Annotated in this window: 45 protein-coding genes, 9 pseudogenes and 2 riboswitches (2 of these 56 running past the window's edge); of the genes and pseudogenes, 21 read left to right on the forward strand and 33 right to left on the reverse strand. The window is 71.2% G+C overall.

The annotated features are described in order from the left end of the window. Positions 1-34, reverse strand: the beginning of a protein-coding gene (locus AC07F0_RS22730) for a hypothetical protein (RefSeq protein WP_436730289.1). 134 nt of this gene lie to the left of the window's left edge; only the first 34 of its 168 coding nucleotides appear in the window; the start codon lies at positions 32-34; the stop codon falls past the left edge of the window. A gap of 116 nt (positions 35-150) precedes the next feature. Here AC07F0_RS22730 and AC07F0_RS22735 point away from each other — a divergent pair, with 116 nt between their 5' ends. Further along, positions 151-789 (forward strand): TetR family transcriptional regulator, encoded by a 639-nt coding sequence (locus AC07F0_RS22735; RefSeq protein ID WP_436730288.1) that lies wholly within the window; start codon positions 151-153, stop codon positions 787-789. A 97-nt stretch (positions 790-886) separates the two neighbouring features. Here AC07F0_RS22735 and AC07F0_RS22740 read toward each other — a convergent pair whose 3' ends face one another. Both AC07F0_RS22740 and AC07F0_RS22745 read right to left on the reverse strand, forming a co-directional pair. Then, on the reverse strand, positions 887-1,267 hold the full coding sequence (locus AC07F0_RS22740; protein WP_478981342.1) for a hypothetical protein: 381 nt from the start codon (positions 1,265-1,267) through the stop codon (positions 887-889). A gap of 140 nt (positions 1,268-1,407) precedes the next feature. Continuing rightward, entirely contained in the window at positions 1,408-2,385 is a 978-nt protein-coding gene (locus tag AC07F0_RS22745; protein ID WP_478981344.1) for a helix-turn-helix transcriptional regulator, read from the reverse strand. A gap of 101 nt (positions 2,386-2,486) precedes the next feature. On the opposite strand from AC07F0_RS22745, the gene AC07F0_RS22750 reads away from it, so the two are divergent. Continuing rightward, entirely contained in the window at positions 2,487-3,071 is a 585-nt protein-coding gene (locus AC07F0_RS22750) for a TIGR03086 family metal-binding protein (RefSeq protein ID WP_478981346.1), read from the forward strand. Here the strand turns inward: AC07F0_RS22750 and AC07F0_RS22755 are convergent. Further along, positions 3,058-3,918: a thioesterase family protein gene (locus AC07F0_RS22755; RefSeq protein ID WP_436726794.1), complete on the reverse strand. Its 861-nt coding sequence runs from the start codon at positions 3,916-3,918 to the stop codon at positions 3,058-3,060. The genes AC07F0_RS22750 and AC07F0_RS22755 overlap by 14 nt on opposite strands. Positions 3,919-4,052: 134 nt before the next feature. On the opposite strand from AC07F0_RS22755, the gene AC07F0_RS22760 reads away from it, so the two are divergent. Continuing rightward, a complete protein-coding gene (locus AC07F0_RS22760) occupies positions 4,053-5,288 on the forward strand; it encodes an alpha/beta hydrolase (protein ID WP_478981348.1) in 1,236 nt (411 codons plus the stop codon). Here AC07F0_RS22760 and AC07F0_RS22765 read toward each other — a convergent pair. The 9 genes from AC07F0_RS22765 to AC07F0_RS22805 all read right to left on the reverse strand — a co-directional run bounded on the left by AC07F0_RS22765 (position 5,179) and on the right by AC07F0_RS22805 (position 14,839). Then, positions 5,179-5,853, reverse strand: coding sequence for a trimeric intracellular cation channel family protein (locus tag AC07F0_RS22765; protein ID WP_086562703.1), 675 nt, complete (start codon positions 5,851-5,853; stop codon positions 5,179-5,181). The two genes, AC07F0_RS22760 and AC07F0_RS22765, sit on opposite strands and share 110 nt — an antisense overlap. Before the next feature lie 64 nt (positions 5,854-5,917). Next, positions 5,918-7,039 carry an ABC transporter ATP-binding protein gene (locus AC07F0_RS22770; RefSeq protein WP_478981350.1) on the reverse strand — a complete coding sequence of 374 codons (1,122 nt, stop codon included), beginning with the start codon at positions 7,037-7,039 and terminating at the stop codon, positions 5,918-5,920. Between the two features lie 14 nt (positions 7,040-7,053). Then, positions 7,054-8,136, reverse strand: a complete 1,083-nt coding sequence (locus AC07F0_RS22775; RefSeq protein ID WP_478981352.1) for an ABC transporter ATP-binding protein — start codon at positions 8,134-8,136, stop codon at positions 7,054-7,056. Next, entirely contained in the window at positions 8,133-9,143 is a 1,011-nt protein-coding gene (locus tag AC07F0_RS22780) for an ABC transporter permease (RefSeq protein WP_478981354.1), read from the reverse strand. The genes AC07F0_RS22775 and AC07F0_RS22780 overlap by 4 nt, the downstream gene beginning before the upstream one ends. Positions 9,144-9,234: 91 nt before the next feature. Further along, positions 9,235-11,004, reverse strand: coding sequence for an ABC transporter substrate-binding protein (locus AC07F0_RS22785; RefSeq protein WP_478981355.1), 1,770 nt, complete (start codon positions 11,002-11,004; stop codon positions 9,235-9,237). An 8-nt stretch (positions 11,005-11,012) separates the two neighbouring features. After that, complete coding sequence (locus AC07F0_RS22790; RefSeq protein ID WP_399414638.1) at positions 11,013-12,011, reverse strand: ABC transporter permease; 999 nt, start codon at positions 12,009-12,011, stop codon at positions 11,013-11,015. Positions 12,012-12,351: 340 nt separating this feature from the next. After that, complete coding sequence (locus tag AC07F0_RS22795) at positions 12,352-13,152, reverse strand: enhanced serine sensitivity protein SseB C-terminal domain-containing protein (RefSeq protein ID WP_436726800.1); 801 nt, start codon at positions 13,150-13,152, stop codon at positions 12,352-12,354. 162 nt (positions 13,153-13,314) lie between these two features. After that, positions 13,315-14,103 (reverse strand): enhanced serine sensitivity protein SseB, encoded by a 789-nt coding sequence (locus AC07F0_RS22800; RefSeq protein ID WP_478981357.1) that lies wholly within the window; start codon positions 14,101-14,103, stop codon positions 13,315-13,317. 67 nt (positions 14,104-14,170) lie between these two features. Beyond that, positions 14,171-14,839 (reverse strand): AAA family ATPase, encoded by a 669-nt coding sequence (locus tag AC07F0_RS22805; protein WP_478981358.1) that lies wholly within the window; start codon positions 14,837-14,839, stop codon positions 14,171-14,173. A 182-nt stretch (positions 14,840-15,021) separates the two neighbouring features. Next, positions 15,022-15,121, forward strand: a riboswitch (glycine riboswitch). After that, positions 15,122-15,243, forward strand: a riboswitch (glycine riboswitch). 38 nt (positions 15,244-15,281) lie between these two features. Between AC07F0_RS22805 and gcvT the strand changes: the two genes are divergently transcribed. From gcvT to AC07F0_RS22835, 6 genes are all read left to right on the forward strand, one after another. After that, entirely contained in the window at positions 15,282-16,400 is a 1,119-nt protein-coding gene (gene gcvT, locus AC07F0_RS22810; RefSeq protein ID WP_436726803.1) for a glycine cleavage system aminomethyltransferase GcvT, read from the forward strand. Between the two features lie 98 nt (positions 16,401-16,498). Then, the gene (gcvH, locus tag AC07F0_RS22815; RefSeq protein ID WP_020276709.1) at positions 16,499-16,876 is read left to right on the forward strand and encodes a glycine cleavage system protein GcvH; all 378 of its coding nucleotides are present in this window, start codon (positions 16,499-16,501) and stop codon (positions 16,874-16,876) included. A 14-nt stretch (positions 16,877-16,890) separates the two neighbouring features. Then, positions 16,891-18,153 (forward strand): serine hydroxymethyltransferase, encoded by a 1,263-nt coding sequence (glyA, locus tag AC07F0_RS22820; RefSeq protein ID WP_478981360.1) that lies wholly within the window; start codon positions 16,891-16,893, stop codon positions 18,151-18,153. A 95-nt stretch (positions 18,154-18,248) separates the two neighbouring features. Next, positions 18,249-19,616, forward strand: a complete 1,368-nt coding sequence (locus tag AC07F0_RS22825; protein ID WP_436726805.1) for an L-serine ammonia-lyase — start codon at positions 18,249-18,251, stop codon at positions 19,614-19,616. Positions 19,617-19,812: 196 nt separating this feature from the next. After that, the gene (locus tag AC07F0_RS22830) at positions 19,813-20,370 is read left to right on the forward strand and encodes a glycoside hydrolase family 25 protein (protein WP_478981362.1); all 558 of its coding nucleotides are present in this window, start codon (positions 19,813-19,815) and stop codon (positions 20,368-20,370) included. A 95-nt stretch (positions 20,371-20,465) separates the two neighbouring features. Further along, positions 20,466-22,928 carry a SpoIIE family protein phosphatase gene (locus tag AC07F0_RS22835; protein WP_478981364.1) on the forward strand — a complete coding sequence of 821 codons (2,463 nt, stop codon included), beginning with the start codon at positions 20,466-20,468 and terminating at the stop codon, positions 22,926-22,928. 33 nt (positions 22,929-22,961) lie between these two features. Here AC07F0_RS22835 and AC07F0_RS22840 read toward each other — a convergent pair whose 3' ends face one another. Both AC07F0_RS22840 and AC07F0_RS22845 read right to left on the reverse strand, forming a co-directional pair. Continuing rightward, positions 22,962-23,624 (reverse strand): NADPH-dependent F420 reductase, encoded by a 663-nt coding sequence (locus AC07F0_RS22840; protein WP_478981366.1) that lies wholly within the window; start codon positions 23,622-23,624, stop codon positions 22,962-22,964. Positions 23,625-23,702: 78 nt separating this feature from the next. After that, a pseudogene (locus AC07F0_RS22845) lies at positions 23,703-24,179 on the reverse strand (FCD domain-containing protein); the annotation flags it as partial. On the opposite strand from AC07F0_RS22845, the pseudogene AC07F0_RS22850 reads away from it, so the two are divergent. Beyond that, positions 24,176-24,607: pseudogene (locus AC07F0_RS22850) on the forward strand (ATP-binding cassette domain-containing protein); the annotation flags it as partial. The pseudogenes AC07F0_RS22845 and AC07F0_RS22850 overlap by 4 nt on opposite strands. Positions 24,608-24,679: 72 nt before the next feature. Here the strand turns inward: AC07F0_RS22850 and AC07F0_RS22855 are convergent. The 7 genes and pseudogenes from AC07F0_RS22855 to AC07F0_RS22885 form a co-directional block, all read right to left on the reverse strand. Next, entirely contained in the window at positions 24,680-24,892 is a 213-nt protein-coding gene (locus AC07F0_RS22855; RefSeq protein ID WP_020271014.1) for an EF-hand domain-containing protein, read from the reverse strand. 48 nt (positions 24,893-24,940) lie between these two features. After that, positions 24,941-25,856, reverse strand: a pseudogene (locus AC07F0_RS22860) (helix-turn-helix domain-containing protein). Between the two features lie 45 nt (positions 25,857-25,901). Beyond that, a pseudogene (locus tag AC07F0_RS22865) lies at positions 25,902-25,991 on the reverse strand (ADP-ribosyltransferase); the annotation flags it as partial. Positions 25,992-26,250: 259 nt separating this feature from the next. Further along, positions 26,251-26,754, reverse strand: a complete 504-nt coding sequence (locus AC07F0_RS22870) for an ATP-binding protein (protein WP_436726811.1) — start codon at positions 26,752-26,754, stop codon at positions 26,251-26,253. A gap of 273 nt (positions 26,755-27,027) precedes the next feature. Next, positions 27,028-27,795: an enoyl-CoA hydratase/isomerase family protein gene (locus AC07F0_RS22875; protein ID WP_436726812.1), complete on the reverse strand. Its 768-nt coding sequence runs from the start codon at positions 27,793-27,795 to the stop codon at positions 27,028-27,030. Between the two features lie 87 nt (positions 27,796-27,882). Then, on the reverse strand, positions 27,883-29,115 hold the full coding sequence (locus AC07F0_RS22880; RefSeq protein ID WP_478981368.1) for a L,D-transpeptidase: 1,233 nt from the start codon (positions 29,113-29,115) through the stop codon (positions 27,883-27,885). A 161-nt stretch (positions 29,116-29,276) separates the two neighbouring features. Continuing rightward, entirely contained in the window at positions 29,277-30,521 is a 1,245-nt protein-coding gene (locus tag AC07F0_RS22885; RefSeq protein ID WP_478981369.1) for a L,D-transpeptidase, read from the reverse strand. A gap of 186 nt (positions 30,522-30,707) precedes the next feature. Here AC07F0_RS22885 and glgX point away from each other — a divergent pair, with 186 nt between their 5' ends. After that, on the forward strand, positions 30,708-32,960 hold the full coding sequence (gene glgX, locus AC07F0_RS22890) for a glycogen debranching protein GlgX (RefSeq protein ID WP_478981371.1): 2,253 nt from the start codon (positions 30,708-30,710) through the stop codon (positions 32,958-32,960). A gap of 79 nt (positions 32,961-33,039) precedes the next feature. On the opposite strand, the gene AC07F0_RS22895 is transcribed toward glgX, so the two are convergent. Together AC07F0_RS22895 and AC07F0_RS22900 are read right to left on the reverse strand one after the other, a co-directional pair. Next, a complete protein-coding gene (locus tag AC07F0_RS22895) occupies positions 33,040-33,723 on the reverse strand; it encodes a TetR/AcrR family transcriptional regulator (RefSeq protein WP_478981373.1) in 684 nt (227 codons plus the stop codon). A 142-nt stretch (positions 33,724-33,865) separates the two neighbouring features. Continuing rightward, positions 33,866-37,744: a type I polyketide synthase gene (locus tag AC07F0_RS22900; protein ID WP_478981375.1), complete on the reverse strand. Its 3,879-nt coding sequence runs from the start codon at positions 37,742-37,744 to the stop codon at positions 33,866-33,868. A 258-nt stretch (positions 37,745-38,002) separates the two neighbouring features. Between AC07F0_RS22900 and AC07F0_RS22905 the strand changes: the two genes are divergently transcribed. Continuing rightward, positions 38,003-38,821 carry an AfsR/SARP family transcriptional regulator gene (locus AC07F0_RS22905; RefSeq protein WP_478981376.1) on the forward strand — a complete coding sequence of 273 codons (819 nt, stop codon included), beginning with the start codon at positions 38,003-38,005 and terminating at the stop codon, positions 38,819-38,821. A 6-nt stretch (positions 38,822-38,827) separates the two neighbouring features. Here AC07F0_RS22905 and AC07F0_RS22910 read toward each other — a convergent pair whose 3' ends face one another. The 4 genes from AC07F0_RS22910 to AC07F0_RS22925 all read right to left on the reverse strand — a co-directional run bounded on the left by AC07F0_RS22910 (position 38,828) and on the right by AC07F0_RS22925 (position 42,245). Next, a complete protein-coding gene (locus tag AC07F0_RS22910) occupies positions 38,828-39,583 on the reverse strand; it encodes a thioesterase II family protein (protein ID WP_478981377.1) in 756 nt (251 codons plus the stop codon). Between the two features lie 115 nt (positions 39,584-39,698). Beyond that, the gene (locus tag AC07F0_RS22915; protein ID WP_478981379.1) at positions 39,699-40,931 is read right to left on the reverse strand and encodes a beta-ketoacyl-[acyl-carrier-protein] synthase family protein; all 1,233 of its coding nucleotides are present in this window, start codon (positions 40,929-40,931) and stop codon (positions 39,699-39,701) included. Beyond that, positions 40,931-41,170, reverse strand: coding sequence for an acyl carrier protein (locus AC07F0_RS22920; protein WP_020272690.1), 240 nt, complete (start codon positions 41,168-41,170; stop codon positions 40,931-40,933). The genes AC07F0_RS22915 and AC07F0_RS22920 overlap by 1 nt, the downstream gene beginning before the upstream one ends. A gap of 64 nt (positions 41,171-41,234) precedes the next feature. Next, positions 41,235-42,245 carry a beta-ketoacyl-ACP synthase III gene (locus tag AC07F0_RS22925; RefSeq protein WP_478981381.1) on the reverse strand — a complete coding sequence of 337 codons (1,011 nt, stop codon included), beginning with the start codon at positions 42,243-42,245 and terminating at the stop codon, positions 41,235-41,237. A gap of 351 nt (positions 42,246-42,596) precedes the next feature. On the opposite strand from AC07F0_RS22925, the gene AC07F0_RS22930 reads away from it, so the two are divergent. The 4 genes from AC07F0_RS22930 to AC07F0_RS22945 all read left to right on the forward strand — a co-directional run bounded on the left by AC07F0_RS22930 (position 42,597) and on the right by AC07F0_RS22945 (position 46,773). Further along, complete coding sequence (locus AC07F0_RS22930) at positions 42,597-43,589, forward strand: aldo/keto reductase (RefSeq protein ID WP_478981383.1); 993 nt, start codon at positions 42,597-42,599, stop codon at positions 43,587-43,589. A 68-nt stretch (positions 43,590-43,657) separates the two neighbouring features. Beyond that, complete coding sequence (locus AC07F0_RS22935) at positions 43,658-44,356, forward strand: HAD family phosphatase (protein WP_478981385.1); 699 nt, start codon at positions 43,658-43,660, stop codon at positions 44,354-44,356. 122 nt (positions 44,357-44,478) lie between these two features. Next, positions 44,479-45,192, forward strand: a complete 714-nt coding sequence (locus tag AC07F0_RS22940; RefSeq protein ID WP_478981387.1) for an HAD family hydrolase — start codon at positions 44,479-44,481, stop codon at positions 45,190-45,192. Between the two features lie 120 nt (positions 45,193-45,312). After that, complete coding sequence (locus AC07F0_RS22945) at positions 45,313-46,773, forward strand: MFS transporter (protein WP_478981388.1); 1,461 nt, start codon at positions 45,313-45,315, stop codon at positions 46,771-46,773. Positions 46,774-46,849: 76 nt separating this feature from the next. Here the strand turns inward: AC07F0_RS22945 and AC07F0_RS22950 are convergent, their stop codons facing one another. The 4 genes and pseudogenes from AC07F0_RS22950 to AC07F0_RS22965 all read right to left on the reverse strand — a co-directional run. Continuing rightward, positions 46,850-47,848 (reverse strand): ScbA/BarX family gamma-butyrolactone biosynthesis protein, encoded by a 999-nt coding sequence (locus AC07F0_RS22950; RefSeq protein ID WP_478981430.1) that lies wholly within the window; start codon positions 47,846-47,848, stop codon positions 46,850-46,852. A 106-nt stretch (positions 47,849-47,954) separates the two neighbouring features. Then, positions 47,955-48,643, reverse strand: a pseudogene (locus AC07F0_RS22955) (response regulator). Further along, positions 48,636-49,622, reverse strand: a pseudogene (locus AC07F0_RS22960) (sensor histidine kinase); the annotation flags it as partial. The pseudogenes AC07F0_RS22960 and AC07F0_RS22955, both read right to left, overlap by 8 nt. Before the next feature lie 2 nt (positions 49,623-49,624). Next, a pseudogene (locus AC07F0_RS22965) lies at positions 49,625-49,726 on the reverse strand (ABC transporter ATP-binding protein); the annotation flags it as partial. A 183-nt stretch (positions 49,727-49,909) separates the two neighbouring features. On the opposite strand from AC07F0_RS22965, the gene AC07F0_RS22970 reads away from it, so the two are divergent. Both AC07F0_RS22970 and AC07F0_RS22975 read left to right on the forward strand, forming a co-directional pair. After that, the gene (locus AC07F0_RS22970) at positions 49,910-51,787 is read left to right on the forward strand and encodes an ABC transporter ATP-binding protein (protein WP_478981390.1); all 1,878 of its coding nucleotides are present in this window, start codon (positions 49,910-49,912) and stop codon (positions 51,785-51,787) included. Further along, positions 51,784-53,748 carry an ABC transporter ATP-binding protein gene (locus tag AC07F0_RS22975; RefSeq protein WP_478981392.1) on the forward strand — a complete coding sequence of 655 codons (1,965 nt, stop codon included), beginning with the start codon at positions 51,784-51,786 and terminating at the stop codon, positions 53,746-53,748. Before AC07F0_RS22970 ends, AC07F0_RS22975 begins: the two co-directional genes overlap by 4 nt. Positions 53,749-53,907: 159 nt before the next feature. Here AC07F0_RS22975 and tnpA read toward each other — a convergent pair. Further along, a pseudogene (gene tnpA, locus AC07F0_RS22980) lies at positions 53,908-54,205 on the reverse strand (IS200/IS605 family transposase); the annotation flags it as partial. A 40-nt stretch (positions 54,206-54,245) separates the two neighbouring features. On the opposite strand from tnpA, the pseudogene AC07F0_RS22985 reads away from it, so the two are divergent. The 3 genes and pseudogenes from AC07F0_RS22985 to AC07F0_RS22995 all read left to right on the forward strand — a co-directional run. Then, positions 54,246-54,548, forward strand: a pseudogene (locus AC07F0_RS22985) (hypothetical protein); the annotation flags it as partial. 123 nt (positions 54,549-54,671) lie between these two features. Then, complete coding sequence (locus AC07F0_RS22990; RefSeq protein ID WP_478981394.1) at positions 54,672-56,732, forward strand: M4 family metallopeptidase; 2,061 nt, start codon at positions 54,672-54,674, stop codon at positions 56,730-56,732. Positions 56,733-56,941: 209 nt separating this feature from the next. Then, positions 56,942-57,671, forward strand: partial view of a M4 family metallopeptidase gene (locus AC07F0_RS22995; protein WP_478981396.1) — the 5' portion only. It continues 917 nt past the right edge of the window; only the first 730 of its 1,647 coding nucleotides appear in the window; its start codon is at positions 56,942-56,944; its stop codon lies off the right edge, out of view.

Raw genomic sequence — 57,671 nt, forward strand, 5'->3', positions numbered from 1 at the left:
CCAGCAGCAGGAGTGCGGCGACGATGAACAACACGGGAAACAACCCCCAGGGTTTCGGTGAACGGTTGTGGTTACAATTGTTCACTGACTTCCCAGTCTAGCCTGTCCCATGACTTTCCAATTACAGAGAACAGTTGTTAACTGCATGGTATGAGTCACACCCTCGGCATCCGGCAGGCCCAGAAGCAGAAGACCCGGCAGGCGCTTCTGGACGCGGCCCTCGGGCTGCTGGAGGAGCAGAGTCTGAGCAGCCTGGGCCTGCGCGAGGTCACCCGCGCCGTCGGTGTCGCCCCGACCGCCTTCTACCGCCACTTCCGCTCCACGGCGGATCTGGGCGTGGCCCTGGTCGAGGAGGCGCTGGGCAGCCTGCACCCGATGATCCGGACGACGGTGTCCACGACGGGCGACGGTGAGGAACGCATCGCGCGCACCATCGAACTGATCGCCCGTCACGTCGACGGGTACCCCGCACATGTCCGGTTCATCGCCCGTGAACGACATGGCGGAGTCCAGCCGGTCCGGGCGGCCATACGGGACCAACTGGCCCGGTTCGCCCAGGAGGTCAAGGACGAGCTGGCCAAGGACCCGGTGTCCGCGGGCTGGACCGAGGACGACCTGCTGATGCTCGCGCACCTCTACGTCGACCAGATGCTGATCACCGCCTCGCTCTTCCTGGAGGCGCTGGAGGGGCCGGAGCAGGAACGCGAGGAGCGGACCCGGCACGTCACACAGATGGCGACGCGGCAGATGCGGCTGATCGGCCTGGGCCGCCACCACTGGCTGGACTGACGGCACGACGGGACGCGGCGGGACGCGCCCGGTCCATCCGGGGACGCCCGCCCGCGTATGCCCGCCCACGTATGCCCGCCCGCGTGCGCCTGACCGTCTATCCGTCCTGCTGCCCCTGCCCGCCCGCGGCCCGGCCACCGCCGCCCGGGGCGCCGCAGCCACCGCCCTGGCCGTCCCCGGGACCGCCCTGTCCGCCGCCCGGCGCCCCGCTGGGCATCCCCGAAGGCGCCCCGGACGGCTCCCCCGCCGGCTTGGCCCCGCCGGAAGCAGCCCCCGACGGAGCCCCGGACGGAGCACCTGAGGGCCCACCCGAGGGGGCCCCGCTCGGCGCCCCCGACGGCGCCTGGCAGGCCTGCCGCTGCCCGGAACCGCCGCCGCTGCCCGAAGACGTCGAGGAGTCGCCGGAGCCGCAGGCCACCAGGGCCAGGGGCGAGAGCGCCAGCAGGGCCACGGCGGGGACGAGACGCGCACGCATCATGAGAAACAACTCCAGGGAAGTTGAGGAAGTCCTGAGGCGGGCACTCAACCATCGCTTCTTGGGGCTCCCTTGGGACCGCCCTGTGACCGCCCTGTCAGCAGGGCAAAGCGCACCTCAGGGCGCCCCGCCGACCAGGCGTGTCACTCCGGGGCGTCGCCCGAGCGCCGGTACAGGTCCGCGACGGAGGCGGCCGCTCGGGCCAGTTCCTCGCGCGCCTGAGGGGGTGAGAGGACTTCCACCTGGTCGGCGAAGACGAGCAGGTGGCGGGTCTCGCGGAGGATCCCATACGTCAGCCGCACGGTCACCCACTCGCTCTCGCCGTCGTCGTCGAGGATTTCCGAGGGGAGGAAGGCCGTCAGCCGCAGGAACATGTCGAGCCGGTCGCGCCGCACCCGGACGGTGACGTCCAGCCCGCTGGGTCGCTCCTCGACCTGGCGGCGCAGCCCCTCCCAGGCGTCGGCGAGCTCGACGCCCGGGCGCCGCCGTACGGGCTCGTCGAGGAGCCGGGCGGAGCGCACCCGGTCCGCCCGGAAGAGCCGGGGTTCGGACCGCCGGTCGGCGACCAGGTACCAGACGCCGGCCTTGGCGACGAGGCCGTACGGGTCGACGGTGTACGTCCGCGCCTGGCGCTCTCCGCTGTGCCGGTAGCGCAGCCGCAGCCTGCGGTCGGCGAAGACCGCGTCGCGCAGCACCTCCAGGTCGACGGCCCGCTGCGGCCCGCCGCGCCAGCGGGTGGCGTCGACGAGGATGCGGCGGGATGCCGTCTCGGCGGCCGGGCGGTGCGGGGCGGGCAGCGCGGCCATCACCTTGCGCAGGGCCGAGCCGAACGCCGCGTCCAGGCCGAGCGCGGCGTGCGCGCCCTGCGCGGCCAGGACGAACAGCGCGCGGGACTCGTCGGCGGTCAGACCCGTGACGTCCGTACGGAACCCGGCGAGCAGTTCGATGCCGCCGTGCCGGCCGCGTTCGGCGTAGACCGGGACGCCTGCGGCGGACAGGGATTCGACGTCGCGGTAGACGGTACGGACCGACACCTCCAGGCGTTCGGCGAGTTCGCGTGCGGGGACCCGGCCGCGGGTCTGGAGGAGCAGCAGGATCGACAGCAGGCGGTCGGACTTCACGGCATCAGCATCGTGGCGGGCGAGGGCGCGGGCAAATGTTGACGGCGGCTGTCAGGTTTTCCGGCCATGCTCCCCCTGTCCACGCACACAGGAGGAGTTTCATGACCAACGATCCCCGTCCGCTGTTCGCCCGCGCCACGCAGCAGGCCGCCGAGCTCATCGCGTCCGTCCGCGCGGAGCAGCTGGACGGCCCCACGCCATGCACCGAGTTCGACGTGCGCACTCTGCTGAGCCATCTCACCGGTGGGGCCCACCGGGTGGCCGTCGTCGCCGAGGGCGGTGACGCGGTCGCGGTACGGCCGTTCGCCGAGGGCGTGCCGGACGACGGCTGGACGGCCGCGTACGACGAGGCCAGGACCCGGGCCGTGAAGGCCTGGGCGGGCGACGGCCTGCTGGACGCGGTGGTGCGCCTGCCGTTCGGCGAGATGCCCGGCCGGGCCGCCCTGTCGGCCTACGTCCTGGAGACGGTGACCCACACCTGGGACCTGTCGGAGGCCCTGGGGCATCCGCGCGAACTCGACCCGGAACTCGCCGAGTTCGCGCTGACCGTGGCCCGGCGCATGCTGCCGGACGAACAGCGCGACGAGAACACGCCGTTCGCCACGGCCCGGCCGGCCCCCGAGGGGGCCGACGCCTACGGCAGGCTGGCGGCCTGGCTGGGACGCGAGCCGCTCAGCCGAGCCTGACCCGCGCGAGCTGACGGGACTGCGCCACCAGCCGGTCGGCGCTGTCCCACACCTCGGCGTCCTCCTCGAGGAAGCCGCCGGCGAGGTTGCGCGTGGTGATCGACACGCGCAGCGGGCCCGGCGCCGGGCGGCACCGGACGTGCACGGTCAGCTCGACGGTGGGCACCCAGCCCTTCAGCCCGAGTTCGAAGGCGGTGGGCGGCAGGGCGTCCACCGCCAGCAGCAGGGAGAGCGGGTCGTGGTCACGGCCGTCCGCGAGCCCGAACCAGGCCCGCATCTCGCCCTTGCCGGAGGGCTTGCCGAGGGCCCAGCCCAGGGTCGACGGATCCAGCTTGAGCATCAGCCGGTCGGCGATCGCAGAGCTGCCGTCGACGGGCGCCGGCCCGTCCTCGGGCCCGAAGCAGTGCTCCAGCGGCGGGATCGCGGGCGGCGTGGCCGTCGTCCGGACGTCGTCGGGCAGGGCGTCCAGGTCGCCGTAGGAGGCGAGGACGCGGATGCGTTCCACCTCGCGGCCCGCGTCGTCGTACTGGAAGAGGGAGGCCTGGCCGGTCGACAGGGTCCGGCCGGTGCGGACGACGTCCGTGCGGACGACCGCCGGGCCGGGCTGGGACGCGGTCAGGTAGTGCGCCGAGACGGTGAAGGGGTCGGCGTGCGGCAGGGTGTCCGCGAGCGCGCGGCCGAGGACGGCCAGCAGATAGCCGCCGTTGACGGCGCTGATGATCGTCCAGCCCGCGGAGAGGTCGATGTCGTAGACGCCGGGCGCGCGTGGGGTGAGCGCGGTGTCGCGGTCGAACTCGCTGTCACCGATCGTGGCCCGGACGGCCTGGGCGGAGGCTGACTCTGGCATGGCTGAACAGTACAAGAACTAACTACTAAGCGGTAGCTTTGGTTGGTCGGGCTCGGGTGAGGACCGGGCAATTTCTCGGTAAGTGTCCGCACTCGTCCGTAAACCCGGAAGGCCGTCCGTCCCTCTGAAGAGACATGAGCCTCACCGGGACTCCGTTCCTCTACACGCTGATCGCGCTGTCGGTCGTCGCGCTCGCGCTGCCGCTGGCCCTGTGGTCGCGCGTCCGCGGCCCCCGCGCCCTGCGCGCCGCGACGCGCGCGCTGATGCTGCTGTTCGCCCAGGGAACCGCCGTGGCGCTGGTCTTCACGCTGGTCAACAACGCCAACAACCTGTACGACAACTGGGCCGACCTGCTCGGCACCGGCGACCACGTGCAACAGGCGGCCGACCTCGGCGCCGACGGCACCGGAGGCATCGCGCTGAAGCGGCTGCCCACGGTGCGCCAGACCTTCCGGCCGGCCACCGGACCCGGCATGGGCGCGGCCGGCGGGGTGCGCGTCACCCAGCTCAAGGGCCGGGTGTCGGGCGTGAACGCCGAGGTCTACGTCTGGCTCCCGCCGCAGTACGACGAACCGGCCTACCGGCACCACAGGTTCCCGGTCGTGGAGCTGCTGCCCGGCTACCCCGGCTCGGCGAAGGCCTGGTTCGGCTCGCTGCACGCGCACGAGCAGCTGGAGCCGCTGATGCGGGACGGGCAGGTCGCCCCGTTCATCCTGGTCGCGCCGCGCACCAACCTGCTGGCCGGGGTGGACACGGGCTGCGCCAACATCCCGGGCACGGTCAACGCCGACACCTGGCTGAGCGTCGACGTGCCGATGATGGTCATGGACAACTTCCGCGCCGAGTCCGCCCCGCGGGGCTGGGCCGTGGCCGGCTACTCGGCCGGGGCGCACTGCGCGGCCAAGCTCGCGGTCGCCCACCCCGACCGCTACCGGGCCGCCGTCAGCCTGTCCGGCTACAACGACCCGATCGGCGAACGCGACTCGCTCGCCGCGCAGACCCCCGCCCTGCGGGCCGGGAACAACCCCTACCTGCTGCTGCGCAGGGCGCCCGTCCCGCCGCGCGTCTCGCTCTACCTCTCCGGCCAGCCGCACGACGGCTACGAGGCGGCCGTCGCCCTGGAGCAGGCCGCGAAGGCGCCGACGACCGTGCACGTGGTGTACATCCCACGGAGCGCGGGCGGTCACACCATGGCGCTGTGGCGGCCGCAGGTGGTCCCGGCGTTCCGCTGGCTGACGGAGGTGACGGGCCGCGGCCACGTCACGGCAGGACGGGCTGCTCCTCCTCGCTCACCGTCGACCGGCGGTGCCATGCCCGCGGAGCTCGCCAGTGGAACCGCATCGCGAGCAGGCGCAGCACGAAGGCGGTGATCACCGCGAGGCCGCTGGTGAGCGGGTTCAGGGCGTCGTAGCGGATGCACAGGGCGACCAGGGCGGCGCCGACGATCGCCGGGACGGCGTACAGGTCGCGGTCCCAGCGCAGCAGCGAGGGCACCTCGTTGGCGAGGACGTCCCGCAGCACACCGCCGCCCACCGCCGTGGTCAGCCCCAGGCCGGCGGAGGCGGTGAGGCCGAGCCCGTACTCGTACGCCTTGATGGTGCCGGCGACGCAGAACAGGCCGAGGCCGGCCGCGTCGAAGACGTTCACGGCGACCTGGATGCGCTCCACCTGCGGGTGCAGGAAGAAGACCAGGAGGGTGGCGAGCAGCGGGGTGAGGAAGTACCCCAGGTCCGTGAAGGCGGCGGGCGGTACGGCCCCGATGACCAGGTCACGGAAGAGCCCGCCACCCAGCGCGGTGACCTCGGCGAGCACGGCGATGCCGAACACGTCGAAGTTCTTGCGCACGGCCAGCAGGGCGCCGGAGATCGCGAAGACGAAGATGCCGATCAGGTCGAGCGTGTGCTGGACGGACGGGCTGAAGAGTTGCAGGAGCACCCGAACATTTTTACCCACGGGCGAGCCCCCGCCCTGAGGTGCGAGGGCGGGGGCTCGGGCGGGGTCACTTCTCCACGGGGGTGGCGCCGCCGTTGTCGGCTGCCACCTCCTTGGCCGAGGACAGCAGCTTGGTGTCCTGCGGCTGCTGGTCCGCGAAGTTCTCCGGGTGGTGGCAGGCGACGCGCTGCCCGGCCCGCAGCTCCACCAGCGGCGGCTCCGTGGTCTTGCAGATCTGAGTCGCCTTCCAGCACCGGGTGTGGAAGCGGCAGCCGCTCGGCGGGGCGATCGGCGAGGGCACGTCACCCTTGAGCAGGATGCGCTCGCTCTTGACGCCCCGGCGCTTCGGATCCGGTATCGGCACGGCCGACAGCAGGGCCTTGGAGTACGGGTGCATCGGTGACTTGTACAGCTGGTCGCGTTCGGCCAGCTCGACGATCTTGCCGAGGTACATCACCGCGATCCGGTCCGAGACGTGCCGGACGACCGACAGGTCGTGCGCGATGATCACGTACGTCAGGCCCAGCTCCTCCTGGAGGTCGTCCAGCAGGTTCACCACCTGCGCCTGGATCGACACGTCCAGCGCGGAGACCGGCTCGTCCGCCACCACCAGCTTGGGGTTCAGGGCGAGCGCGCGGGCGATGCCGATGCGCTGGCGCTGGCCGCCGGAGAACTCGTGCGGATAGCGGTTGTAGTGCTCGGGGTTGAGGCCGACCACCGACAGCAGCCGCTGGACCTCCTTCTTCACCCCGCCCTCGGGATCGACACCCTGGAGCCGGAAGGGGGCGCCGACGATCGTGCCGATCGTGTGCCGGGGGTTCAGGGAGGAGTACGGGTCCTGGAAGATCATCTGCACGTCGCGGCGCATGGGGCGCAGCTCGCCGGTCTTCAAGTGCGTGATGTCCCTGCCCTCGAACTCGACCGTGCCGCCGGTCGGTTCGAGCAGCCGCGTGATCAGCCGGCCCATGGTGGACTTGCCGCAGCCCGACTCACCGACGACGCCGAGCGTCTCGCCCTTGCGGACCTCGAAGTCGATGCCGTCGACGGCGCGCACCGCGCCGGTCTGCCGCTGGAGCAGGCCCTTGCGGATCGGGAAGTGCTTCTGGAGGCCGGTCACCTTCAGCAGGACCTCGCCGTCGGCGGCGGTGTCCTGGGTGAGGGTGCTCCCGCTCGTGTCCGGTTTGCTCACCGCTTTTTCGTCGCTCACAGCTTCGGCGCAATCTCTTCGGTCCAGATACGCTCCCGCTGCTCCTGCGTCATGTGGCAGGCGGCCCAGTGCGAGCCGCCGACCTCGGTCAGCTCGGGGCGGACCGTGCGGGTGACGTTGTCCTTCGGGATGTCCGCGTACGGGCAGCGCGGGTGGAAGGCGCAGCCGGACGGGAGGTTGATGAGGGAGGGCGGCGCGCCCTTGATCGGGATGAGCCGGTCGGTCTCCTCGCGGTCCAGGCGCGGCATCGAGCCGAGCAGGCCCCAGGTGTAGGGGTGCCGGGGCTCGGAGAACACGTCCTCGGCGGGACCGCGCTCGACGCACCGGCCGCCGTACATGACCAGCAGGTCGTCGGCCATCTCGGCTACCACGCCCAGGTCGTGGGTGATCATGATGACCGCGGAGCCGAACTCCTTCTGCAGATCGTGGATCAGGTCGAGGATCTGCGCCTGCACGGTGACGTCCAGGGCCGTGGTCGGCTCGTCGGCGATGAGCAGCTCGGGGTTGTTCACCAGCGCCATGGCGATCATGGCGCGCTGGCGCATACCGCCGGAGAACTCGTGCGGGTAGCCGTCCACGCGCTTGGCGGGCTCGGGGATCCCCACCCGGTCCAGCATCTCGATGGCCCGCTGCCGGGCCACCTTCTTGCTGACGTCGTTGTGGACCCGGTACGCCTCGACGATCTGGTGTCCGACCGAGTAGTAGGGGTGCATCGCCGACAGCGGGTCCTGGAAGATCATGGCCATCTTCCGGCCGCGCAGCCGCCGCACGTCGTCGGGGTCGGCCGCGATCAGCTCCTGGCCGTCCAGCCACACCTCCCCGGAGACCTTGGCGCGCGCCGAGCGGTGCAGGCCCATCACGCCGAGGGAGGTGACGGACTTGCCGGAGCCGGACTCGCCCACGATGCCCAGGGTCTTGCCCTTGCGCACGTCGAAGCTGACGCCGTCCACGGACTTGACCAGGCCGTCGTCCGTGTCGAAGTGGACGCGCAGATCGCGGACGGACAGGAACACGTCGTCGTCCACGGACGGGGCGACGGTGTCCGGTTCGCCGAGCGCGGCTTTGTCGAGCTTGCTCACGAGTACCTCACCCGGGGGTCGATGGCGGCGTACACCAGGTCGACGACGAGATTGCAGAAGACGATGAAGAACGCGGCGACCAGGGTCACGCCCATCACGATGGGCAGGTCGTTGTCCTTGATGGCCTGTACCGAGTATGCGCCGATGCCCTGCAGGGAGAACACGGTCTCGGTGAGCACCGCGGTGCCGACGAGGGTGCCGAAGTCCATGCCGAAGATGGTGACGATCGGCGTGAGCGCGGAGCGCAGGCCGTGCTTGGTGACGACCGTGGTCTCCTTCAGGCCCTTGGCCCTGGCCGTTCTGATGTAGTCCTCGCTCATCGTCTCCAGCATGCCCGCCCGGGTGAGCCGGGCGTACAGCGCGGAGAACAGGAAGGCGAGGCTGATCCAGGGCAGCAGCAGGTGCCAGGCCCATTCGGCCGGGTTCTGGGTGAAGGGGACGTAGTCGATGCTCTCCCAGATGGGGATCTCGTAGACGAAGAGCGCGAGCAGGATCTGGCCGGTGAAGAAGATCGGCAGGGAGACGCCGGCGAGCGCGATGAACATGGCGGCGCGGTCGATCGGCTTGCCCTTGCGCAGTGCCGAGATGACACCGGTCGTCACACCGGAGATCAGCCAGATCGCCGCCGCACCGATGGCCAGCGAGAAGGAGACCGGGATCCGCTGCTCCAACTGGGGCCACACCTCGATGTGGCTCTTGAAGGAGTACCCGAAGCAGGGTGCGCTGCAGTGCGTCGCGTCAGGGCCGAACTTGTAGTCGGCGCCCACCACGAGGCCCTTGACGAACTCCCAGTACTGGACGTAGACCGGCTGGTCCAGACCCAGGTTCTGCTTGATCGCGGCGACGGAGGCGGGGTTCGCGTCCTTGCCGACGTACTGGGTGGCCAACTGGTCGGCCGTCTGCCCCCCGATGCGGGGGACCAGGAAGAAGATGGCGAAGGTGACTGCGCTGACCACCAGCAGCAACAGCACCGCGCCCATGACGCGTCGGAGGATGTACGCAGCCACAGCTGTACGGCCCCCGGTGGCCGCGGCGGGGTCGTCCGCCGCGGCCACCCGGTGCCTTCACCTGCCTTTCGAAAGGATCCGGCCTGCTGAATTACTTCGAGGAGCTCATCAGCAGGTAGTCATACATGCCGAGGTAGGCCTGCGTGACCGTGACGTTGGTCGCCGACGTCGGCCGGAGCAGCAGGTTCTTGCGGTAGACCAGCGGGACGACCGAGGCGTTGTCGAGGACCATCTTGTCGATGTCACCCCAGGCCTTGGTGCGGGCCGCGTCGTCGGTGTTGGCGATCGCGTCCGTCAGGGCCTTGTTGATCTTCGGGTCGTCCAGCTCCATCAGGTTGTTGCCGCCCGAGGGCTTGATGGCCGCGCCGTTGACGATCTGGTCGAGGAAGCCGTAGCCGGTCGGCCAGTCGGCGCCCCACGCCATCGAGAGCATGCCGAGCTTGTTGTCGTGGACGTAGCTCGGGACACCGGCGAAGTTGGAGAAGTACTTGCCGGAGGGGAACTGCTTGATCTCGATGTTGATGCCGATCTTCTTCAGCGACGCCTGGACGGCGGTCGCCGCCGCGACCTCGGCGGGCCGGTCGGAGCGGGCCGTCAGGATCGTGTTGAAGCCATTCGGCTTGCCGCACGCCTTCAGCGCCGCCTTGGCCTTGGCCACGTCACCCTTGTGACCGTCGGTCGCGTAGGTGTCGAACTTGGTGTAGCCGTTCACCGACGGCGGCAGCAGCGTGGTCGCCACGTCGCCCTTCGGCGAACCGCCCATGGCGTCGAGCACCGACTGCTTGTCGAGGCCCCACTGGACGGCCTTGCGGCAGTCAGCGTTGTCGAACGGCTTCACGTTGACGTTGAGCGCGATGTACTGCGTCGCGCCGGCGTACGAGCTGTCCGTCTGGTTGGCGTACTTGCCCTGCAGCACCTTCGGCTGGGTCTGCGGCTGCACACCCGTGCCGGCCGCGTCAGCCGTGATCTTGTCGGAGAGCAGGTTGTTGTCGACCGTGACCGGGTTGACCTTGAACTTGATCGTGATCTTGTCCGGCAGGGCCTTGCGGATCGGGTCCGTCTTGGCGTCCCACTGCTTGTTGCGCACGAGGGTGGCGCCGCGGCCCTCCTCGTAGGACTGGAACTGGTACGGGCCGGAGGACTGGATGGCCTGGACGTACTTCGCACCGGTGTCCTTCGCCTGCGGCACGGGGGCCGTCTGCGAGAACGTCGCGAGGTAGTCGAAGTCGGCGAACGGCTGCTTCAGCTTGAAGACGATCGTCCGGTCGTCCGGCGTCTCGATCGACTTGATGCCCTCGGCGGACTTGTCCTTGTAGGGACCCTGGTACTTGTCGCCGCCCTCCAGGTACGACTTGAAGTACGTCGGGCCGTTCGACAGGGCCTCGGGCGCGAAGTTGGAGCGCTCGATGGCGTACTTCACGTCCTTGGACGTCACCGGGGTGCCGTCCTGGAACTTCACGCCGGCGCGCAGCTTGTACGTCCAGGTCTTGGCGTCCGGGCTGGACTTGCCGAGGGACTCGGCGAGGTCCGGGACGACCTCCAGGCCTTCCTTGCCCGCCGCCGGTTTGAACGTCGTGAGCGTTCTGCCGTAGAGGCGGGAGAAGTTCTGCACCCAGCCGTAGTACGTGTTGCCCGGGTCGAGGGAGTCGGGCACGTCCGAGTGCTCGTACGTGACCGTCCCGCCCTTCTTGCTCGACGGGTTGACGATCGAGGTCAGCGCGGCGTCCTTCTTGCCGTTGCCTCCGTTCCCGTCGTTGTCGTCGCCTCCGCCGCCACATGCGGCAGCGCCCAGCGACAGTGCCAGGACCGACGCGACGCCGGCGGTCACCCTTCTCGTCTTCACCTGAGGAAGCCCCCTCATTCGATGGATCACTTGCTGCGAGGGTCGAGGGCGTCACGCAGCCCGTCACCCAGCAGGTTGAAGGCCAGGACGGTGATGAAGATCGCCAGTCCGGGCACGAACATGTACTGCGGATCAGCCGTGTAGAGATCCACAGCGTTGCTGAGCATGCCGCCCCAGGAGGCCTGAGGCGGAGCGATACCGACGCCGAGGAAGCTCAGCGCGGCCTCGAACAGGATGTTCGTCGGGATGATCAGCGTCGAGTAGACGAGGATCGGCGCGACGAGGTTCGGGAGCAGTTCCCGGAACAGGACGTACGGGCCGCGTGCCCCGAGGCTCGTGGCGGCCTCGATGAACTCCCGCTTGCGCAGGGTCATCGTCTGGGCGCGCACGATGCGGCCGATGTACGGCCAGCTGAAGAAGCCGATCACGAAGATCAGCACGCTGATGCGCAGGGACAGGCCCTCGAGGCCGAAGAAGCCGTCCTGCACCGAGGCCGAGATCGAGATGGCGAACAGCAGCAGAGGAAAGGCCAGGAACGTGTCCATGAGCCTGCTGATCACGCTGTCGATCCAGCCGCCGTAGTACCCGGCGATGACACCGAGCACGGTACCGATGCACACGGACAGCAGCGTGGCGCCGCCCGCGACCAGGAGGGAGACCCAGGAGCCGTCGATGATGCGGGCGAGCATGTCCCGGCCGTACTGGGGGTCCACGCCGAGCGGGTGGTCCCAACTCATTCCGCCCCAGCCGCCCTTGGGGGCGAGCAGCGCGGGGTCGATCAGGTCCTGGTTGAACTTGTTGGGATCGAGGTCGAAGATCCACTGGATCGGCTTGGAGAACACCGCCATCAGCGTGAGCAGGATGACGATGACGCCTCCCGCCATCGCCACCTTGTCCCGCTTGAAGCGCATCCAGGCGATCTGGGTGAGCGAGCGCCCTTCGATCTGGCTCTTCTTGACCCCGGAGAGCACGGCCTCGGGCTGTGCTCCGGCTTCCGCCCCGGTGGTCTCGATCGGTGCGGTCACGGTGCGATTGACCCCTCTCGGGCCGGCGATCGCCGAGCCCCTGGCTGCCGCTGTAGCGGTTTGTTTGTCTCGTACACAAGACCGACCCGGCCCGTGTCTTGCGGGGAGTCTTCAATGCTTTGGCGATCTGTTGCCAGACTTGACGGTGAAAGGATGCGTAAACGTGATGCTGTCTGCGGGGTTCCGTTATCCGGACAGTAGGTAGCGGGGGTCGGACGCGCCGAGATAGGGGCATTTTAGGACAGACCCGCCCCTTTCACCCCTATCTACGCGCGGAGAGCTGAGAGCCGGTCGTGTTCGAGGGTGAGGAAAGAAGGGCTGCCAAGGGCCCGCGGACGACTCAGTAGCGGCCCTGGACCGGGGGGTAGCCGTAGCCCGAGGCGGGGGCCTGGACAGGGGCGGTGGCGTGGGCCTCGCGGTCGTAGAAGGGGCGGGCGCTCGCGCGCAGCCACATGGCGACCGGGTCGTGTTCGTCGGACATGGCGACGGTCGAGACGGGCAGCCCGTCCGGTACTGCCCCGAGGGACTGCTGCATCATCGCGCGCACGGAATCCACGGCCGGCGGCGAGGTGTCGTACACATCCAGTCCGATGGCGAGGTACGGCGCGCCCAGCGCGGGCTGCACCCAGGCCCGGCGCAGCGAGCGGACGGCCGGGGTGCGGTGGGCGTTCTGCGCGAGCAGGGCGTAGAACTGCGGCAGCTCGATGGCCGGTTCGGACAGCCGCAGCGGGCCGGCGGGCTGGCGGTCCAGGCCCGTGGCGATCCGCCGCAGGTCGAGCCAGGGGATGCCGACGCCGCCGCCCGGCGCGTGCGGGTTGAGCCAGAGGCCGTAGTGGTCGGGGTAGAGGGCGCGGGCGACGTCGACTCCGTCGACCACCTCATAACTGCGGTTCCAGCCGCTCGCCGAGAGCTCCTGGGCGGAGGTCACACAGGGGGCGTAGCCGTAGCCGTCGACCTCCATGTTCCCGTACTGGGCGTCCGGGGAGCCCGCCTGGCCGTGCCAGAGGAGCATCCAGATCTGGCCGGAGTGCGGGGTCGCGAGCGCGCGCAGGAGTGCCTCATAGGCGTCGTAACGCCCGGGCGTGACCTGGCGCAGCATGTGCTCGACCTGTCCGGCCGCGGCCGTGCCGCTCGCGCTCACCTTTACCGCCCCTTCGTACAACGCCTCGACCGTGACCTAGCTTAAGCCCGTCCGGGGCTCGGGGATTGGTGCCGGTTTGCGGGCGCGGGTCGTGTGTGGCTCGTCGCTCCCACGCGGCGGAGCCGCATTATGTCACTGCCCCGCGCCCCTTGGTCGGCTGTCCTACCGCTGGTAGAAGGGCCGGATCCTGTCCCTCATCCAGGTGCCCACCGGGTCCTCCGCCACGTCCAGGAGGACCAGGTTGACCTGCCACGGGGCCGGGCACCGGGTCACGGCTCGGGACAGGGCCTCCAGCGGGAGGGCCCGCAGGTCGCCTTCCCACTGGGAGAGCTCGACGCCCACGAACATCACCGGGTCGGCGGTCTCGATCGCGGCGAGGCAGCGGCGGGCGGTGAGGACGACGCCGATGGCCTCGAACTCGGCGGAGGCGGCGGCGAGGAAGTCCACAGGGTCGTCCTGCCAGTCGGGCTCGAAGAGGCGGACCCGGCCGCCGCTCGCGGGGCCGTCCAACGGGGTCCGGCCGGCCCGGCAGAGCTCGGCCACCGCAGGCGGCGGGAGCGGTATGCCGACGACACCGCCCGGGTTGACGGCTATCCCGGCGTGCGGGGGCAGGCCGCGGGCGAACTCCACGGCGGGGGCGATCGTGTACGACATGTGGGAGCCGACGACCTGGCGGAACTGCTCCTCGGAGCTGAACACCGGGACGTACGCCTGGCCCTCGATCTCGATGCCGGGCAGATCGAGGGGACCGCTCTGCGGGCCGCCGCCGCTGGGCAGGGGGACCCAGACGAAACTCCGGCCGAGCACCTCGACGATCCGCCCGCCGGCCGACGGTCCGGCCCCGAGGGAGGCCGAGAGCACCTCCTCCAGTTCGTTGCCGGGCCATCCGCCGTGCGGGTGAGTCTGCGTGTGCGCCGGGAAGTCCGCGGAGAAGTCCGCCGGGAAGTCCATCTGCCTACCGCCTGCCTGGAACCACTGCTGTGACGCAAAAGGCTAGCGGCTCCCCGGCCGCCGGTGGTCAGCCCGTGAAGCCGATCCGGCGCAGGGTGCCCGCCGCGTCCCGGTCGAGGAGGATCGCCGAGCCGCAGCCCGCGGGCAGTTCGCCCCGCTCCACGGAGCGCAGCAGACGGTTGGCCGCCGCACGGTGGCGCAGGAACGCGTACCGCGAGACACCGCGGCCCCGGTCGCGCTGACCGGCCAGGGCCTCCTCGGGGGTGACGTCGAGCATGAGCAGATGCAGGGTGCCGCCCCGGCGGCGGGCCTCGCGGGCCAGCCAGCGGCGGACCCAGGCCTGGGTGCCGCAGTCGTGCACGACGACGCCCTCGCCGGTGCGCAGGGCGCGTCGCAGCCCGGCGTAGTGGGCGAGGCGGACGAGCGGACGGTAGACCCCGTACGGCAGGAAGCGCGGCATGCGGCCGTCCCAGCGGTCGCGGGCGTCCTGGGAGTCGATGCGCCGGCCCGGCACGGTGCGCCGCATCAGCGTGGACTTGCCGCTGCCGGGCAGGCCCGTGACCACGACGAGGTCGCGGGGGCCGAAGAGCAGCGCGTGCGGGCCACGGCCTTCGCGCTCGCGCAGATCGCGGACGACCGGCACCGGCAGCGGGCCGCAGACCGCCCGTGCCGGAGCGGCCGGCTGCTCGGGCAGCGCGACGCCCGATGTCGTGGCGTACGCGGTGGTCCTGTTCACCGTGATCGTCCTCCCCTGGGGCCAGGTACTTCAGTCCCATCCCCGCCGAGTGTAAAGAGAAGGTAATGCCCGATGTCTCTGGTTTTAGTCCTCTTCCCGCAACAGCCCTGCTACAGGGTGGTGCCCTGCCACCCCGCGACGATGCGTGCAATGATGTGCGCGCCAACTGCATACCGGCCGTTTGAATCCGCGCGGGAGAGTTCCCAGCACCGCTGACGCTGGGGCGCCGAAGGAGCAAGTCCCTCCCTTGAATCTCTCAGGCCCCGTTACCGCGCGGGCGAGGCACATCTGAAAAGCGGGCCATCCCTGTCGCCGAGGCGGCGGGCTTGGCTCCACCCAAGGTGCAAGCCGTGTCCCCCGTGGTCATGGCGAACCTCTCAGGTTCCGATGACAGATGGGGAGGAACGACCTCGCCCGTCATGCCCTTGGAGACGACCGACCGATGAGCAGTACGCCACTGCGCCACACCGCGCTCGATGCCCTGCATCGTTCGCTCGGCGCGACGATGACCGACTTCGCCGGCTGGGACATGCCCCTGCGCTACGGCTCCGAGCGCGACGAGCACACCGCCGTGCGCACGAAGGCCGGGCTCTTCGACCTCTCCCACATGGGGGAGATCACCGTCACCGGCCCGCAGGCCGCCGCCCTCCTCGACTACGCCCTGGTGGGCAACATCGGCGGCGTCAAGCCCGGCCGCGCCCGCTACACCATGATCTGCCGGACCGACGGCGGCATCCTCGACGACCTGATCGTCTACCGGCTGGGCGAGACCGAGTACATGGTCGTCGCCAACGCCTCCAACGCCCAGGTGGTGCTGGACGCGCTGACCGAGCGCGCCGCCGGTTTCGACGCCGAGGTGCGCGACGACCGGGACGCCTACGCGCTGATCGCCGTCCAGGGCCCGCAGTCCCCCGGGATCCTGAAGTCCCTCACCGACGCCGACCTCGACGGGCTGAAGTACTACGCCGGCCTGCCCGGCACGGTCGCCGGGGTCCCGGCCCTGATCGCCCGGACCGGCTACACGGGCGAGGACGGCTTCGAGCTGTTCGTGAAGCCGGAGCACGCGGTCGAGCTGTGGCAGGCCCTGACCAAGGCCGGCGAGGGCGCCGGGCTGGTCCCGTGCGGGCTGTCCTGCCGCGACACGCTGCGCCTGGAGGCGGGCATGCCGCTGTACGGGCACGAGCTGAGCACCTCGCTGACGCCCTTCGACGCCGGGCTCGGCCGGGTGGTGAAGTTCGAGAAGGAGGGCGACTTCGTGGGGCGCGAGGCCCTGCGGGAGGCCGCCGCCCGCGCCGAGCAGAACCCGCCGCGCGTCCTGGTCGGGCTCGTCGCCGAGGGCCGCCGGGTCCCGCGCGCCGGGTACGCGGTCGTCGCCGGCGGCGAGGTGATCGGCGAGGTCACCTCCGGCGCTCCCTCCCCCACGCTCGGCAAGCCGATCGCGATGGCGTACGTGGACCCCGCGCACGCCGCGCCCGGCACGACCGGCGTGGGCGTGGACATCCGGGGCAGTCACGAGCCGTACGAGGTCGTGGCGCTGCCGTTCTACAAGCGCCAGAAGTAGACACTGGCCGTCGGGCCGCACCAGCGGTCCCGGCACATCACGGCGCTCACCAGCAGTCCCTTCATCAGCACTCCCGCGCGTACAGGAGAATCCAGGCCATGAGCAACCCCCAGCAGCTGCGTTACAGCAAGGAGCACGAGTGGCTGTCGGCCGCCGAGGACGGCGTCTCGACGGTCGGCATCACGGAGCACGCGGCCAACGCGCTCGGCGACGTGGTCTTCGTCCAGCTCCCCGAGGTCGGCGACACGGTGTCCGCGGGCGAGACCTGCGGCGAACTGGAGTCGACCAAGTCGGTGTCCGACCTCTACTCCCCCGTCTCCGGTGAGGTCACCGAGGTCAACGAGGACGTCGTGAACGACCCGTCGCTGGTGAACTCGGCCCCCTTCGAGGGCGGCTGGCTGTTCAAGGTGCGGGTCGCCGAGGAGCCGGGTGACCTGCTCTCCGCCGACGAGTACACCGCGTTCTCCGCCGGCTGAGGAGTCGTAGCCGTATGTCCGTCCTGAACACACCCCTGCACGAGCTCGACCCGGCCGTGGCCGCCGCGGTCGACGCCGAGCTGCACCGGCAGCAGTCCACGCTCGAGATGATCGCCTCGGAGAACTTCGCCCCGGTCGCGGTCATGGAGGCGCAGGGCTCGGTCCTCACCAACAAGTACGCCGAGGGCTACCCGGGCCGCCGCTACTACGGCGGCTGCGAGCACGTCGACGTGGTCGAGCAGATCGCGATCGACCGGGTCAAGGAGCTGTTCGGCGCCGAGCACGCCAACGTGCAGCCGCACTCGGGCGCCCAGGCCAACGCCGCCGCGATGTTCGCGCTGCTCAAGCCGGGCGACACCATCATGGGTCTGAACCTCGCGCACGGCGGGCACCTGACCCACGGCATGAAGATCAACTTCTCCGGCAAGCTCTACGACGTCGTCGCCTACCACGTGGGCGACGACGGCCGGGTCGACATGGCCGAGGTCGAGCGGCTGGCCAAGGAGTCGAAGCCGAAGCTGATCGTCGCGGGCTGGTCGGCCTACCCACGGCAGCTGGACTTCGCCGCGTTCCGCCGGATCGCGGACGAGGTCGGCGCGTACCTGATGGTCGACATGGCGCACTTCGCCGGGCTCGTCGCGGCGGGGCTGCACCCGAACCCCGTGCCGCACGCGCACGTGGTGACCACGACCACCCACAAGACGCTGGGCGGCCCGCGCGGCGGTGTGATCCTCTCCACGGCCGAACTGGCCAAGAAGATCAACTCCGCTGTCTTCCCCGGTCAGCAGGGCGGTCCGCTGGAGCATGTGATCGCGGCCAAGGCGGTCGCCTTCAAGGTCGCGGCCTCGGAGGACTTCAAGGAGCGCCAGCGCCGTACGCTGGAGGGGGCCCGCATCCTGGCCGAGCGTCTGGTGAAGGACGACGTCCGGGCCGTGGGCGTGGACGTCCTGTCCGGCGGCACGGACGTGCACCTGGTCCTGGTCGACCTGCGCCACTCGGAGCTGGACGGCCGGCAGGCCGAGGACCGCCTCCACGAGGTGGGCATCACGGTCAACCGCAACGCCATCCCGGACGACCCGCGCCCGCCGATGGTGACGTCCGGTCTGCGGATCGGCACGCCGGCCCTGGCCACCCGCGGGTTCCAGGCCGAGGACTTCGCGGAGGTCGCGGACGTCATCGCCGAGGCGCTGAAGCCGTCGTACGACGTGGAGGCTCTCAAGGCCCGGGTGAAGGCCCTGGCCGACAAGCACCCGCTGTACCCGGGTCCGACCGCATAGCGAAGAAACCTTTCAGGACGCCCCGTTCCGCCTGGGGCGGGGCGCCCTGTCCCCCTGCACCACCCCTTGCACCACCCCCGTAGTCAGGAGTCCCCGTGGCCATCTCGGTCTTCGACCTGTTCTCGGTCGGCATCGGCCCGTCCAGCTCCCACACCGTCGGCCCGATGCGCGCGGCCCGGATGTTCGCCCGGCGGCTGCGCAACGAGGAGCTGCTGGCCCCGACGGCGAAGGTCCGCGCGGAGCTCTACGGCTCGCTCGGCGCCACCGGCCACGGCCACGGCACGCCCAAGGCGGTCCTGCTCGGCCTGGAGGGCGACTCCCCGCGCACGGTGGACGTGGAGAAGGCCGACGAACGAGTGGAGACGATCAAGGCCGGCGGCCGGCTGAACCTGCTGGGCGAGCACGAGATCGCGTTCTCCTACGACGACGACATGGTCCTGCACCGCCGCAAGGCCCTGCCGTACCACGCCAACGGCATGACTCTGTGGGCGTACGACGCCTCGGGCGCGGAGCTGCTGACGAAGACGTACTACTCGGTCGGCGGCGGCTTCGTCGTCGACGAGGAAGCGGTCGGCGCGGACCGCATCAAGCTCGACGACACCGTGCTGAAGTACCCCTTCCGCACGGGCGACGAGCTGTTGCGGATGGCCCAGGAGACCGGCCTGTCCATCTCGGCGCTGATGCTGGAGAACGAGCGGGCCTGGCGCACCGAGGAGGAGATCCGCGCCGGACTGCTGGAGATCTGGCGGGTCATGGAGGCGTGCGTGGCGCGCGGCATGTCCCGCGAGGGCATCCTGCCGGGCGGTCTGAAGGTGCGCCGCCGGGCCGCGAACACCGCCCGCAAACTGCGCTCCGAGGGCGACCCGAAGGCCCTCGCCATGGAGTGGATCACCCTCTACGCGATGGCGGTCAACGAGGAGAACGCGGCCGGGGGCCGGGTCGTCACCGCCCCGACGAACGGCGCGGCCGGCATCATCCCGGCCGTCCTGCACTACTACATGAACTTCGTGCCCGGCGCCGACGAGGAGGGCGTGGTCCGCTTCCTGCTCGCCGCGGGCGCGATCGGCATGCTGTTCAAGGAGAACGCGTCCATCTCCGGCGCCGAGGTCGGCTGCCAGGGCGAGGTCGGCTCCGCCTGCTCCATGGCGGCGGGCGCACTGGCCGAGGTCCTCGGCGGCTCCCCGGAGCAGGTGGAGAACGCGGCCGAGATCGGCATGGAACACAACCTGGGCCTCACCTGCGATCCCGTGGGCGGCCTGGTCCAGATCCCCTGCATCGAGCGCAACGGCATGGCCGCCGTGAAGGCCGTCACGGCGGCGCGCATGGCGATGCGCGGCGACGGCTCCCACAAGGTGTCCCTGGACAAGGTCATCAAGACGATGAAGGACACCGGCGCGGACATGTCGGTCAAGTACAAGGAGACGGCGCGGGGCGGGCTGGCGGTGAACATCATCGAGTGCTGATGTCACTGGTTCCTGCCGGAACCTCCGTGCGACATGTTTTCGAGTGTCCGTCAGGTGGTCGGATCAGACGTCACCGCTCACGGTGACGCACCCCACCGCCCGTCGAAGTTGACATACCCACGTCAGTGCGGAAGAGGCCGTGTCATGGTGGTGAACACAACTTCCCTCCCGCCACCAGCACTTCAGGGAGCCTCCCATGCTGCGCGGCATCGACGTGAGCGCTTACCAATCCACCTCCTACGACACCGACGGCCTGTCCTTCGTCTTCGTCAAGGCGACCGAGGGTCGTTCCTACGTCAACCCCAGACTCGCCGTCCAGACGAGACGCGCCCGGGACCACGGGCTGGTCGTCGGCTTCTACCACTTCCTCTGGCCCGGCAACCTCGGCGCCCAGGCCGAGTACTTCGTCAGCAAGGCCCCGGACCGGCCGGGGGACATCCTCGCCGTCGACTGGGAGACGACCAGTGACGGAACGCACGCGAGCAACGCGGAGAAAGACCTGTTCATCCGGAAGCTGAAGGATCTCCGGCCGAACAACCAGGTCATCCTCTACGCCAACCGCGACTTCTGGCTCAACCTCGACACGACCTCCTACGCGGGCGACGGCCTGTGGATCGCCGACTACGTCAGCGCGGGCAAGCCCCGCGTCGAGGCGAAGTGGCGCTTCCACCAGTACACGGACGATCCGCTGGACAAGAACGTGGCCGACTTCGCGAGCAAGGCGGCACTGCGGAAGTGGGCGGAGGACGCCTGATCGAAGACCGTGCGCGGGCCCCTGCGCCGCCCTGCTCCCGGAGCATGCGCATCAGGGCCCGAGCGGGAACATACTTGCCTTTAGAGGTGAGACCCATGGCGCCTGTGCGAGATGAATTCGACGCGTCTCCGCCCGGCGCACCGCGCGATCTCCTCGATGCGTCCCACGACGCGGTCGCGCTGGTGTCCACAGCCGGCCGGGTGATCGGCTGGACGCGGGGCGCCGAAGCGCTCCTCGGCTACTCCGGTGCGGAGGTGGTCGGGCGCCCCGCCGCGAACCTGCTGGCGATGCCCGGGGACCCGGTACGCGTGGCCCGTGTCGCGGAGCGGTGCCGCGCGGGAATGGGTTGGAGCGGCCGGGTCGCCCTAGGGCGCTGCGACGGTGGTCCTGTCGAGGTGGGCCTGCGCGTGTCCGGGTCCTTTCACGTCGGCGAAGACGAGTGTTTTCTGATCTCGGCACGGGAGGAGCGGCAGCAATGGACCATGGGCCAGTCCGTCCTGGACGGCTTCCTGACCCGCTCACCGGTCGGCATGGCGGTGATGGATCTGGATCTGCGCTACGTGTGGCTGAACGACACCCTGGAACGCTTCGGCGGCGTACCACGTGAGCAGCGCCTGGGACGCCGTCTGAGCGAGCTGCTTCCGGGACTGCAGGCGGAGACCCTCGAGGGCGTGATGCGCAAGGTGCTCACGACCGGCGTACCGGTCACCGACTACGAGTACGTGGGATGGAGTTGGGCGGACCCGCACCGTCAGCACGCCTACTCCACCTCGTTCTTCCCGTTGGTGGATGCCGGCAACTCCGTCACCGGGCTGTGCTACATGGTCATGGACGTCACCGAGCGCTGGAACGCCCGCCGGCTGCTGTCGCTGGTCAGCGAAGCCGGGACCAGCATCGGCAGGACGCTGGACGTGATGCGCACGGCGCAGGAACTCGCTGACTTCGCTGTTCCCCGCTTCGCCGACTTCGTCATCGTCGACCTTCTCGAACCGGTCCTGACCGGGGAGGGCCAGGGGCTCTGGTTGCCCGACGCCGGGCCGGCCCCGGCCCGGCCGGTGATGCGCCGGGCCGGCATGAGCTCCGTGCGACAGGGCTGCCCGGAGGCCGTCGCACAGATAGGGGACAAGGTCGACTTCGTTCCCCCGCCGCACGACGCGAACCTGCTCGTCGACGGCGAACCGATCTTCATCCCCGTTCTCGACCCGAGCGATCGCCTGTGGACCACCGAGCAGCCGGCCAGGGCCGCCAGCATCCGTGAGTTCGGCCTGCACTCCCTCATCTCCGTGCCGATGCGGGCGCGCGACACCGTCCTCGGCCTCGCCACGTTCACACGATCGCTGAATCCCACCTCGTTCCAGCAGGACGACGTGCTGCTGGCTCGGGAGCTGGTGGCGCGGGCGGCGCTGTGCGTCGACAACGCCCGCCGCTACACCCGGGAACACACCGCGGCGGTCACGTTGCAGCGCAGCCTGCTGCCCCATGCCCTGACGGGTGGAACAGCGCTGGAGGTGGCCTCCCACTATCTGCCGGCAGACGCGTCGGGCGGGGTCGGCGGCGACTGGTTCGACGTGATCCCGCTGTCCGGCGCCCGTGTGGGACTGGTCATCGGGGATGTGGTCGGCCACGGCATCACCGCGGCGGCGACGATGGGCCGGTTGCGCACCGCCGTCCAGACCCTCGCGGACATGGACATGCCCCCCGATGAGCTGCTGGCTCACCTCGACGACCTGGTGCTGCGGCTGAGCGAGGAGCAGACCACCGACCGGACAGCCGACCAGACCATCACGGCCTTCCTCGGAGCGACCTGTCTGTACGCCGTCTACGACCCGGTGACACAGCGGTGCACGCTGGCCCGGGCCGGCCATCCACCCCCGGTCCTCGTCACTCCGGACGGGCGCGTCTCCTTCCCGGAGCTACCCGCCGGGCCTCCGCTCGGACTGGGCGGGATGGCCTTCGAGGCCACCGAGATCGAGCTCCCCGAGAACAGCGTCTTCGGGCTCTATACCGACGGACTCGTCGAAGGGACCGACCGCGACATCGAGCGCGGCATGTCCCGTCTCGGGCACCTGCTGTGCTCGCCCGGCTCCGACCTGGAAACGCTGTGCGCGGACGCGGTGCGCCAGCTCGTTCCCGTGCCGCAGCCCGATGACGTGGCCCTCCTGCTCGCCCGCACCCACGTCCTGGGCCCCGATCGAGTCGCCTCGTGGGACGTGCCGCTGGACCCGGCCGCCGTCGGTGACGTCCGGGCCGGCGCGACGCGTCAGGTCGAGGCGTGGCACTGTCAGGAACTGGCCATGACGACGGAGCTCATCGTGAGCGAGCTCGTCACCAACGCGATCCGCTACGCCTCGGGCCCCGTACGCCTGCGACTGCTCCGCGACGCCCGCCTGACCTGCGAGGTCGCCGACGGCAGCAGCACGGCTCCGCGTCTGAGGCATGCCCGCAGTACGGACGAAGGCGGCCGCGGGCTCTTCCTCGTGGCCCAGCTCTCCCACCGCTGGGGTGCTCGGTACACGCCCGGAGGAAAGATCATCTGGGCCGAGCAGGAGATCCCGTGACCGCCTCGTCCTTCCCCGAGCACGCGGTTCGTCCTAGCCGCTGAACTCCGGCGCGCGTTCCGGGGACGCCTCCGCCAGGGCCTTCGTGACCGCCTCGGCGCCGCCGCGCAGGCCGTAGACCGGGGTGCCGGGCTGCTGGCGCCAGGAGTCGTCGAGGCCGCCCGCGTCGACGGTGTCGAAGCCGAGTTCGTCGATCAGCTCCCGTACCTTGCGCTTGGCCGCCTCGTCGTCGCCGGCCACCGGGAGGGCGATGCGGCTCGGGTCGCCGGCCGGGAGGGGGCGGTCCAGGATGTCCTGGGCGTACGTGCCGTTGAAGGCCTTGATGACGGGGTGGCCGAGCTGCCGCTGTGTCCAGCGGCTCTCGGTGATGCCCTCGTCCTCGATCGCGGCGATCCTGCCGTCCCGCTGGCGGGGATAGTAGTTGCCGGTGTCGATGACCGCGACGCCGTCGGCCGCCTCGTCGAACAGGCCGGACGGAAGCTCCGGGACCGCCTTCAGCGGAATCGTGACGACGACGATCTCGGCGCCCCGCGGTGCCTCCTCGACCGTCACGGGTGTCGCGCCGGTCTCCTCCGCGAGGGCCGTGAGCGTGTGCGGGCCGCGGGAGTTGGCCACGTACACGTCGTGACCGAGGGCGGTGAGCCGCCGGGTCAGATTGCCGCCGATGTTGCCCGCTCCGATGATGCCGATCTTCATGTCCTCGCCTCGCCCTTCCAGGGGGTCAGGAGTTCCTGGCCAGCTTCGTGATCAGGGTCAACCGGCGGGGCGGAGGGGCTATTCCGGCTTCCGGGAAGGTGCGAACGGGTCCTCCAGTTTCCCCCGCAGCACCTCCGCCGCCCCCTCCGCGTCCCCGTCCGCCACCGCCCGGACGAGCGCCTCGTGCGCCTCGTCGCCGGTGTCGGGGTCGTCGGCGCGCAGGCCGGTCAGGGACAGCAGCTCGATCAGGCCCTCGCGCAGGACGGGGCTGAACTCGGCGAACAGGTCGGCGAGCACCGGGTTGTGGGCGGCGGCGATCACCGCGGCGTGGAAGGCGATGTCCGCGTCGACGAAGGCGGCGTCGTCGGCCGTGCCGGCGGCTCGGCGGCCCTCCAGTGCGGCCCGGAGCGCCGTGACGTCCTCGGGCGTGCGGCGGCGCGCGGCGAGGCGGGCCGCGTGCACCTCGACCGCCATCCGGACCTCGTAGACGTCGGTCACGGCGGCCCGGCGCAGCCGGGTCGGCCAGTCCTCGACCGGCTCGGACGCGATGACGAAGAGAGCGGGCGGAGCTGCTGATCCGGACGCTGGGGCTGGCGGAGCACCGTGAGGCGCGCTGGCCCACGCTCTCCCAGGGGCAGCGCGGCCGGACGCTGATCGCCCGGGCGCTGATGCCCGAGCCCCGGCTGCTGCTCCTCGACGAACCGGCCACCGGCCTGGATCTGCCGGGCCGGGAGCAGCTGATCGAGGCGCTCAGGGAGCTGCGCCGGGAGCATCCGCACCTGGCGACGGTCCTGGTCACCCACCACCTGGAGGAGCTGCCGGCCCACACCACGCACGCCCTGCTGCTGCGCGAGGGGCGGTCGCTGGCGGGCGGACCGGTATCCCGGGTACTGACCGCCGACCAGCTGGGCAAGTGCTTCGACCTGCCGCTGGTGCTGGAACGGCACGACGGCCGCTGGAGCGTACGCACGGCCCGGCGGGCACGACGAGGGGCCCGGGTCCGTCCGCAGGACGGCCCCGGGCCCCCACGCCCCGCGGCAGCTTCGGCGCCGGCGTCACTTGTTCAGGTAGGCCCAGAACTCGTCGAAGCTCAGCTTCTTGTCGCCGTCGAGATCGCGGGTCTTGATGACGACCTCCGCGACCGACTCGGTGACGTTCCAGTCGCCGGACCGGGCCAGAGCGGTCTTGAACTCGGCAGCGGTGATGAATCCGTCCCCGTCCGTATCGATCCGCTCGAACTGCTTGCGTGCTTCCTCGATGTCCGCCACCGATCCGCCCCTACTCTCGTGTTCCAGGTCTTGCTGACGCAGGTCAGATTAGCTGCCCGTACGTTCCTCCAGCGCGGCGACCACCCAGGCGAACTCCTCCCGGTAGGCCGCCTCGGGTCCGATTCCCTTCACGACGGCGAGCAACTCGCGGTAGCGGGCGACCCGGCTGGTGGCGTGCGACCGCAGCCTCTGCAGCACGGCGGCGGGGTCGGCATCGCCCAGCAGCTCGCCCAGCACCTCCGCGGCCTGGGCCGAGTCGGGGGCGATGCCGCGCTCACGGGCCCGGGCGCCCAGCTGCGCGAGCCGCCGGGAGAACCACAGGGATGCCCCGGCGGGTGTGTCATGACCGCGGTCGGCCGCGTTGGACTCGGCGACCTTGCGCATCTCGGCCCGGAAGTCCGGGTCCTGGAGCATCTCGGCCAGCTCCAGCCAGGCGTCCACCTGCTCGGGTGCCGGGTCCTCGGGCAGGTCGGCGGCGGTGTTCCGCATGCGCTCCCGGATCACCGGGTCCGCCGTGTCCAGCCCGTGGAACACCTCGTCCACGAACTCCTCGATGACGCGCCGCCGCTCGGCCGCCGACAGCCGTGCCAGTCTGTTCATCAGAGTCATCTCCTCCGCGCCGGAACCCCCGCTTCGCGACCGTCGACAGCACCGCACGCGTCACCTTCAGCGACCGGATCTGCGCGTCCAGCGCGACCACATGCGTGGCCGCGACCTGCGCGACCGTGGTCTCACCGGCCAGCACCCGGCGGACGTCCGCCAGCCCGAGGCCGAGTTCGCGCAGGGTCCGGATCAGCTCCAGACGCGCCACGGACGCGGCGTCGTACAGCCGGTAGCCGCCCGCGGACCGGGCCACCGGGGGCAGCGCGCCCTCGTCGGACCAGTACCGGATGGTGCGCACGGTCACTCCGGTGACCCGGGCCAGTTCGCCGATGGTGAGCAGTCCGGTGCCGTCGTCGATCATGTGTGGGAGTCTGGGCCTTCCAGCGGGTGGAGACTCAAGCCCCGCTCAGTGCCAGGGCTCGTAGTGCGGGTTGCTCTCGCACTCGCTCATGATCTCGGTCTTGGTCCGCTTGTCGACCGGGCTGACGCCGACGATGCCCTACGGGCTTCTTCTCGCGCGGCGCGGGCACGGCGGCCGTGGTGCCGTGTGCCTCGGAGGTCCGTTCCCCGCCCCCGGTGCCGCAGGCGGCGAGGCAGGCGAGGGCGGCGCCCGCGACGAGGGCGCTCTTGACAAGGTGGCGGCGCATTGCACCACTCAAGGTTCGCTTCGCGGGGAAACCGGTGATTCGCCCGATCGGCGGCCAGCCGAACCGCGCAGGTCACACCCTCGTCGGCCCCGCCCGCGGGGGCGGTACTCAGCGGTCGGTGACCCGCATCTCGAACCACGTGGTCTTGCCCCGGGGCAACAGATCGACCCCCCAGCGGTCGGCCAGCTTGTCGACGAGGAACAGGCCCCGGCCACTGATGTCCAGCTCCTGGACCGGCATCAGACAGGGCAGCCCCCGGGACGGGTCGCGGACCTCGACGCGGATCCAGCCGCGGCGGCGGTGCAGACGCAGCCCGAAGACCCGGGCGCCCGTGTGCCGTACGGCGTTGCCCACCAGCTCGGAGACGAGCAGGACGGCGTCCTCGGTGGTCTTGGGGGTGAGCCCCCAGTGGCGCAGGACGACGACCTGGGTCAGCCGCCGGGCGGTGGCCGCGGACTCGGGGCGGGACGGCAGCGGCACCTCCGCCTCCGTCGGGTTGCCGTACAACTCCAGCGCCTTCAGCGCGCGTTCGTCCTCGACGGTCGGTGACCAGCGCGCCGCGGCCGCATGTGCGTGTCCCCGCGGCTGTTCCGTACCCTCCAGCCCCGCCATGCCCCCCATCATGGCCGCCCGCGGCGGCCTCGGGGGCCGTTCCCGGGGAAAACGGCCCCCGGAGCGGGGTGCGCAACGGCGGGCCGGTGGCATATGCCAAGGGTGCTTCGGAGTCACCCACAGCCCGCCTGACCTGCGGCGACGTCCCGATTCCGGCAAGCGGCGAAGGAGAGCGACCGGACACGCTTAAGGCTGTCTTAAGGCCGCCATAAACCGCCCCATCGAGGGACCCGGATCAGACACCGCGTCAAGTGCGAGCCCATGGAGGCGGGTTCAGAGGAACTTCGCCTTGCCCGGGCCCTCCTCCACGAAGCTGCGCATGCCGCGCTCACGGTCCTCGGTGGCGAACAGGCCCGCGAACCAGTTCCGTTCGACCGCCAGGCCCGTGTCGATGTCCGTCTCCAGGCCCGTGTCGACCGCCTCCTTGGCGGCGCGCAGGGCGAGGGCCGGGCCCTGCGCCAGCTTCGCGGCCCAGGCGTGGGCCTGCGCGTACACCTCGTCGGCCGGCACGACCCGGTCGACCAGGCCGATCTCCTTCGCCTCGTCGGCCTTGACCATCCGGCCGGTGAAGATCAGGTCCTTGGCCTTGGAGGGGCCGACCAGGCGGGCCAGGCGCTGGGTGCCGCCCGCGCCGGGGATCAGGCCGAGCAGGATCTCCGGCTGGCCGAGCTTGGCGTTCTCGCCGGCGATGCGGTAGTCCGCGCACAGCGCGAGTTCACAGCCGCCGCCGAGCGCGTAGCCGGTCACGGCCGCGACGACCGGCTTGGGGATCCGGGCCACCGCCGTGAACGAGTCCTGCAGGGCGCGGGCGCGCAGGACCATCGCGGTGTGGTCCATCGCCTGCATCTCCTTGATGTCCGCGCCGGCCGCGAACACCTTCTCGCCGCCGTAGACCACCACGGCCCGCACGTCCTCGCGGCGCGCGGCCTCCTCGGCGAGTTCCTTCAGGCGGTCCTGCGTGGCGATGTCCAGCGCGTTCATGGGCGGGCGGTCGAGACGGAGCGTGCCGACGCCTTCAGCGACTTCGAGAGAGACGGTCATAGGGAGCAGGTTAACGGCGGCTAACGGTAAAGGCCCCGGTGCTGTCCGTCACACCGGGGCCTCGTCGTCGGCGTCGTCAGCTCCGTGTCACTTCTTCCACTTCTCCCACGACATGTTCCAACCGTTGAGCCCGTTGTCCGGGTCGACGATGCGGTCCTCGGAGTTCTTGACGACCACCACGTCGCCGACCATCGAGTGGTTGAAGAACCACGCGGCCGGCGTCTTCTTGTCCCAGCCGCCGCGCACGTCGCGCAGGCCGATGCAGCCGTGGCTGGCGTTGTGGTTGCCGAAGGCGCCACCCGCCCAGTAGTTGCCGTGCAGGAACGTGCCCGAGGTGGTGAGGCGCACGGCGTGCGGGACGTCCTTGATGTCGTACTCGCCGCCGTAGCCGACGGTCTCGCCGTTCATCCGGGTCACCGTGAGCATCTCGCTGACGACCATCTGGCCGTTCCAGGTCTCCATGCCGGGCTGGCCGGTGGTGACCGGGATGGTCTTGATGACCTCGCCGTCGCGCATGACCTTCATCGTGAGCTTCTTGGCGTCGACGACGGAGACCTGGTTGCGGCCGATGGTGAACTCGACCTTCTTGTCCTGCTCGCCGTAGACGCCGGGTCGGCCCTCGACCCCGTCGAGGCCGAGGTCGACGGTCACCTTGGTGCCGGGCTTCCAGTACTTCTCGGGGCGGAAGTCGAGACGGTCGTTGCCGAACCAGTGGCCCTCGACGTCCACGGCCGGTTCCGTCTTGATGCGGATGGCCTTCTCGACGTCGTCGGGGTTGGTGATGCCCCGGCTGAAGCGGATGGAGAACGGCATGCCCACACCGACCTTGGAGCCGTCCTCGGGGGTGAAGGTGCCGATGAAGGTGTTCTTCGGCGTCAGTGTCGTGAAGTCCGCGTCCTCGGCGGCCGTGCGGCCCTCGGCATCCTTGGCGACCGCGTGGACGGTGTACTTGGTGGCGGCGGCCAGGTGGGTGGACGGCGTCCAGGTGGCGCCGTCGCCGGATATCTCGCCGTCGACCTTCTCCCCCTTGGCGTCCTTGACCACGACCTCGGTCAACTTGCCCTTCTCGGCGGTGACCTTCAGCGCCCCGCTGGTGTCGACGGACTTGGCGCCGTCCTTGGGCGTGATACCGACGACGGCCTCGGACTGCTTGCTCTGCGCGGCGTCCGCGTCCTCGCCCTGGCCGGCGCCCCCGCCGGAACCGGAGCCGGTCCCCCCGCCGCCGCACGCCGTGACGGCGAGCAGCAGCACTCCCACTATCAGTGCGAGCAGTCCCTGCCTGCCGCGGGCCGACGCCCCCGATATCGGTCGCCCGTTCACGTGGTTCTCCCCTCCCAGGGCCTGGTCAGGCCCGCACCCCTGCGCGTCCCCCGCGCACCGGCGAATATTAACCACAAGGCGCCGCACCCCGACGACCTGCGATTGTCACCGTTCAGTCCCAACTTCCACGGAAAGTTGAAGCAGTCCGCCCCCCTGCCGGGTCACTTCACCGCACTGCCCGCCTTCCATGCCTCCCAGCCCATGTTCCAGCCTCCGAGCCCGTTGTCGGGAGCGACCTTTTTGTCATTGCTGTGGACCACCTCGACGACGTCCCCGACGATGCTGCGGTCGAAGAACCAGCCGGCCGGGGTGTCCGAGCCGCCGCCCTTCACATCGCGCAGTCCGATGCAGCCGTGGCTGACGTTGGTGCGGCCGAAGACGGTGTGGTGAGCCCAGTAGTTGCCGTGCAGGAAGGTGCCGGAATCGGTCAGGCGCATGGCGTGCGGGACGTCCGGGATGTCGTACTCGCCCTTGCCGTCGCGCTTCTTGAAGCCGACCGTGGCGCCGTTCATCCGGGTGACGTCGAGCATCTCGGTCACCACCATCTTGCCGTTGTACGTGGTGTTCTCGGGGGCTCCGGCCGTGACCGGCACGGTGGCGAGCGCCTCGCCGTCACGCCGCACCTCCATCGTGTGCCGGGCGGCGTCGACCACGGAGACCTGGCTGCGTCCCACGGTGAAGGAGAACGTCTTGTGCTGGAGTCCGTAGACCCCGGGCGCCCCCTCGACGTCCCGCAGACGCAGGGCGACGGTGACCTGGGTGCCGGGTTTCCAGTAGTCCTCGGGGCGGAAGTCGAGGCGGGTCCGGCCGAACCAGTGGGGGCGGACCTCGACGGCGGGGCGGGCGGTGACCTTCACCGCGCGTTCGACGGCGGCGCGGTTGGCGATCTCCCGGCTGAACTCCAGCGAGACGATCATGCCGGTGCCGACCGTGGCCCGGTTCTCCGGGCTGACGTAGCCGACGAAGCGTTCCTCCGGCACGTACGTCGTGAACGTGGTGTGCCGGGCGGAGCGGCGCCCGTCTCCGTCCACGGCCACCGCGTCGACCGTGTACTTGGCGGCCAGCGCGAGCCGCTTCTCGTCGGGCTCCCAGGACAGTCCGTCGGCGGAGAGGCGCCCGGGCACCGGGGACTCCTGCGCGTCCTGCGACCGGACGACCTTCACCGACTCCAGCCTGCCGTCGGGCACACGCACGTGCAGCTTCTCCCCGGGGCGCACACCCCTGCTGCCGTCGTCGGGCGAGACCCGGATGACGTCCTCGGGCGCCGGGGGCGCGCCGAACGCCCCGGCGATCCCGGCCGCGTCGTCCGAGGTACAGCCGGTGGCCCCGGTCAGGAGCCCTGCCCATGTCACTACGGCGGCCAGCGCGGCCCTCGCGCGCCGCGCGCGCCCTTGTACGTGCCTCACGAGGTGCCCAACGACCGGCCGCGTCCCCGGGAAACGACCATGCCCGCCCCCAGGGAAACGTGAGTGCGACCCACGCTCTGGGCAGAACAGTGGGGAGGACGACGCGCAGGGGAGCCGCGACCCGGGCCGCAGCAGAGCCGCACCCCTCTGTCCCCCGTCGTCCCACGAGCCGCGGGAGGCTGACAGGTGTCCAGCGCAGCCGAGCAGGAGGCGGTGGCCGGTCATCAGGCCACCGGGAACGGGCGCCAGACCGCCGCCGTGAACGGCGCGCGGCAGGCCGCGCCACCGCCCGCGGTGCCCGCCCGGCCGGGCGCGCCGACACCGCTGGGCGCCCGGTTCCGGGTCGGCCCGGACGGGGTGGCGGGGACCAACTTCGCCCTGTGGGCGGGCGGGGCCGAAGGGGTCGAGCTGTGCCTCTTCGACGAGGCGGGCAAGGAGTCGCGGGTCCGGCTCGCCGAGCTGACCCACGAGATCTGGCACGGCTTCGTCCCGGGCGTGCTGCCCGGGCAGCGCTACGGCTACCGCGTGCACGGCCGCTGGGACCCGTGGACCGGCGCCCGCTGGAACCCGGCGAAACTGCTCCTCGACCCGTACGCCCGTGCCGTGGACGGTGACTTCGGCCTGCCGCCGGAGGTGTACGGGCATGTGCGCGACTGGCCGCAGCAGCATGTCGCCGACACCGTGCGCGACGACCGCGACTCGGCGCCGTACGTCCCCAAGGGCGTCGTCGTCCACGATGACGACGACTGGGCGGACGACCGCCGCCCGAAGACGCCCTGGGCGGACTCGGTGATCTACGAGCTGCATGTCAAGGGCTTCACCCGGCTGCACCCGGACATCCCCGAGGAGCTGCGCGGCACCTACGCCGGCCTCGCGCACCCGGCGGCGATCGAGCACCTGGTGAGACTGGGTGTGACGGCGGTGGAGCTGCTGCCGGTGCACCAGTTCGCGCACGAGGACCATCTGCTGCGCAGGGGCCTGCGCAACTACTGGGGCTACAACTCGATCGGCTACTTCGCGCCGCACGCGGCGTACGCGGCCACCGGGACGACCGGCCAGCAGGTCGGCGAGTTCAAGCGCATGGTGCGCGCGCTGCACGCGGCCGGGATCGAGGTCATCCTCGACGTGGTCTACAACCACACGGCGGAGGCGGGCGAGCTGGGGCCGACGCTGTCGCTGAAGGGCATCGACAACCGCGGCTACTACCGCCTCCAGGACGACCCCCGCCGCTACGCCGACTACACCGGCTGCGGCAACACCCTGCACGTGGTCCAGCCGCATGTGCTGCGGCTCATCACGGACTCCCTGCGGTACTGGGTGACGGAGATGGGCGTGGACGGCTTCCGCTTCGACCTGGCGGCGGCGCTGGCCCGCTCCATGCACGACGTCGACATGCTCTCCCCGTTCCTGGCGGTCATCGCCCAGGACCCGGTGCTGCGCCGGGTGAAGCTGATCGCCGAGCCGTGGGACGTGGGGTCGGGCGGCTACCAGGTGGGGGCGTTCCCGCCGCTGTGGACGGAGTGGAACGACCGGTACCGCAACGCCGTACGGGACTTCTGGCGGCACGCTTTGCCGGACGTACGGGAGATGGGCTACCGCCTGTCCGGCTCCAGCGACCTGTACGCCTGGGGTGGGCGCAGGCCGTACGCGTCCGTCAACTTCATCACCGCGCACGACGGTTTCACCCTGCGCGACCTGGTGAGCTACGAGCGCAAGCACAACGAGGCCAACGGCGAGGGCAACCGCGACGGCACGGACGACAACCGGGCCTGGAACTGCGGCGCCGAGGGCGAGACGGACGACGAGGGCGTACGGGCGCTCAGGCGGCGGCAGCTGAGGAACCTGCTGACCACGCTGCTGCTGTCGACCGGTGTGCCGATGCTGGTCGCGGGCGACGAGCTGGGCCGCACGCAGGGCGGCAACAACAACGCGTACTGCCAGGACGGCGAGATCAGCTGGGTGGACTGGGGCCTGCTTCGGGACCCGGGCTGGAAGGCGCTGTCCGCGCTGACCGCCCGGCTGATCGAGCTGCGCCACCGGCACCCGGTGCTCCGGCGCCGGGCCTTCTTCTCGGGCCGGGCGCAGACCGCGGACGGCCTGCGCGACCTGGCCTGGTTCACGTCCCGGGGCACCGAGATGACCGAGCAGGACTGGTACGCGCCCGCCGCCACGCTGGGCATGTATCTGTCCGGCCGGGACATCCCGGGCCGGGACGAGCGCGGGGAGCAGATCCTCGACGACAGCTTCCTCGCCGTCCTGCACGCGGGCGAGGAGCCGGTGAGCTTCGTGCTGCCGGGGCCGCCGTGGGCGGAGCGGTACGAGGTCGTCGTCGACACGAGTCTGGAGGAGCAGGGCGAGGCGCCGGGGGTGGAGCACCCGGCGGGGACGGAGATCACGGTGCCGGCGCGGGCGGTGCTGCTGCTGCGGGTCGCGGGCTGAGGCATCGTTTCGCCGGACCCCGGCGGCAGCGGCCCGCCGACCTGGCGGTCGGCGGGCCGGTCCGCACCCGGGCCGGCTTCTACGCCTGCGACGCCGGTGCGAGCGGGGCCGCGGCGGGAGTCGACGACGCCGGGGTGCCGCGCCCGTGCTGGGAGTACGACAGGACGCCCGTGAGGACGATCCTGAGGACCTCGCGCAGTTCGATGTGGAGCGGTACGCGCCCGCCCGGGTTCTGCGACCAGCGGTAGAGCAGGCCCAGGTACGAATCACGGAGGATGTTGCCGACCCGCATCGGATCGATGTCGAAGGTGACCTCCCCGCGCTGGCGCCCGGCCTCGATGATGTCGGCGAAGACCTGGCCCGCGTAGGGCTCTTCGAGGAGGGGCCGGCCGGCCTTCACCCAGGCCTGGAGCATGGCGGCGGTGATCTCCCGCTCGGACTCGTTGAACTCCGCCAGTGCCGCCATGCACCGCTCCAGGTGCACGGTCACATCGTCGTTCCGGGACTTCATCGACTCTTCCATGCACAGCTCCAGGCGCCGTTTGCGGGCCTCGGCCCAGGCGGTGACCAGGTCTTCCTTGCGCTGGAAGTAGTTGAAGAAGGTGCCCCGGGCCACGTCGGCGTGCTCGGCGATCTGGTCGATCGTGGTGCGGTCGTACCCCTGCTCCGCGAAGAGGGTCAGGGCAGAGGTGTAGATGCGGTCCCGAACCCGCTGTTTGCTGCGCTCTCTGCGCCCGAGGGGGCGGGCAGGTTCAGAGGCCATGTGCTTCCTCGCCTTCTCACGTCGTTGTGTGGGCTCCCCCGGCCATGGAAAAAATTATACCACGGTACATCTATGAGTCATGGTCTTCGTTTTCCTGAGGTGACGTCAGGGTGGACGTCGGGGTGGAGGTCAGGGCGGGACGTCAGGGCCGTGACGCCACGGAATCGGCGATCACGCCTACGGGTTCGCGGCCCAGCAGCCGTGTGGCGGATATGTCGACGCCCGCCGTGCGGTGCAGGCGCACCCTGAGCTCGGTCGCCAGCAGGGAGTCCAGTCCCAGGGTCCGCAGCGGTCTGCGCGGGTCGAGCCGGGTCGCCGAGAGGCCGAGCACGGTGGCGGCCTGCTTCAGGACGTCGTCGGATGTGGGGGCACGCCCGGGGGTCGTGGTCGCAGGAGCCGGTGCCGGGTCTTCTGCGGCGAGCGTCGCGGGCACCGGTACCGGGCCTGCCTCGTCGAGGGACTCGCGGGCGGGGCCCGCCGCTCGGCGACGCAGCCGGATGTCACGGAACTCCGCGATCACATGGCCGTCCTCGGCCGTCAGCCACACGTCGCAGCGGGCGTCGTCCGTACCGTCCGAGGGCGTGAAGCGGGCCACGCACCAGTGGTCCCGGCCGACTCCCGCCGCGTCCCGGACCAGGACACGGCCGAAGGACACCGGCACGTAGCCGTCCGGTCTCCCCCCTGCCCTCGTGGCGTGCGGCCACGTGGCGAGCATCGTCAGGAGCCCGGCTTCCAGCCCGGCCGCCGTCCCCGCGCCGGGCGAGCGGCGCATGCGAGCCACCGATTCGCCGTCGGAGCACCACAGTTGCGCCACGGTGCACAGCGCTGCGTCGATGGTGTAGCCGCGGCCCTGGGCACGGCGGTAGAACTCCGCCGCCGGCACGTACGCGGTGCACCGGGTCAGGCCGGTGTCCAGCAGCTCCCAGCCGTACGGCTCGGCCGTCACGCTGCCGCCCGTGCTGTCCTCGCCGGCGGCCGGGCCGGCCGTGCGGAACCTGCCGGTCATGCACAGCTCACCGTCCCGGGTGGCGTCCGCGGTGCGCAGCGCGGTGACGGTGAACAGGAAACAGCCCTGCTCCGCGGCGGGCGTCAGGCACACGCGTACCGCGGCGTCGCGCGCGTGTGCCAGCTCCCAGGGCCGGTCGCCGAACTCGACGTCCTCCAGCACGCCTTCACCGCGTCGCCCGATGCCGTCCGCCGCCCACAGGACGGCCTCGACGTAGAGCACCGGCGGTACGACGGCCGGGCCGTCTCCGGTGCGGACGCTCTGCCCCAGGTCGGCCAGGCCCAACTCGCGCAGTTCGACCTCCCGTACGTGCTCGGCCGGCGCGGCGGGCGCCGCGGTGGGGGCCGGCTCCTTCCTGAACTGTTCCTGGTCCCAGGCGTACGTCGGCAGCGGCACGCGGGGCGCGGTCCCCTGGAAGTAGCGGTTCCAGTCGATGCGTGCGCCGTGGGAGAAGAGCTGCCCGAGCGCCCGGGTGAGGTTCTCGCCGTCGTCCTGGTGGCGCTTGAGGGTGGCGACGGCGGCCGGTGCGGCGCCCTGTTCGCCGAGGACCGCCGTGACGGACTGGACGAGCAGCGGGTGCGGGCTGACCTCAAGGAACACCGTCTCCTCCTGGGCGGCTGTGCGCACGGCCTCGACGAAACGCACCCGCTCGCGGAGGTTGTCCACCCAGTAGGCGGCGTCCAGTTCCGGTCCGTCGACCGGCTCGCAGCGGGTGGTGGAGAACATCGGGGTGCGGGCGGGCAGCGGCGTGAGGTGGGCGAGGGCGTCGGCCAGGCCGTCCCGCAGGTCGGCCATGTACGGGGAGTGGGACGCCACGTTGACCTTGACGGGCCGGCAGGACACCCCGTCGGCCTGGAGGCGTTCGGCGATGAGGTGCAGAGCGTGCGCGTCCCCGGCGAGGACGGTGCTGCCGGGGGCGTTCTCCGCGGCGACGCACACCGTGTCGCCATAGGGCGCCACCGCGGCCGCCGCGGCCGGCGCGTCGAGTTCGACGGCGAGCATCGCGCCGCGCCCCGCCCGGCTCTGCATCAGGGAACTGCGCCGGCAGATGACCGAGGCGGCATCCTTCGGCGACAGCGCGCCGCAGACCTGGGCGGCGGCCACCTCGCCCATGCTGTGCCCGACGCACAGGTCGGGTTCGACTCCCTTGGCACGCAGGAGCGCGGCAAGTGACACCTGCACGGCCCACAGCAGGGGTTGCACCACCGCGACGTCGTCGGGGAGCTCCCGCGGGGGTGCGTCCTCGCCGTCGCCGGTCAGCAGGCCGATGACCGACCAGCCCAGCTCCTCCCGGACGGCCGCGTCGCATTCCGTCAGGGTCCGGCGGAACACCGCCTCACCGGCCAGGAGGCGGCGGCCCATGCCGAGCCATTGCGAGCCCTGTCCGGGAAAGACGAACGCGGTCCGGCGGTCGCCCGTGAACCCGGCGTCGGCCGTCCCTCCGTCCGGGGTCTCCTCGCCCTCGGCCAGGGCGCGCAGGGCGGCGGCGAGTTCGTCGTGGGTGCGGCCGACGGCCCACAGGCGGTGCGGGTGGGCGTCACGTCGCGTGGCGGCGGTGTGGCAGATGTCGCGCAGGGGGAAGGCGCTCCCCTCGCCGTCCAGGAAGCCGGCGTAGCGCGCGGCGAGCCGGCTCAGTGCGGCCGGGGTGCGGGCGCTGAGCAGCAGCAGCTGCGGCTCTTCGGGTGCGTCCGCAGCGTCGTGCGGGGGCCGGCCGGTGTGCGGCTCGGGCACGTATTCGCCGACGATCACGTGCGCGTTGGTGCCGGAGAGGCCGAAGGAGCTGACACCCATGAGTGCGGCCCGGTCGCCGGGCACGAGCGGGGTGTTGCGCGTGACGACAGCGAGGGCGGAGGCGTCCCCGGCCAAGGCGGGGTGCGGCGTGCGCAGGTGCAGGGACGCGGGGATGGTGCGGTGCCGGGCGATGAGCACCGTCTTGATCAGGCCCGCGATCCCGGCGGCGGCTTCGGCGTGACCGATGTTGGTCTTGACGGAACCGATGGGCAGCGGACGGGACCGGGACCGTCCTCCGTCGCCCACGGCCTCTGCCAGGGCGCGCAGTTCGACGTCGTCCCCGACGGGCGTGCCGGTGCCGTGGGCCTCCACGTAGTCCAGCCGGTCCGGGGTGATGCCGGCGCTGCGGCAGGCGGAGCGGATCATCTCGGTCTGCCCGGACACGGCGGGCTGAAGCAGTGTTCCGCTGCCCTGGCCGTCGTTGGTGACGGCGCTTCCCCGCAGTACCGCGAGCACCTGGTCGCCGTCGCGCAGGGCGTCGGGCAGCCGCTTGAGCAGGACGGCCCCCACTCCTTCGCTGCGCACGAAGCCGTCGCCGGAGGCGTCGGCGAACTTGCAGCGTCCGTCGGGGGCGAGCATGCCGCCCTGGGAGTAGGTGATGGCGTCGGACGGCGAGAGCACGGCGTTGACTCCGGCGGCGACGGCCAGGTCGCTCTCCCCGGTCAGCAGACTCTGCCGGGCCAGGTGCACGGCCACCAGGGACGAGGAGCACGCGGTGTCGACCATCAGGCTGGGTCCCCGCAGGTCGAGGGCGAAGGAGAGGCGCCCGGCGGTCATCGTCCGCAGCCGGCTGCCCGCCATCCCGTGCACGTCCTGCTGCCCACCGGACTCCGCCAGGTCCGCGTACTCGGCGGTCGCCTGACCCACGAAGACGCCGGTGCGGCTGCCCGCCAGCGCGGACGGGAGGATGTGCGCGTCCTCCAGTGCTTCCCAGACGACCTGGAGGAGGACCCGCTGCTGAGGGTCCATGGCCAGCGCCTCGCGCGGGGCGATGTGGAAGAAGGCGGCGTCGAAGCCGTACAGGTCGTCGATGAACCCGCCGTGCCGCGAGACGGTCCTGCCCGGTTCGCCCGGCCGCTCCGAGTGGTACCGCGCCACGTCGAACCGGTCCCGAGGCACGGGCGTGACGGCGTCGGTGTTGTGCTCGAGCAGGTGCCAGAACTCCCGCACCCCGGGCGCTCCCGGAAATCTGCATCCCATCCCGACGATCGCGATGTCAGGCATGCCGCCTTGCTGCACGAAGCCCCCCTTGGTTCTGCGGTGTCAGGTCCAAAAGTAAACCAGAGACCAAGTTTGACTTCCAGTTGATCCAATGAACGCCAGAAGAAGAGTGCGTCACAGGCGGATTTCCCCCTGCTTCGCAAGGTGGACGACCTGCCGTTTCCTTACATAGGGCGCCGGATCCGAGAACGACAGCGGTCAAAACATGAGCTACAGTCCATTGATACACCGCTACACAGCTTGCCTGAGCGAGGAGGACGGATGATCGCCAGAGTGCTGGGCCCCCTGCGCGTGACCATGAACGGCGTGTCGGTGGTCCCCACGGCGCTGAAGGCCCGAAAGCTCCTCGCCGTACTCATCCTGAACCGGGGACGCGTGGTGCAGCGGGCCGCCATCGAGCGCGAACTGTGGGGCCTCGACGTGCCCATGAGCGCCTCGACGGGCATCCAGAACTGCGTCATGCAGATCCGCAAGAGCATCGGCCGCGCCCTCGACGGCGGCCCCTCGGACCGTCTCCCCAAGGAGACGCTGATCACCGAGGCCACCGGTTACCGGCTCGAAGTCCCCGGCGAGCAGTTCGACATCGTCGGCTACCAGCGGCTCGTGTCGACGGCGGGAGAGGCGGAGGCCAGGGGGGACCTGTCACAGGCGTCGGCGCACCTGAACAACGCGCTGAAGCTGTGGCGTGACGCGCCCCTGGCCGATGTGCCGGCCGGGCCCGTACTGCACCCGCACGTGCTGCGGCTGGAGGAGGACCGCAAGGCGGTGCTGAGCCAGCGCGTCGGCCTGGACCTGCGGCTGCGCCGGTACGCCGAGGTCATCGGCGAACTGCACGCCCTCGTGGCGCTCAACCCCTACGACGAGGTGCTGCACGAGTACCTGATGCTGGCGCTGTACCTCTCCGGGCGCCGCAACGACGCGCTGGCGGCCTACCAGGGCGTTCGCACCGCGCTGACCGACGGGATCGGCCTGGAGCCCTCGCACCGTCTGCGTCGCCTCCAGCAGCAGATCCTGAACTGTGACGACGCGCTGGAGCACACGTTCCTGGACGACCGCGCCCCTCATCTCGTCGCGGTGTAGCACCCGTCAGTGGACAAGTGCCCCCGCACGGGCGGCCGTCAGGGACGCGAGGAGCTCTTCGAGCAGGACGCCCTGGCCCTGCGGGGTGAAGGGGAAGAAGTGCCCGCCCCGGGCGAGCCGGCGGCGGAACGGGCCCGATGTGAAGCGGGCCCACAGGGGCAGCGCGCCCGGCGGGACGAGCGGATCGTCCGTACCGGCCAGCGCGGTCACCGGCACGGTGAGCCGCAGTGGCTCCACGGCGTACAGCGCGTCCCGCGCGAGCGCGAGGTCATGGGCCAGGACCCGCCGCGCCGGGCTGAGCAACGGGTCGCGCAGGGCGTCGGCGGGCAGGCGGTGGGAGGCGAGGATCTCGGCCAGTTCTGCGGCGGAGCCCTGTTGTTGCGCGCGTGGGCGGCTTCGCGCGCCCGGTTGCGAACAGCTCACGACCAGGCCGTCGCAGTGTCCGCCGGCGTCGGCGACGGCGAGCGCCAGCAGCCCTCCCAGACTGTGGCCGTAGAAGACGGTCGGCGCGGGGTCGAGAGCGCTCAGCTCCCGGCGGATGCCCGGCACGGCGGCGGCCAGCGTCGTACGCGGTGCGAGGCTCGCGCGCCGCTCCCGCCCCGGCAGGGTGACGCCCACGACCTCCACCGTCTCCGGCAGACCGGCCAGGACGCTCGCGTAGCGCTGCGCGCCGGCGCCCGCGTGGGGGAAGACGACGACGCGGCTGCCGCGGTCGGCGGAGGGCCGCAGCACGTGTGTCCAGTCCTCGGAGTGCGAAGCCATGCTCAATTCCTTGGTGGGTCGGGGCCATGGGAGCGCCGTACACAGGGCATGTTGCGGCGCCCGCGCCGGGCGGGGAGCGTGCTCCCCGCCCGGCGCGGACCTCGCGGCGTCGGAGTCAGGCCGGCGTGATGACGAGCGCGGCGTTGTGGCCGCCGAACCCCAGCGACGTGCTGACGGCGACGTCCACCGGGGTGGTGCGCGGTTCGCCGCTGACCAGGTCCAAGTCGATGGCGGGGTCCGGGTTCTTCAGGTTCGCCGTCGGCGGCACCGTGCCGTGCTGCACCGCCAGCACCGTGTACGCCGCCTCGATGGCGCCCGCCGCGGCCAGCGCATGGCCGGTGACCCCCTTCGTCGACGTGACCAGGGGCCTGTCGCCCAGGACGCGGCGCAGCATCCTGCCCTCGACGAGGTCGTTCATCGCGGTGGCGGTGCCATGCGCGTTGACGTGCCGGACCTCTGAGGGGCCGGCGCCCGCGTCCGCCAGGGCGGCGCGCAGGGCCCGCTCGATGCCCTCCCCGTCAGGGTGCGGGGCGGTGGCGTGGTGGGCGTCGGAGGAGGATCCGTAACCGCTGACGACGGCGCGGATCCTCGCACCCCTGGCGCGGGCGTCCGCCTCCCGCTCCAGGACCAGCACGCCGGCCGCCTCGGCGGCCACGAACCCGTCCCGTTCCGCGTCGAACGGTTTCCCGGCCTGCTCGGGCGCCTCCCCCGACTTGGACAGGGCGCCCATCTTGCACAGCCCCGCCATCACCGTCGCAGTGAGCGCGGACTCGCTGGCACCCGCCAGCACGATGTCGCAGGCGCCGGAGCGCAGCAGGTCCCGGGCGGTGCCGATGGCGGTCGCCCCGGACGCGCACGCGGTGGCGGTCACCAGACTGGGCCCCCGGGCGCCGACGTCGATCGCCACGTAGCCGGCGAGCATGTTCGGCATGTACTTCGTCACCAGCAGGGGCGAGACCTTGCCGGCGCCGCGCTCGCGCAGCGTGTCGTGCTGCTCCGCGAAGGTGGCGGCACCGCCGAGCGAGTTGCCGAGCACCACCCCGACCCGGGTGCCGTCCCAGGCCGTGGAGTCCCATCCGGCGTCGGCGACGGCCATCCGGGACGCCACGACGGCGAGTTGGACGAAGCGCTCCAGCTGCCAGCCGGCGAAGCCGCCCAGCAGTTCACCGGCGTCGAAACCCGGTACCCGGCAGGAGAAGTCGACCGACAGCTCGGTGAGCGCGGGGTCGCGCGTGGCGCAGGAGCGTCCTGACAGCACCCGCTCCCAGTTCTCCTCCAGGCCGATTCCTGCCGGGGTCACCAGGCCCAGGCCGGTGACGGCCGTGCCGTGTGTGGGACCGTCCGCCATCAGACCGCCGCTCCCTTGGCCGACAGCAGCTGGACCAGGTCGTCCAGGGTGTGCTCCTCGGTGAGCTCGCCGTCGGCTATCTCGACCCCGAACTCCTTGTCCAGGACGAGGCCGAGCTCGATCAGGACCAGGGAGTCGAAGGACAGTTTGCCGAGCGTCACCTCGGACGCGATGATCTCCGGCTTGACCTTGAACTGGTCGGAGAGAAGGACCGAGACCCGCTCCGCGATCGCCTGCATGGTGTTTCTCCTTGTGGTGCGGTGAGTGATGAGAGGTGAGGGTGGCTGTGAGGGCGGGCCGGCGTCAGACCGCCGTGATGTCGGGCCATACGAGGGCCACCGACCCCCAGGTGAGCCCCCCGCCGAACCCGCCGAGCACGACGCGCTGGCCGGGGAGCAGTTCACCGTCGGCCGACGCGTCGGCCAGGGCCAGCGGGATCGAGGCCGCGACGGTGTTGCCGACCCGCTCGATGTTGGCGGGGAACCGTTCGAGCGGTACGTCGATGCGCTCGGCGACCGCTGCCAGGATCCGCGCGTTGGCCTGGTGGAGGACGACCTTGTCGATGTCCTGAACCGCCCAGCCCGCGGCGTCGGCCGTCGTCGTCACGGAGGCCGCCATGTGGCGCACGGCCTCCGCGAACACCGGGCGGCCCTCCATGGTGAAGTAGGAGGCCTCCGGCGCGGCCGGACGGCCGGTGGACCGCTGTCGTGAGCCGCCGGCCGCCACCTGGATGAGGTCGCTCTGGCCGCCGTCGCTGCCGAGGTGGAGCCCCTTCAGGGCGCCCGGCTCCGTCGCCGCGCCGGCGCGCAGGTACACCGCTCCGGCGCCGTCCCCGAAAATGGCCCGGGTCGTGCGGTCGGCCGGATTGAGGATGGTGGAGAAGGTGTCCGCCCCGATGACCAGGACGGAGCGGGCGAAGCCCGCCTGGACGAAACCGGCCGCCGCCCCCAGCGCGTAGACGAAGCCCGTGCACACGGCGGCGATGTCGAACGCGCCGACCCCGCCGAGCCCCAGCCGGTCGGCGACCTCGGGCGCGGTGGCCGGGCAGGGGCGGTCCGGGGTGCTCGTGGCGACCACGACGACGTCGGCCCGCTCCTCGCCCGCGGACTTCAGGGCCCTGCGCCCGGCCTCGACGGCGAGGTCACCGGTCGATCCGCCCGGGTCGACGACGTGCCGCCTGCGGATCCCGGTCCGGCTGCTGATCCACTCGTCCGAGGTGTCCAGTTGCCGGGCGAGGTCGTCATTGGTGACCACGGTGGGCGGGACCCAGCTGCCCAGCCCGGCGACGACCGCCGCGCGGTCCGGGCCGGTCATCCGGCGTCTCCGTCACCGTGCGAGTCGTTCGGGGTGCTGCTGTCAGCCACAGCCGTTGTCGCTGTCGTAGCCGTCACTGCGTCGTTCCTCCTGGCTGTCGTGGTGCACCGATGTGCTGTGGCGCCGTCGGAGTTCTCACTCTGGCAACGCGGGCTCCGCTTTCCCTCACGGGCGGCCCACGCAGGGGACATGTGGCACTCACGTCGGCCGTGAGCGGCACATGAGTGGTGCGTAAGTACGCGCTGCCAGCCTGGAATGCGTCCGGCGGCGGCCCTGTGCCGCGGTGCAGGCGACCGTGGGCCGGACACCCCTTCAACGACCCCGCTCACGACCGCGCACGAGGAGAACTGAGTGCAGCAACGCAGGATTGGCACGAACGGCCCGGTGGTCTCCGCCATCGGTCTCGGCTGCATGGGGATGTCGGAGTTCTACGGTCCGACCGACGAGGCCCAGAGCCTGGCGACCCTCCAGGCGGCCCTGGACAGCGGGGTCACGCTGCTCGACACCGCCGACATGTACGGCAAGGGCCACAACGAGAGCCTGGTGGGCCGGGCCATCGCGGGCCGGCGCGACCAGGTGGTCCTCGCGACCAAGTTCGGCATCCGGCGCGACGACAGCGACCCGAGGCAGGGCCGGAACATCGACTCCAGCCCGGAGCACTGCCGGCGGGCCGTCGACGCCTCCCTCCAGCGCCTGGGCGTCGACCACATCGACCTCTACTACCTCCACCGCAAGAGCCCCGACATCCCCGTCGAGGAGACGGTCGGAGCCATGGCGGAACTCGTGCGGGCCGGCAAGGTCGGGCACCTGGGGCTCTCCGAGGTGACCGCGCAGACCCTGCGCAGGGCGCACGCCGTCCACCCCATCGCGGCCCTGCAGACCGAGTACTCGCTGTGGACCCGTGAGGTGGAGGCCGAAGTCCTGCCGGTGGCCCGGGAGCTGGGCACGTCGCTCGTGGCGTACTCACCGATCGGGCGGGGTTTCCTGACCGGTGCGATCAGCCGGCCCGAGGACCTGGACCCCACCGACTTCCGGCACTCGCACCCCCGCTTCCAGCAGGAGCACCTGGCGCGCAACATCCGGATGGTCGAGCGGCTGCGCGAGCTCGCGGAGCTGTACGGGTGCAGCCCCGTACAGCTGGCCCTGGCCTGGCTGCTGGCCCAGGGCGACGACATCGTCCCCATCCCGGGCACGCGCCGGATCGGCTATCTGCGCGAGAACGTCGCCGCCGCGGAACTGCGGCTCACCGACGAGCAACTGGCCGCCGTGTCGGCCGCGGTGCCCCACCACGTCGTCTCCGGCGAGCGCTACGACCCGGCGGGCATGGCGACCGTCGGTCACTGACGCCCGTCACTCTCCCCCGTCTTCACTCTCTTCAGCAGCACTCTCTTCACCAGGTAACGAGGAATTCCATGGCAGACAAGCTCAAGCAGCTCAAGCTGGCCGCCGTCAACATCGACGGCGTCCTGCTGAACGACACCTTCAGCCCCGTCATCCACAACTTCATCGTCAGTCGTGGCGGCGAGTACACCGCCGACGTCGAGCGCAGCATCTTCTCCCAGCCGCAGCTGGTCGGCGGCCAGGGCATGGCGAACGCGGCACGCGTTCCGTGGACCGCCCAGGAGGCGATCGACGTCTACTTCAAGGAGCGGGAGGAGTACACCCGCGAGCACCCGGTCGAGCTGCTCGACGGCGCGATCGACCTGCTGCGCCGGCTGCGCGGGCTGGGACTGAAGACGGTCAGCTACGGCGGCCTGGACAAGTCGCACTTCGACCACTTCCTGGGCGAGCACGGCGACCTCTTCGACGAGCCCGGCTACGTCTGCACCAACGACTTCCGCCCCGGCCTGCGCGAGATCACCACCGAGGTCTTCGGCCTGAAGTACGACGAAGTGCTGTTCATCGACGACGTGGCCCGGGTGGCGGAGGTCGCCAAGGCCCTCGACATCCCCTTCATCGGCCACCCCAGCTCCTTCGAGCACAGCTTCCAGCCCCAGCTGATGCGCGAGAGCGGCGCCCGGCACATCGTCGACTCGCTGCACTCCATCGACGAGGAGCTGCTGCGCACCCTCGACTCCGAGGCCGCCGCGCACTCCGTCTGGCGCGACTGAGCCCACGCACCGCCCCGCGCGCCGGACCGCCCCCGGCCGGTCCGGCGCCGCCGGGGCCCCTCCCTTTCCCCGCGCGGTCCCGGCCCTTCCGGCCGCGCTCCCCACCACCCAGGAGTTATGCCTTGGACCGCGCCGCTTCCCCGCAGACCGTGCTGCTCGACTTCGACGGAGTGCTGAGCCTGAACGCGTCGAGCCTGCTGCTGCTCGCCCTGCACGAAGGCATCAACCGCCACACGGAGTTGCCGATCGAGGCGACGGTCACGCAGTTCAAGGCCATCAGCACCTTTCCCCAGCGCGAGAGCCTGCGCGTGCTGTTCGCGGGCCTCGGTATCGAGCAGCACCTCAACGCCGAGATCGACGCGCTCAGGTCGCTGACCGCCGTGCGGGGCACGCCGCTGGCCCTCGGCGAGGGCGTGGAGGCGTTCTGCGCGCAGCAGCGTGCGCGGGATGTGCGGTTGCGGGTCTTCTCCACGATGGACCGCACCACCGCGCGCCGCTCGCTGCTCGACGGGTTGTTCCGCCCCGAGGACTACGTGGCCCTCGACCACGCCTCCAAGGCCGACCCGGACACCTACGCGGCGCTGCTCGCGGCCGAGGGCGAGGTGGACCCGGCGAAGTGGCTGCTGGTGGACGACTCCCCGCTCGCCCTGCGCGCGGCCAAGATCGCGGGGCTGCGTACGGTGCTGATGCGCGGCGCGGTCTTCTCGGATGACGACGTGTCGGCGTTCGGGTCCTTCATCGACGCGCAGGTGACCTCGTTCGCGGAGCTCGGCGCTCTCCTCACCGCCGAGGACGACCGGCAGGCCCGGGCCCCGCTGCCGGCCTCCCGGCTCTGACCACGCACCCGACCCGTTTCGCCCCAGAATTGATAGGTTTCGATGTCCCAGTCACTTGCTGATTCCGAGCTGTCACCACCCAGGGCCGTCCCTGCGGAGACCGCCCCCAATCCCACGCGTGTGCTGGTGGCCATCGCCCTGGCCGCCGTGATGCTGCCCATCTCCGTCACGGGGCCGGGAGTCGCCCTCGCCGAGATGTCCGGCGCGCTGCACGCCTCGGCCGCCTCCACCCAGTGGGTGCTGAACGCCTACAACGTGGCGTTCACCGCCTTCATGCTGGCGGCCGGTTCCGCGGCCGACCTCTTCGGGCGCCGCCGCCTGTTCCGGAGCGGCACGGCCGTCTTCGCGCTGACCTCGCTCGTCGCGGGCACCGCGCCCACCATTCTGCTCGTGGACCTGGCGCGCTTCGTCCAGGGCATGGGCGCGGCCGCGGTGCTCACCAGTGGTTCCGCGCTGCTCGCCCACACCTTCAGCCGGGCCGCCCGGGCCAGGGCCTTCGGCATCTTCGGCGCCTCGATCGGGTTCGGCCTGGCGATGGGCCCGTTCGTGTCCGGTCTGCTGGTGGGCGTCGCGTCCTGGCACGCGGTGTTCCTGGTCAACGTCCTGCTCGGCGCGGTCGTGCTCGTCCTGGCACGCACGCTGCCCGAGTCGAAGAACCCGGGGGCGCGGCGCATCGACCTGCCCGGCGTGCTGACCTTCACCCTGGCCCTCATGCTGCTCGCCCTCGGCTTCGTCGAGGGGCCCTCCCAGGGATGGGGCGGCATCGTCACGCTCGGCTCCTTCGCGGGTGCGGCGCTGTTCCTCGCCCTGTTCGTCGTGGTCGAACTGCGCGTCGCCGAGCCGATGTTCGACCTGAGCCTGCTGCGGCGCCCCACGTTCGTCGCCATCATCTGGCAGCCGGTGAGCATCGTCTTCGCGTTCGCGGCCCTGCTCGTCTACCTGCCGCCCTACTTCCAGGGCGCGGGCGGTGCGGGCTCGACGATGTCCGGAGCGATGCTGCTGCCGCTGACGCTGCCGGTCTTCGTCCTGCCGCTGTTCACCCCCGCCCTGGTGCGGTTGCTGTCCGTTCGGATGCTGCTGGCCGTCGGACCGGCGGTGCTGGCCGTCGCGCTGTTGCTGATGACGTTCACCGACCCGGTGTCCTCCCGTACCGGGCTGTACGCGGCGCTGCTGCTGGCCGGTGTCGGTATCGGTCTGGCCTTCGGCGTCATGGACAACGCGGCGGTCAGCGTGGTGCCGGCCGAGCGCAGCGGTATGGCGTCGGGCATGTTCAACACCCTCCGGGTCGCCGGCGAGACGATCGGCGTGGCGTGTGTCGGCGGGCTGCTGCTCACCTCGACCCGTCAGCAACTGTCCGCGGACGACGGTGCGATGGCCGACGACGTGGTGCAGGGCCGGCTGGGCTCCGTGCGCGCGAGCGGCGGTCAGGACCTGGTGGACCGGGCGGTCCAGGGTCTCCAGCACGGCTGGGGCGTCGTCTACGTGGTGCTGGCCTGCGTGGCCCTCGCCGGGGCCATCGCCATCTTCACCATGGTCCGTGACCGTGACCTGGACCAGTCCTCCACCGCTCAGGAGGGGTGAACCCCTCCCCGCTCCCCCACGGAACGAGAAGACCGTCCGGACCCCACCTCATGGGGTCCGGACGGTCCTTCTTGTATCACCGTCCCGCGCTGCCGCCGCGTTCCAGCCTGAAGGCGGCCCGGGCGACCCCGCGCCCGCCCTGTTCGAACGTCACGGGGATCGAGACGGTGCCGGCGTCGGCCGCCTGCCCGTGGCCGTCGGCGACCACCGTCAGGGGCTCGTCGAGTTCCGCGTAGGCACCGAACGAGGCCTCGAGACCGGTGAGCGACCACGACGCCGCCGGAGCCCCGAAGAGCTCCTCGGCGGTCAGCAGGGCCGTCTGCCGTCCCGCCTCCATCAGCACCATGCCGGGCACGTGGTCCTGGGCGTGGTCGAACAGGCTGGGGTGCCCGCCGGCCACCAGCAGCCGTGCCCGGACCTGCCGGTCCTCGGTGACCGGGTCGAGCAGCACCACGTTCTCCGGCCGCTCCCGGCCCACGCGCCCGGGCCTGACGAGGCCCTCCGTGGCCGGGCGGCGGTACGACTCGGACGTCGGCGTGCTCCCGCCGTCCCGTCGGCCGCGGAGCATCCCGTACACGCTGTCGGCGACGTACTTCACCCGCATCGTCACCTCGCCCACCGGCCGCCCGGACACGGTGATCGCCATGCGGTACCGCAGACCGCGCAGCGACCCGCCGACCCACTGCGCGTCGTGCGTCGTGGCCGCGATCGTCACCTCGGCCGGCCCGTGGACCCGCTCCAGCGCGGACAGGCCCGGCAGGTCCATCGACCACTGCTGAAGGACGAACTTGGTGCCGTTCGGCGCCCCGAAGTGCGCGTGCACCGCGTGCGTCTCGGCCTGCCGGCAGCACTCCAGCAGGAAGAGCGGATCGACCGCGGAGCCGGTCGTGTGGTCGGTGTAGTAGGCGTGGGACGGCGGCAGTTGCGCTCCGGCCACGAAGTGGTCGTCGTCGACCGCCCTGCTGTCGGTCAGGAACACCTCCGACAGCGCCCGCCGGTGGACGAGTCCCTTCGCCACGGTGTGCTCGAAGGTGAGCGCGCGCAGCGCGGCCCCCACATGGTTCGTCTCGGCCATCACGGTCACGCGAATCCCCTTTTTCCAGACTGTCCTTGACGACGGCCACGCTCGCAGCGACGGCTCACGCACCCCTCACGTGCCCATCACGCCCGGACGAAGAGGGCTAGCCGAGGATCCCGCGGTCGTACGCCACCGCGACCGCCGCCGCCCGGTCCTTGACACCGAGCTTGGCGTACAGGTGCGTGAGGTGGGTCTTCACGGTCGCCTCGCTGATGAACAGCTCGCGGGCGATCTCTCGGTTGGACGTGCCTTGGCGACCAGGGCCAGCACCTGGCGTTCGCGGGCGGAGAGCGGCTCGTTGCCGGGTGCCCGGGGAGCGCGGACGGCGGTGACCAGGCGGGAGGCCACGGCCGGGGAGAGGACCGTACGGCCCTGCGCCGCCGCCCGTACGGCGGTGAACAGTTCCTCGCGGGGGGCGTCCTTCAGCAGGTAGCCGGTGGCGCCCGCCTCGATCGCGGGGAGCGTGTCGGAGTCGGTGTCGTAGGTGGTGAGGACGAGGACCTGGGCGCGGGCGCCGGTGCGGGTCAGCGCGCGGATGGCGTCCACTCCCCCGCCGCCCGGCATGCGCAGGTCCATCAGGATGACGTCCGGATCGAGGTCTGCGGCGAGGGAGAGCGCCTCGACGCCGTTCGAGGCCTCCGCGAGGACCCGGAAGCCCGGCGTGGATTCGAACATGCCGCGCAGGCCGTCCCGTACGACGGGGTGGTCGTCGACGATGAGCAGGGTGATCGCGGCGTCACCCGCAGCGGCGTCACCGGTCGCGGCGTCAGCCGTAGCGGCGTCTTCAGTCATGGCGGACCAACGGTACGCGAGCGGAGACCGCCGTACCGTGGCCCGGCTCGGACTCGACGGTGAGGGAGCCGGCGATGCGTTCGGCGCGGGCCCGCATGCCGTCGAGACCGAAGCCTCCCCCGCTCGAATGAAGTCGAGAGTGCGGGAGGGTGCGGGCGGGGGCGGCGAGCGGGTCGAAGCCGCTGCCATCGTCGCGGATGTCGAGGGTCACCTCGTCCCCGAGGAGGGACAGGGTGACGCCGACGCGGCCGGCGGACGCGTGCCGGGAGGCGTTGGAGAGGGCCTCCTGGACGATCCGCAGGAGGGTGGCCGCGACCTCCTCGTGGAGCTGCTCGGCGGTGCCGGTGACCGTGAACTCGGCACGTACGCCGGTCCGTTCGCCCCACTCGGCGACCGTCTTCTTCAGGGCTTCCGGCAGTCCGGCGTCGGTCAGCGCGACGGGGGCGAGGTTGTGCACGGAGCGGCGGGCCTCGCCGAGACTGTGCCGGGCCAGGTCCGAGGCGCGTTCCAGGTGCGTGTGGGCCACCGCCAGGTCGGGGGCGTTCGCGACGACCTGGAGCTGGGCGATGATGCCGATCAGCCCCTGGGCGATCGTGTCGTGGATCTCGGCGGCCAGCCGCCGGCGTTCGTCGGCGACACCCGCCTCCCGGGCCTGGACTAGGAGCTGGGCGTGCAGGGCGGCGTTCTCGTCCAGGGCCTGTTGCAGGGCGGCGTTGGTGCGTTCGAGTTCGGTGATGGTGACGGCCCGCTCCCGGGAGCGCTGTTCCTCCTGCTGGGTGATGTGGCCGACCACCGTCAGCAGGCCGAAGTTCACGACCAGCAGCCCGCCGAACAGCAGCCACTGGGTCGGGCTGCGGATCGGCATCCCGCCGGACTGCGAGCCCGCCACCACGACGACGGTGGCCAGGAGGCCGAGCCACTGCCGGCGTTTCCCGCGGATCAGTTCGCCGCTGTCGAAGTAGCCGGTGGACGCGTAGAACCGATGCCGAAGACCTCGCCCTCCTCGACGGCGAAGGAGAGACCGTCGACGGCCGGGCGGCCGGCGTAGGCCTTGCGCAGGTCGGTGACTTCGATGACGGACATGTGTCGAGGGTCCCGGCGGCGGCCGGGTCCGCGCATCGGCCATCGCGCTCGAACGGACATCATCCGATCGGCTGATGCCGTCGTACGACCCCTCGAACGCGCAGGTCGTAGGGCCGACACCCGAGTTCGGTACGGCGAAAACCCGGTGGGCAGTGTCAGTGGCGTTCCGTAGGCTCGCTGCTGATGGCCACCACACCCGCCCCCGCCCGGAACCGTTCCACCGTGCGTACGCTGCTGCGCCTGTGGCCGTATGTGCGGCCCGTGCGGATGCGGCTGTTCACCGCCGCGTTCGTCGCGATACTGGCCTCCTGCGTGGGCCTGGTGATCCCGCTCGTCCTGAAGTGGATGGTGGACGGGCCGATCGCCGACCGGGACCCGGGCGGGGTGTGGCTCGGCGCGCTGTACCTGCTGCTGCTCGGCTTCGCCGAGGCCCTGTTGTTCGGGCTGCGGCGGTGGCTGGTGGCCCGGCCGCTCGCCCGCGTCGAGGCGTCCATGCGGGCGGCTCTGTACCGGCACCTTCAGCGGCTGCCGGTGGCCTTCCACGACCGGTGGGCCTCGGGGCAGTTGCTGTCCCGGGGGACGACGGACCTGATGCTGCTGCGCATGTTCCTCGCCTTCCCGCTGACGTTCCTGCTGGTCAACAGCGTGACGATCGTCGTCGGCGTGGTCATCATGCTGCTCCAGGACTGGACGCTGGGGCTGGTGATCCTCGGGCCCGCCGTGCCCGTCATGGTCACCTGCGTGATCTTCGAGAAGCGGTACGCCAAGGTGGCCCGGCTCGCCCAGGACCAGGTCGGCGACCTGACGACGGTCGTCGAGGAGAGCGTGCTCGGCGTCCGCATCATCAAGGGCTTCGGCCGGCACCGCAGCCAGGCCCGGGCGTTCCGGGAGCTGTCGGGGACGCTGCGCGGCACGGAACTGCGCAAGGCGCGGCTGCTGGCGACGATCTGGGGCGTCATCGTGACGCTGCCGGAGGTCGCGATCGGGGCGGCGCTGGTGGTCGGGGTGGTGCAGGTGGCCGACGGGGGGCTGTCGGCGGGGACGCTGGTGGCGTTCCTGTCCACGGCGCTGGCGTTGCGGTGGCCGGTGGAGTCGATCGGCTTCCTGCTGGCGATGAGCCAGGAGGCGGCGACGGCGACGGAGCGGTATTTCGAGGTGATGGACGAGGGCGCGGAGGAGCAGGGGGGTGCCGGTGACGCGGCGTCGGTGCCCGCCGCCCGGCCCGGTCTCCAGTTCCACGACGTCACCTTCCGCTACCCCGACGCCCCGCCCCACTCCCCTCCCGTGCTGGACGGGGTCGACCTCCACGTCCGCCCCGGCGAGTCCATGGCCCTGGTCGGCACGACGGGCAGCGGCAAGACGACCCTCACCGCGCTCATCCCCCGCTTCTACGAGGTGACGTCGGGCCGTATCACCCTCGACGGCGTCGACATCACAACCCTGTCCAGGCAGGAGCTGCGCGCCAGGGTCGCGGTCGCCTTCGAGGAGCCCACGCTCTTTTCGGCCGCGGTCGCCGACAACGTTCTCATGGGCGCCGACGACACGGCGGGCCCGGCCGATTTGGAGCGTGCCCTGGCCGTCGCCCAGGCCGACTTCGTGTACGCGCTGCCGCAGGGGACGGACACACAGGTGGGCGAGCAGGGCCACAGTCTCTCCGGAGGGCAGCGGCAGCGGCTGGCACTGGCCAGAGCCGTCGTCGGGCAGCCGGAGTTCCTCGTCCTGGACGACCCGCTGTCGGCCCTGGACGTGCACACGGAGGCCGCCGTGGAGGCGGCCCTGCGGCGGGTCCTCGCGGACACCACCGCCCTGATCGTGGCGCACCGCCCGTCCACCGTGCTGCTCGCCGACCGGGTCGCCCTGCTGTCCGGCGGCCGGATCACCGCGGTCGGCACCCACCACGAACTGCTGAGTACGAACGCCGAGTACGCGCACTTGATGTCCGGCGAACAGTCCGCCGAACCGTCCGGGGAACAGTACGGCGAACCGTCCCGGGAACAGTCCGGCGAACCGTCCGGGGAACAGCAGGACGAACAGTCAGGCGAACAGGAGGGCGCACGATGACGGCGGCCACCACCGCACCGGCCGGCGGGACACCCGACGGCGGGAAACCCGACCGGACACCCGACGGCGGGAAACCCGACCGGACACCCGACGGTGGGAAGCCCGACGACGCGAAGCCCGACGCCAGGAAGCCGGACGACGGGAAAGCCGGCAGTCGGGCCCCGGCCACCGGCGATCCCTTCGACCGGGACGTCCTGCCCACTCCCCCGGGCGCCACCGCCGCCCTGCTGCGCTCCCTGCTCGCGCCCATGAAGGCCCGCGTCACGGTCACGACGCTCCTGCTGCTGCTCCAGCAGGCGGTCGTGCAGGCGGGCCCGCTGCTCGTGGCGTACGCCATCGACCGTGCCGTGCCGGCGTTCCGGGCGCAGGACGACGGGCCGCTCATCGCGGTGGCCGTCGGCTATCTGGCGTGCGCGCTGGCCGCGGGCGGGCTCCAGTTCGCGTTCGTCGCCGCCGCGGCCCGCGTCAGCCAGGACGTGCTGCTGGACCTGCGCGGCCGGATCTTCCGCCACGCGCAGGCGCTGAGTGTCGACTTCCACGAGCGCTACACCTCGGGCCGGCTCATCTCCCGCTCCACCACGGACGTGGAGTCGCTGCGCGAGCTGCTGGACGAGGGCCTCCAGGAACTCGTGACGGTCATCCTGTCGTTCGTCTACATCTCGGCCATGCTCCTCTGGCTCGACCTGGGCCTCGGTGGTGCCGCGGTGGCGTCCCTGGTGCCGCTGCACGCGCTCGTGCGGTGGTATCAGCGGCGGGCCGGCCGGGTGTACCGGGCCCGGTCTACGGCGATCGCGGCCGTCATCGTGAAGTTCGTCGAGACCATGAACGGCATCCGCCCGGTGCGCGCCTTCCGCCGCGAGACCGTCAACGACGCGGACTTCGGCGCGCTCAACCAACGGCACGAGCGGACCAACGGCGACGCGACGCTGGAGATGGCCCGGTACGTCACCGGTTCGCGGCTGGTGGCCAACACGGCGGTCGCCTCGATCGTGCTGTGGGGCGCCTACCGGGTCGCCGACGGCACGCTGGCCCTCGGTGTGCTGGCGGCGGCGGTGCTGTACCTGCGGCGCCTGTACGACCCCATCGACCGGCTCGGCATGTTCCTCAACTCGTACCAGTCGGCGGCGGCCTCGCTGGAGAAGATCGCCGGGCTGCTCGCCCAGACCCCGTCGGTCCCCGAGCCGGCCACCCCCCGGCAGCTCCCGCCGCTCGAGAGCGAACACCCCGGCCGCGACGTGGTCTTCGACGGCGTCCGCTTCGGTTACCGCACCGGCGGCGACGTGCTGCCCCGTTTCGACCTGACGATCCCGGCCGGGCAGACGGTCGCGGTCGTCGGCTCCACGGGCGCCGGCAAGTCGACGCTGGCCAAGCTGCTCGCCCGGTTCTACGACCCGTCCGAGGGCCGGGTACTGCTGGACGGCGTCGACCTGCGCGACCTCGCCGTACCCGAACTGCGGCGCGGGGTGGTCATGGTGACGCAGGAGGCCTTCCTGTTCTCCGGCACGGTCGCCGACAACATCGCGATCGGCCGGCCGGACGCCTCCCGCGAGCAGATGGAGCGGGCGGCGAAGGAGATCGGCGCGCACGACTTCATCAGCTCCCTGCCCGACGGCTACGACACCGACGTACGCAAGCGGGGCGGCCGTATCTCGGCCGGTCAGCGGCAACTGGTCGCCTTCGCCCGGGCGCTGCTGGCCGATCCGGCGGTGCTGATCCTCGACGAGGCGACCAGCTCGCTGGACGTCCCGGGCGAGCGGGCGGTGCAGCGGGCGATGGCGACGGTGCTCAAGGGCCGTACGGCCGTGGTCATCGCGCACCGGCTGTCGACCGTCGAGATCGCGGACCGGGTCCTGGTGATGGAACACGGGAAGATCGTCGAGGACGGTGAACCGGCCGAACTGATCGCGGGCACGGGCAGGTTCGCGGATCTGCACCGGGCCTGGCGGGACAGCCTGGCGTAGGACGGCGGAGGAGGGCGGGCGGATGATCGACGCGTACGAGGACCCCGGCACACCCGATCACCGGGGCGGCGCCCGTTACCTGTGACCTTGCGTGAAAGCCCCGGCGTTCACGTCGGGGATGAAACGCATCTCAGGACTGCTCTGACCCGCAGCCTGGAGCGGACGTTTTTGCTGCTCGATGTACTGGCGGACGAGCGCCAACGGTGCTCCGCCGCAGGAGACGGCGAAGTACGAGGGCGACCACTGGTGCCCCTGCATGATGGCGCGGTCTGTGGGGCAGGTGAGCTCTCCCCCAGCCTTCGGCCGAAAGGTACCCCCAGCCGTATCCGGCGGCGTAGACGCCCTTGAGGCTGTTGACCAGTTTCGAAACGGCGGCCTTCGGCGGGTAGTGCACCAGCAGGTGGACGTGACACTGTTCGCCGTTGGCCTCCTTCAGCTCCGCCTCGAAGTCCTCGCAACGAGTGATCCCTTCGCGGCGTCGTCGGCCAGGCGGTGTGGCCCGGCACACCGAGCGCGCCCTGGCCGCCGTGCTCGAAGGGCGCACGGTCATCGCCGTCGCCCACCGGCTGCACACCGCGCACGACGCCGACCGGGTGGCCGTGGTGGAGGACGGCCGGCTGACCGAACTCGGCACGCACGACGAGCTGGTGGCGGCGGGCGGGGCCTACGCGGCGCTGTGGCACTCCTGGCACGGAGACCTGCCCGACACCGGGGAATCCGTCCGCGCGCCCCTCCGTGGATCCGTCCGCATAGCGAACACGGCTTTCCGGTCAACGAACCGTTTCCGGCCATACTCTTGACGCGCCCCTGACAGAAAGCGCACTCGCCTGCGACGCTTCCCACGACTGCTCCACAGCAACCCCACAGCAACACCTCCACCTCCCCAGGCCGGGCGACCCCCGGTCCCGCAGAAGGAGTCAGTGTTGAGAAGCAGTTCCTCGCGAAGAAGCACCTCCCACAGACGCACTCCCCACACCCCCCGCCGTACCGCGGCCGTGGCCCTCGCCGGCGTCGCCGCGCTGATCGCCGCCGCCGTACAGAGCGGCACCGCCACCGCGGCCCCTGCCACGGCACCGTCGGCCGCGAGCAAGGCGAACCCCGGCTCGGAATCGGTCCGGCTCACCCCCGCCCAGCGCGCCGCGCTGATCCGCGCGGCCGACGCCGGCAAGGCGCGGACCGCGAAGGACCTGGGCCTCGGCGCCAGGGAGAAGCTGGTCGTCCGCGACGTCCTCAAGGACCGCGACGGCACCGTGCACACGCGCTACGAGCGCACCTACGACGGCCTGCCGGTCCTCGGCGGCGACCTGGTCGTCCAGAGCACGAAGGCGGACGGCACCGCCTCCGTCGTGAAGGCCACCCGCGCCGCGATCAAGCCGGCCACGACGAAGGCCGCGGTGCCCGCCGCGCAGGCCCGGCGGCAGGCCCTGGCCGCGAGCAAGGCCGAGAAGGCCAAGAGCCCCGGCGTCAACCGCGAGCCCCGCAAGGTGATCTGGGCCGGGAACGGCAAGCCGGTCGTGGCCTACGAGACGGTCGTCGGCGGTTTCCAGCACGACGGCACCCCGCAGGAACTGCACGTCGTCACCGACGCCACCACCGGCGAGAAGCTGTACGCGTGGGAGGCGATCGAGACCGGCACCGGCAACACGGTGTACTCCGGCACGGTCGACCTCACCACCACCCAGTCCGGGTCGGCGTACAACCTCACCGACGGCGCCCGGGGCGGCCACAAGACGTACAACCTCAACCGCGGTACCTCCGGCACCGGCACGCTGTTCTCCGGCTCCGACGACGTCTGGGGCGACGGCAGTCCGACCAACCTGGAGTCGGCCGCCGCCGACGCGCACTACGGGGCCGCGCTGACGTGGGACTACTACAAGAACGTGCACGGCCGCAGCGGCATCCGCGGTGACGGCACGGGCGCGTACTCGCGGGTCCACTACGGCAACAACTACGTCAACGCGTTCTGGTCGGACGGCTGCTTCTGCATGACGTACGGCGACGGCTCGGGCAACGCGAACCCGCTGACGTCGATCGACGTGGCCGCGCACGAGATGACCCACGGGCTCACCTCCAACACCGCCGGCCTCAACTACAGCGGCGAGTCCGGCGGCCTGAACGAGGCGACCAGCGACATCTTCGGCTCGACCGTCGAGTTCTACGCGAAGAACTCCTCCGACGTCGGTGACTACCTCATCGGCGAGGAGATCGACATCAACGGCGACGGCACCCCGCTGCGCTACATGGACAAGCCCAGCAAGGACGGCGCGTCCAAGGACGCCTGGTACTCGGGCATCGGCTCGATCGACGTGCACTACTCCTCGGGCCCCGCGAACCACTTCTTCTACCTGCTGAGCGAGGGCAGCGGCACCAAGACCATCAACGGTGTCAGTTACGACTCGCCCACCTCGGACGGCCTTCCGGTCACCGGCATCGGCCGGGACAAGGCGGAGAAGATCTGGTTCCGCGCGCTGACCACCAAGTTCACCTCGACCACCAACTACGCGGGCGCCCGTACCGGCACCCTCGCGGCGGCCGGTGAGCTCTACGGCACCGACAGCGCCGAGTACAAGGCGGTCCAGGACGCGTGGGCGGGCGTGAACGTCGGCACCCGCTCGGGCGGCGGAGGCGGCGGCGGTACGTCCTTCGAGAACACGGCCGACGTGGCGATCCCCGACCGGGGCGCGGCGGTCACCTCGTCCGTCACCGTCTCCGGCCGGACGGGCAACGCGCCGTCCAACCTCCAGGTCGCCGTGGACATCGTCCACACCTACATCGGTGACCTCAAGGTGGAGCTGGTCGCCCCCGACGGCACGGCGTACACGCTGAAGGGCTACGGCACCGGCGGCAGCGCGGACGACATCGCCACCACCTACACGGTGAACGCCTCGTCCGAAACCGCCAACGGCGTCTGGCAGCTGCGGGTCCAGGACAACGCGGCCCGCGACACCGGTTACATCAACAGCTGGAAGCTCACCTTCCCGTAGGCCCGTTCGCGGTCCGCCCAGGACAGGGCGCCGCCCCGGCGGGTTCGACTCCCCCGGGACGGCGCCCGCTTCACGTGCCCGGGCGTACACCTCGTCGTCGATTTCCGGCCAACATCACGCGCAGTCCTGACATGTACGCGTCTCAAGTGTCACTCTTCCCCCACCCGCCGCACAGCACCACAGCACTTCCCCCACACCTAGGAGCTTGTGTGTCCACCTCTCTCTACGCGCGTCGCAAGCGCACCACGCTCGCCATCGCCACCGCCGTCGCGGCCGGTGCGCTGCTCACCACCGGTCTGACCTCCGGCAGCAGCGCCGCCGCCGACGCCTCCTCCAAGCCGGCTCTCGCGGCCGCCCCCGTCCTGCTCTCCGCGCCCGCCCGCACCGCCCTGATCAAGGAGCAGCAGGCGGACGCCGCGAAGACCGCGGACGAGATAGGCCTCGGCGAACAGGAGAAGCTCGTCGTCAGAGACGTCGTGAAGGACGCCGACGGCACGGTCCACACCCGCTACGAGCGCACCTACGCGGGCCTGCCGGTCCTCGGCGGCGACCTCGTGGTGCACACGTCGAAATCCGGCGCGGCCAAGGGCGTCACCAAAGCGACGAAGGCGAAGCTCGCGGTCGACTCGCTCAAGCCGGCCGTGACCGCCGCCAAGGCCGAGAAACAGGCCGTGACGCTCGCGAAGGCTGCCGGTTCGGAGAAGACCGAGGCGAACTCCACGCCCCGCAAGGTGATCTGGGCGGCCGACGGCAAGCCCACCCTCGCCTACGAGACGGTCGTCGGCGGCCTCCAGGAGGACGGCACCCCGAACGAGCTGCACGTCGTCACCGACGCCGCCACCGGCAAGAAGCTCTACGAGTACCAGGGCATCGAGACCGGCACGGGCAACACCACGTACAGCGGCAAGGTCACCCTCGGCACCACCAAGTCCGGGTCCT

The sequence above is a fragment of the Streptomyces sp. NPDC045955 genome (assembly GCF_056430805.1).

Bases quoted from the DNA above. Each gene is read 5' to 3' on its own strand.
- AC07F0_RS22835 (WP_478981364.1), top strand. From the start codon at position 20,466: ATGGCGCCTGTGCGAGATGAATTCGACGCGTCTCCGCCCGGCGCACCG.
- AC07F0_RS22910 (WP_478981377.1), bottom strand. From the start codon at position 39,583: ATGGCTTCGCACTCCGAGGACTGGACACACGTGCTGCGGCCCTCCGCC.
- AC07F0_RS22925 (WP_478981381.1), bottom strand. From the start codon at position 42,245: ATGACCGGCCCGGACCGCGCGGCGGTCGTCGCCGGGCTGGGCAGCTGG.
- gcvH (WP_020276709.1), top strand. From the start codon at position 16,499: ATGAGCAACCCCCAGCAGCTGCGTTACAGCAAGGAGCACGAGTGGCTG.
- AC07F0_RS22740 (WP_478981342.1), bottom strand. From the start codon at position 1,267: ATGATGCGTGCGCGTCTCGTCCCCGCCGTGGCCCTGCTGGCGCTCTCG.
- AC07F0_RS22970 (WP_478981390.1), top strand. From the start codon at position 49,910: ATGGCCACCACACCCGCCCCCGCCCGGAACCGTTCCACCGTGCGTACG.
- AC07F0_RS22785 (WP_478981355.1), bottom strand. From the start codon at position 11,004: ATGAGGGGGCTTCCTCAGGTGAAGACGAGAAGGGTGACCGCCGGCGTC.
- AC07F0_RS22840 (WP_478981366.1), bottom strand. From the start codon at position 23,624: ATGAAGATCGGCATCATCGGAGCGGGCAACATCGGCGGCAATCTGACC.
- AC07F0_RS22975 (WP_478981392.1), top strand. From the start codon at position 51,784: ATGACGGCGGCCACCACCGCACCGGCCGGCGGGACACCCGACGGCGGG.
- AC07F0_RS22905 (WP_478981376.1), top strand. From the start codon at position 38,003: ATGATCGCCAGAGTGCTGGGCCCCCTGCGCGTGACCATGAACGGCGTG.
- AC07F0_RS22895 (WP_478981373.1), bottom strand. From the start codon at position 33,723: ATGGCCTCTGAACCTGCCCGCCCCCTCGGGCGCAGAGAGCGCAGCAAA.
- AC07F0_RS22915 (WP_478981379.1), bottom strand. From the start codon at position 40,931: ATGGCGGACGGTCCCACACACGGCACGGCCGTCACCGGCCTGGGCCTG.
- AC07F0_RS22950 (WP_478981430.1), bottom strand. From the start codon at position 47,848: ATGGCCGAGACGAACCATGTGGGGGCCGCGCTGCGCGCGCTCACCTTC.
- AC07F0_RS22750 (WP_478981346.1), top strand. From the start codon at position 2,487: ATGACCAACGATCCCCGTCCGCTGTTCGCCCGCGCCACGCAGCAGGCC.
- AC07F0_RS22735 (WP_436730288.1), top strand. From the start codon at position 151: ATGAGTCACACCCTCGGCATCCGGCAGGCCCAGAAGCAGAAGACCCGG.
- glyA (WP_478981360.1), top strand. From the start codon at position 16,891: ATGTCCGTCCTGAACACACCCCTGCACGAGCTCGACCCGGCCGTGGCC.
- gcvT (WP_436726803.1), top strand. From the start codon at position 15,282: ATGAGCAGTACGCCACTGCGCCACACCGCGCTCGATGCCCTGCATCGT.
- AC07F0_RS22800 (WP_478981357.1), bottom strand. From the start codon at position 14,103: ATGGACTTCCCGGCGGACTTCTCCGCGGACTTCCCGGCGCACACGCAG.
- AC07F0_RS22920 (WP_020272690.1), bottom strand. From the start codon at position 41,170: ATGCAGGCGATCGCGGAGCGGGTCTCGGTCCTTCTCTCCGACCAGTTC.
- AC07F0_RS22900 (WP_478981375.1), bottom strand. From the start codon at position 37,744: ATGCCTGACATCGCGATCGTCGGGATGGGATGCAGATTTCCGGGAGCG.
- AC07F0_RS22755 (WP_436726794.1), bottom strand. From the start codon at position 3,918: ATGCCAGAGTCAGCCTCCGCCCAGGCCGTCCGGGCCACGATCGGTGAC.
- AC07F0_RS22875 (WP_436726812.1), bottom strand. From the start codon at position 27,795: ATGACCGTCTCTCTCGAAGTCGCTGAAGGCGTCGGCACGCTCCGTCTC.
- AC07F0_RS22935 (WP_478981385.1), top strand. From the start codon at position 43,658: ATGGCAGACAAGCTCAAGCAGCTCAAGCTGGCCGCCGTCAACATCGAC.
- AC07F0_RS22870 (WP_436726811.1), bottom strand. From the start codon at position 26,754: ATGGCGGGGCTGGAGGGTACGGAACAGCCGCGGGGACACGCACATGCG.
- AC07F0_RS22830 (WP_478981362.1), top strand. From the start codon at position 19,813: ATGCTGCGCGGCATCGACGTGAGCGCTTACCAATCCACCTCCTACGAC.
- AC07F0_RS22760 (WP_478981348.1), top strand. From the start codon at position 4,053: ATGAGCCTCACCGGGACTCCGTTCCTCTACACGCTGATCGCGCTGTCG.